Source organism: Cytobacillus firmus (genome assembly GCF_023715565.1).
GTDB classification, from domain to species: domain Bacteria; phylum Bacillota; class Bacilli; order Bacillales; family Cytobacillaceae; genus Cytobacillus; species Cytobacillus firmus_C.
Map to the genome: position 1 here is coordinate 115,344 of NZ_JAMBOJ010000001.1, position 57,671 is coordinate 173,014.

Genomic DNA, 57,671 nt, shown 5'->3' on the forward strand with positions numbered 1-57,671 from the left:
TTAGCATCCATTGATTCATTTAAAGCGTTCTTGAAAGCAGCTTTAAAGCTGGCATCTTTTGCTTTATAGTTTGGAGTATCAGCATTTGCAATATTTTGTGAAATTACTTTTTGTTTAAGCGAAGAATAATTTAATGCTTGTTCTAATGTCGATATAGTGCTGGAAAACAGTTTCAATCATTACACCTCGTATAAAAACAAATTTTTACATGGTAATTATTGTTGAAATTTGGTGATAATGGACATATTATGTCATCATAAACATTATTGTAATGAATATGAAATAATATGTCTATGTACTTAAGCTTGTTTTTAATGATTCTTTTGGCCTATTTTCGACAAATCTTTTAAATATGCTGAAAGTTATATAAGTTATTTAGTAATAATTTCCAGAACTACATCAACCTTAGTCCCTTATGAATTTTATAGACATTCAGCAATATAGTTCATTTGAACTAAATAAATTATTATTTTATTTGAAATATATGTAATTCGTGACTATAGAACTTTTAAAAAATGTTTAAAATACATATATTTACCAATTTCAAACGTAACAAAACTGTAACAAAAAACCCGTCATTTTTATGACGGGTTTTTCAGGATTATTAGTTTGATTTAAGCTTTTCCAATTCAAACAGGAATTTGTCATTTAGGACTTTGATATAGGTACCCTTCATTCCTAAAGAACGGGACTCAATAACTCCTGCACTTTCCAGTTTTCTTAAAGCATTAACGATTACAGAGCGCGTAATGCCTACACGATCAGCAATTTTTGATGCAACAAGAAGTCCCTCATTGCCGTTAAGCTCTTCAAAGATATGCTCAATCGCTTCAAGCTCACTGTAAGAAAGTGAACTGATTGCCATTTGAACAACAGCTTTGCTGCGCGCTTCCTCTTCAATTTCTTCCGCTTTTTCGCGAAGAATTTCCATGCCGACTACAGTAGCACCATATTCAGCTAGAATCAAATCATCATCATGGAACTGTTCCTGCAATCTCGCAAGAATAAGTGTTCCGAGACGCTCACCGCCGCCGATAATTGGAACAATTGTAGTCAATCCGCTTGCAAAGAGGTCCTTGTTTTCAACTGGGAATGCAGTATATTCGCTTTCCATATCAAGGTTTGATGAAGTTTCCTGGATGTTAAATAAGTTTTTCGTATATTCCTCAGGGAACTGACGATCTTCAAGCATTTGCTTCATACGCTCATTTTCGATTTGCTGATTTACTGCAAATCCAAGAAGTTTGCCTCTGCGGCTTACTACGAAGATATTTGCTTCAATTACATCACTAAGTGTTTCTGACATTTCTTTGAAGTTAACCGGCTTTCCGGCTGCTCTTTGAAGCATTGCATTAATCTTTCTTGTTTTAGTTAATAAATCCATTGTATTTCCTCCTATTTGCTGCAACCCATAAACATATATTTTGTTAAAAATAAATAACTTATTGCTATTTTTGACTTTTTTAAGCATTCACTTTCCGATACCCTGTGCCCTAACTCTTTAAACTATAGGTCACAGAATAAACTGGCTTAAATCCTTATTGCGGGAAATAGCGCCGAGTTTCTCCTCAACATACTGAGGAGTAATTGTGATTTTTTCCATAGTGATGTCCGGTGCTTCAAACGATAAATCTTCGAGCAGCTTTTCCATGATTGTATGAAGACGTCTTGCGCCGATATTATCGGTATTCTGGTTAACTTCGAAAGCAAATTGAGCAATCCTACGAATAGCATCGTCAGAAAATTCAATTTGTATACCTTCAGTTACCAATAATGCTTCATATTGTTTAATTAATGCATTATCGGGCTCCACAAGTATTTTGTAGAAATCTTCTACAGTCAGCTTAGTGAGCTCCACACGGATCGGGAAACGTCCCTGTAATTCAGGAATAAGATCAGAAGGCTTTGCCATATGGAAAGCACCTGCAGCAATAAACAATACATGGTCAGTTTTTACAGAACCATATTTGGTTACTACTGTTGAACCCTCCACCACCGGCAAAATATCTCTTTGAACTCCTTCTCTTGAAACATCTGCTGAAGAACCGCCGCTATTTTTGCTGGCAATTTTATCGATCTCATCAATGAAAATTATTCCTGACTGTTCAGCACGGAATACAGCCTCCTGACTGACTTCATCCATATCAATCAGCTTTTGGGCTTCTTCATTGGTCAGGATCTTTCTGGCTTCTTTTACAGTCAGTTTTCTCTTTTTCCTTTTCTTTGGCATAAGGCTGCTGAGGGCATCCTGCATATTCATGCCCATTTGTTCCATCCCAGAGCCCTGCAACATGTCAAACATGGAAGGCTGCTGTTCTTCCACCTCAACGGTAATCACTTCATTTTCCAATTCGCCTAGTGCAAGCTTTTCTTTTACAATCTTGCGCTTTTCCTGGAGGTTTAAGTCTTCAGTCTGATACGTCTCCTGCTGCTGATCATTACCTCCACCAAATAGCATTTCAAGCGGATTTTTATAATTAGCGGCTTTTTTCGCACCAGGTACAAGCAGTTCAAGTATGCGGCGGTTAGCACTTTCTTCTGCTCTTTCCTTTACACTGACCATCTTCTCTTCTTTTACCAGACGGACGGATGTTTCCACAAGATCTCTGACCATGGATTCAACATCCCTGCCCACATATCCTACTTCAGTGAATTTGGTTGCCTCCACTTTTACAAATGGTGCACCTACCAATTTAGCCATTCTGCGCGCAATTTCAGTTTTTCCAACACCAGTTGGGCCGATCATCAATATATTTTTAGGATTTACTTCTTCCCGCAATTTTTCCTCGAGCAAGCTGCGGCGATAACGATTCCGAAGAGCTATAGCAACTGCTTTTTTTGCATCCTTTTGACCGATAATATATTGATCCAAGCGCTCAACAATTTGGCGCGGAGTTAAGCTTGTTCCTTTACCCATTCAACAGCACTCCTTTATTAGAGTTCTTCCACAATGATATTGTGGTTTGTATATACACATATTTCGGCAGCCATTTCAAGGGAAGCCTTGGCAATTTCTTTTGCTGACAAGTGTTCTCCTGCGAACCTTTTTAAAGAACGTCCGGCTGCAAGCGCATAATTGCCTCCTGATCCAATAGCCAGAATTCCATCATCCGGCTCTATAACTTCACCTGTACCGGAGATAAGCAGCAGGCTATCCTTATTCATAACGATGAGCATTGCTTCAAGCTTTCGCAAAACTTTGTCGCTTCTCCATTCTTTTGCAAGCTCTACAGCTGCCCTCTCAAGGTTGCCATTATACTCTTCTAACTTTCCTTCAAACATTTCGAATAACGTAAATGCATCAGCTACTGAACCTGCAAATCCAGCAAGCACCTTACCGTTAAAAATCTTTCTGACTTTTCTTGCAGTGTGTTTCATTACAACTGCATTTCCAAAGGTAACCTGGCCGTCGCCAGACATTGCACATTCTCCATTATGATGCACAGCAAATATTGTTGTTGCATGAAATTCGGACATGAAAGACTCCTCCTTTGGAGCATATTGCCTTTGATTTTTTCTGCAGACTATTCGATAATGGCTGTTTTTTCGCTATGCCCGCGGATGGTGGGCCATATACGTTTTTTTCAAGTATTCATTCGTAACATGTGTATACACCTGGGTCGAAGAAAGAAATGCGTGTCCAAGTAATTCCTGGACTGTTCTCATATCAGCCCCATTAGCCATTAAATGCGTCGCAAATGTGTGGCGAAGCATATGGGGATGAATTTTGCCTGTTAAAGATGATTTCTCTATGATCCTGTCAAGAATTGTCCTGATTCCTCTTGCTGTAAGAGGACCGCCCCGGGCGTTCAAAAACAAATTTTCCTGCACGTTCCCATTTGCAAGCAATTCTTTACGTCCATGGTTTATGTATGTGTCAATTGCATCCTGAGCGAAGCTGCCGAAAGGAACATATCGTTCTTTCCTGCCCTTTCCCCGTACAAGTACCGTTGATAAATGCATATCCAGGTCTTTTAAGCGGAGTTGGCTGCACTCACTTACACGAATGCCGGTGGCATATAATAATTCAAGAAGGGCTTTGTTTCGCTGCCCAAGAGGAGTGCTGATTTCACAAGCTTCAAAAAGCTGTTTCATTTCCTCTTCATAGAAAAATTCCGGCAGCTTTTTCTGTGCTTTCGGAATGGAAACAAGTGCGAATGGATTGTCAGCTACTATCTCTTCTCTTAGCAAAAATTTAAAAAAGCTCCTTAGGCTTGATATCTTTCTGGCAACAGACTTCCGTGACATCTTTCTTTCGAAAAGATTAGTAAGATATATCCTGACATCCTGATACTCGACTTTTGTTAAATCTGAAATGGCTTGTTCAGACATGAACATAAAGAACTCACCTATATCATGCTGGTAATGTTCAATAGTATATTGTGAATAATTTTTCTCGATTTGTAAATATTCAATAAACAACTTTAAAGAAACGTTCACATTTTCAGACATTAATTGTTCACCTCGCATGGGCTACTAAATAGTAACACAACTCAGCAGCCCACGCAACATAATTTACAAATTTTTCATAAAGTTCTGAATTGTTCCCAGTGCTCTTTCTGCATGCTTTTCATTTCTTTCTTTTTTCCCTCTGATTTTTTCAGGAAGATCAGGAAATAATCCAAAATTAGCATTCATAGGCTGGAAACTCTTTGGATTAGCTGTGGTAATATAACGCGCCATACTTCCAATCGCCGTTTCATGAGGAAACTCTATTGGATCCTCTCCCTTAACAAGCCTTGCAGCATTGATGCCTGCCACAAGTCCGCTGGCAGCAGATTCGACATAGCCTTCAACCCCGGTCATTTGCCCTGCAAAGAATAAATCTTCTCTATTCTTAAACTGATATGTGGCACGAAGTACTTTTGGAGAGTTGATGAATGTATTCCGGTGCATAACGCCATACCTTACTATCTCAGCATTTTCAAGACCAGGAATCAAGCGGATTACTTCTTTTTGCGGACCCCATTTTAAATGTGTCTGAAAACCTACAATATTATAAAGTGTTCCTGCAGCATCATCCTGGCGTAGCTGAACAACTGCATAAGGCCTTTTTCCTGTTTTCGGATCTTCTAAACCTACAGGCTTCATCGGACCAAAAAGCATTGTTTTCTTTCCCCTGTTTGCCATTACTTCTATTGGCATACAGCCTTCGAAAAAAATTTCCTTTTCAAATTCCTTTAGTGGAACAGTTTCAGCGGAGGTAAGAGCGGCATAAAATCGTTCAAATTCTTCTTCTGTCATGGGACAATTCAAATATGCCGCTTCACCTTTATCGTAACGTGATTTCAAATAAACTTTGTTCATATCGATTGAATCTTTTTCGAGAATTGGAGCAGCCGCATCATAAAAATATAAATAATCTTCTCCGGACAGCTCTTTTAATTTTGCGGATAAAGCTTCACTGGTGAGCGGTCCAGTGGCGATTACAGTTGGCCCTTCGGGAATTTCTGTCACTTCTTCGTTTATTACCGTTACATTCGAATGTTTTTTGACTTGTTCAGTTACACGAGCTGCAAAATCATGGCGGTCAACTGCCAAAGCTCCGCCAGCAGGAACTGCACTGCTGTCAGCCGAATGGATAATAACAGAATTCAGCTTCCTCATTTCTTCTTTTAATACCCCGACTGCATTTGTTAAAGTATTTGCACGCAGAGAGTTGCTGCAGACAAGTTCTGCAAATTTATCTGTATGATGAGCAGGAGTCTGCCTTACCGGCCTCATTTCATAGAGATTTACCTTTATTCCCCTGCTGGCAAGCTGCCAAGCGGCCTCACTGCCTGCCAGTCCAGCGCCAATTACATTCACTGCTGTATCTTTCATAAATTAAACCTCCATACATACTTATGATGACGATATCATGAATAATTTATATTTTTTTAAAACAGTCTATCCTACTTTACCCTGTTCTTATTCATTTTGCCATTTTACAATACGATTTAAAAATAAAAAAGTTTCAAGTACTAATTCCTTTAAAAATAGCCAGACTGGAAGTATTTTGGGTGCTCGTCCTTCAATAGAAAAGAGTGAGCATTTAAGCCCACCCTTAACTTTGCTTTTCTTCCTTATAGTCGCATTCAACACACTGTACTTGAACACCTTTTTTGAGTTTTTTCTCAACCAGCAGTTTATCGCATTTTGGACAGCTTCTTGGCAGAGGCTTATCCCAAGAAATAAAGTCACATTCAGGGAACCTGTCACAACCGTAGAAGATCCGGCGTTTTTTGCTTTTTCTTTCAATTATATTTCCTTCTTCGCACTTTGGACATTTCACACCGATATCCTTGACAATCGGCTTAGTATTGCGGCAATCAGGGAAATTGCTGCAGGCCATGAACTTTCCATAGCGCCCCATCTTGAACACCATAGGATTACCGCATTGTTCGCAATCCTCACCAGCAGGTTCATCCTTAATTTCTACTTCCTGCATTTCCTTTTCCGCTATTTTAAGATTTTTTTCAAAATCCACATAGAAATCATCTATGATCTTTACCCAGTTGACTTTGCCTTCTTCCACATAGTCCAAGTCTTTTTCCATTTTCGCGGTAAACTCGATATCAAGGATTTCAGGGAAGAATTCCATGATTAATTCCAGGACAATTTCACCCAGTTCAGTCGGTATAAAACGTTTATTATCCAGTGCAACATAGCCCCGTTTTTGGATGGTATCAAGTGTCGGAGCGAAAGTGGATGGGCGCCCGATTCCCTGCTCTTCTAGTGTTTTTACCAACCTTGCCTCAGTATACCTTGGGGGGGGCTGTGTGAAGTGCTGTTTAGGTTCGATGTCTTTTTTAAGGACTTCATCCCCTTCCTTCAGATCAGGAAGCATATTATCTTTTTCCTCAGACTGATCATCAGACCCTTCAACATATACTTTCATGAATCCCGGGAATTTTACTTTTGAGCCTGTTGCCCGGAAAATCACTTCACCATTTTTCAAATCAACACTCATGGTGTCCATAACCGCTGGTGCCATTTGGCTTGCAACAAAGCGTTCCCAAATAAGCCTGTATAATCGAAGCTGATCCCGTGACAAGTATTCTTTTAAACTTGCAGGCGACCTTAATGTGCTAGTCGGCCGGATGGCCTCATGCGCATCTTGGGCATTGCTGTTTTTCTTTTCTTTTTTCTTTTCACCCTGCAGGAACTCTTTCCCGTATGAGTTTTGAATGTAGTCTGCAGCTTCACTTTGAGCAACTTCGGATATGCGTGTTGAGTCAGTTCTCATATAGGTGATTAAACCGACAGTTCCTTCCTTGCCGAGTTCAATTCCTTCATAAAGTTGCTGGGCAAGCATCATGGTTTTTTTTGCACGGAAATTTAATTTTCTGGCAGCTTCCTGTTGAAGAGATGAAGTAGTAAAAGGAGCAGCAGGATTCCGCTTTCTTTCCTTCTTGGTAACCGATTCTACCTTGAATTTATTACCCTTCATTTTACTTAAAATATTTTGAACATCGCTTTCCGACTTCAATTCCATTTTTTCATTCTTAAATCCGTAAAATGATGCATCAAAGGCTGTTTTTCCTTTAAGGAACTCTCCATCAATTGACCAATACTCTTCTGGTATAAAGTCCTTAATTTCCTTTTCACGGTCGATGATCAATCGGACTGCAACAGACTGTACTCTCCCCGCACTTAATCCTTTTTTCACTTTCTTCCATAGTAAGGGGCTGATATTATAGCCGACCAGTCTGTCGAGCATCCTTCTTGTCTGCTGTGCATCAACCAGATTCATGTTGATTGGCCTTGGATGCTTGAAAGATTCCTTAATGGCGTCTTTTGTAATTTCATTAAAAACAACTCGGCAATCTGATGTAACATCCATATCCAGGCTATGTGCCAAATGCCAAGCGATGGCTTCCCCTTCTCTGTCGGGGTCAGCCGCTAGATAAATTTTCTTAGCTTTTTTGGCCGCTGTCTTAAGCTCCTTTAAAACAGGACCCTTTCCGCGAATCGTTATGTATTTGGGTTCAAAATTATTTTCCACATCAATGCCCATTTGGCTTTTGGGAAGATCCCTAACATGTCCCATGGAAGCTTTTACTTTATATTTTTTTCCTAAATAACGCTCAATCGTTTTTGCCTTTGCAGGTGACTCAACGATAACAAGAAACTCTGACATCAATAGTCCTCCTTGAGAGGGAATTTTAATACATTCAGGCAAAATCTTTTTGAAATGCGGTATTTTTCACCTGCTAAACTTGCCTGCTTTCATTATCTATTACCAATAAAACAGCGCATTAACTGCATGTGTATTGAAATATTCATTATTATTCTACATTCTATTCAAGTTTGTCAAACTTAATCGGAAATATTTCCGCAACCGTTTCCAAGAAAAGATCCTAAATTAACTAGATAAGCATTCTCTTACTTTTCCTTCATACCTGTTGCAAAATGTATAACAGTTTTAATAGAATTTCAACCTTTTTGTAAAAAATCCTTTAAATAAACAAATTTACTATGTGTGATTTAAGTGAAGGATCCTTAAATATCATGGCTCCTTTTTCATTGTCATTAATAAGGGAACTCCTCTAGGATTTCTTCAGCCGATTTTACCAGTTTAGCGCCTTGCTGAATTAATTCATTCGTTCCGCCTGAGAATGGGCTAAAAATATTCCCTGGTACTGCAAACACTTCTCTTCCTTCCTGCACTGCATAATTAGCAGTAATAAGAGAGCCGCTCTTGCTCTTCGCCTGGATTATCAGTGTCCCTTTGCTAATGCCGCTTATTATTCGGTTTCTCATTGGAAACTGCCACCTTGAGGGCCTTGTGTACGGCGGATATTCAGATATAACCAGGTGATTTTTCATCATTTCATAAGCAAGCTTCTGATTTGCCTGCGGATAAATATGAAACAGCCCCCCGGCTATGACTCCAATTGTTTTTCCTTTATTTTTTATTGCTTCCTTATGCGCAATGGCATCAATCCCAGCCGCTAGACCGCTTACAATAATTACCCCCTGTTCAATAAGCTTGGGGAAAATGAGCTGAATGGCTTTCTCGCCATAATCTGTTGCCTGCCTGGAGCCGACAACAGCCAGATGAGTCCCGCTATTTAAAAGGCTGGTATCGCCTCGGGCATACAATACCCATGGCGGCTGGTATGTTTCTTTTAATAAAATTGGATATTCCTTTTCGAAAATTGTAATGGCCCTAATGCCATTTTGTGAGTATAGGCGAATTTGTTCCAGGATTCGATCAGAATGCAGATCCTGGAGTACATTGGAATGGGTATCCTGAGCAGTCATTACCTGGGGAATTATTTGGCGGGGTGCATCATTATACAGAAATTTCAATTCGGGGTCTTTCTTAAGAATGTTATAAATCATCTTCCAGCTCATTCCTCTGCAGTGATGGAGATGGGTGAGCCTCATATTAAATTCCTTCATGGAAGCCTCCTGAAATGTTTTTGAGAAAACGGGGTATGTGCGGGGATACGGATATGGCAATGCAGAAATAGTCCCTCAAAATGAGGGACTACTCTTTAATTATTTGAAAAGATTAATGTGTTTTACACTGGTCATAAAGGCCTTTTTCTTTAAGAACCTTTATCAAGGTTTCACCCATTACGGATGGAGTGTCAGCTACCTGAATACCGCATTCATTCATAACACGGATTTTTTCATCAGCTGTTCCTTTGCCTCCTGAAATAATTGCGCCGGCATGGCCCATACGCTTTCCTGGAGGTGCAGTGCGCCCACCGATGAAGCCTACAACAGGCTTAGTCATGTTCTCTTTAACCCATTCTGCAGCTTCTTCTTCAGCAGTTCCGCCGATTTCACCAATCATAATGACAGCATAGGTTTCAGGATCTTCATTGAACGCTTTTAAAACATCAATGAAGTTTGTTCCGTTAACCGGGTCTCCGCCGATTCCAACAGCAGTAGATTGGCCGATACCTTCCTGTGTTAGTTGATGTACAGCTTCATAAGTCAATGTTCCGGAACGTGACACAACTCCAACATGGCCTTTAGTGTGGATGTATCCAGGCATAATGCCGATCTTACACTCTTCAGGAGTGATAACACCCGGACAGTTAGGACCTACAAGGCGTGTCTTCTTGCCTTCCATATAACGCTTAACTTTAACCATATCCAATACAGGAATATGCTCAGTGATACAAATCGCAAGATCTAATTCTGCATCTACAGCCTCAAGAATAGCATCTGCAGCAAATGGAGCCGGAACATAGATTACGGAGGCATTTGCACCTGTAGCCTTAACTGCTTCCTCCACAGTATTGAAGACAGGAACACCCTCTACTTCCGTACCGCCTTTACCCGGAGTTACACCGCCGACAATTTGCGTTCCGTATTCGAGCATTTGCTTTGTATGGAAGAGGGCTGTTGAGCCTGTAATCCCTTGAACTATAACTTTAGTATCTTTATTAATAAATACGCTCACATTAATTCTCCTTCCTGGTCTAAAGAGTGCCATCATATGACCAAAGGCTTTAATCAGAAACTGAAGATCGGTTTCCGCTATATTCCTTTGATGCTGAACGGCCGCTCATTTTTAGTTCTTAGCCTACTAAAGAAACGATTTTTTGTGCTCCATCAGCCATGGATTCAGCTGCGATAATATCGATATCGGATTCAGCAAGAATTTTCTTGCCCATTTCAACGTTCGTGCCTTCCAAACGTACAACTAATGGCACATTCAAGCCCACTTGCTTCGCCGCTTCCACCACACCATTGGCGATGATGTCGCACTTCATGATTCCTCCAAAGATATTTACAAAAATACCTTTTACGTTTTTATCAGAAAGGATGATTTTGAAAGCTTCTGTTACCTTCTCAGCTGTTGCTCCGCCCCCAACATCAAGGAAATTGGCCGGGTCTCCGCCATAATGCTTAACGATATCCATAGTAGCCATTGCTAAACCTGCACCGTTAACCATGCAGCCGATGTTTCCATCAAGGGAAATATAGCTTAGGTCATATTTAGATGCTTCGATTTCCTTTGCATCCTCTTCTTCAAGGTCACGAAGATCCATGATGTCTTTTTGACGGTAAAGGGCATTTCCATCGAAGTTCAGCTTAGCATCCAAGGCCATAACCTTGCCGTCGCCAGTTACAACTAATGGATTGATTTCAGCAATAGAACAATCCTTTTCAATATAAGCTCTGTATAAGCCCATCATGAATTTAACAGCTTGTCCGACAAGCTTTGATGGAATATTGATATTAAAAGCGATTCTGCGAGCCTGGAATGCTGTTAAGCCAAGAACAGGATCGATTTCTTCCTTGAAGATTTTTTCTGGCGTTTGTTCAGCCACTTCTTCAATTTCTGTACCGCCCTCTTCTGAAGCCATTAATACTACGCGTGATGTTGCTCGGTCCAGTACCAGGCCCACATAATATTCCTTCTGAATGTCACAGCCCTCTTCAATAAGTAAACGTTTTACTTCCTTGCCTTCCGGGCCTGTTTGATGTGTAACAAGTGTTTTTCCTAAGATTTCACCTGCATATGTACGAACTTCGTCAAGGTTTTTGGCAACTTTTACACCGCCAGCTTTTCCGCGTCCTCCGGCATGGATTTGCGCTTTAACCACACACACCTCAGTGCCAAGTTCTTTCGCAGCTTCAACAGCTTCTTCAACTGTAAATGCAACTTTTCCGTTCGGAACTGCTACCCCGTATTGTCTGAGGACTTCTTTACCTTGATACTCATGTATATTCATTTCCCATCCTCCTATCTAACTCTTCAAAAAAATAGACTGCGCTTTCATTTTATTAAATGACACACCCCTTGTCCACCATTTACTCTAAAATATTATATTTCTTTAAAAATTATAAATATTAGGCAGTTCAAAAACCCTATTACGATAGTAGATTTGACCATGATACCATTGGTAAATATTTTATTAAAATAAAGAAAAAAACTGTCTTTCGACAGCTTTCGATTCTAATTGATTTAAGTATTATCCCGTTTTTTTCTACTCGTAAAGTTCCCTTTAAAAGAAACATATTGGTTTGCCAGAATAGATTATTTACTATTTTCCCTCTTTCCAGCCTCCTGATCAGCTCTGTAGATGAAAGCAAATACCTCAGCAACAGCCTGATAAAGTTCTTCTGGAATCCCTTCATTTATATTTAGCTTGCCGAGAAGCTCAACAAGGGCAGGATCCTCTTGAACCGGAATGCCATGTTCCTTAGCTTTATCAAGGATATTTTCCGCTGTCAGGCCCTTCCCCTTTGCAGATACCCTGGGTGCTCCATGACTATCAGAATCATATGTTAATGCTACCGCTTCTTTTCTTTGTGCAACACGCTTTTTTTTCATATTCTAATATCTACTCCGCTGAATTGATTTGCCTGTACAAATGATGTCATGGTTTCTCCTGCTATAAGTGAATTACCTGCATGCTCCGGCTTCTGAAAGGAAACCGAGGACAGCATATAATTTAATTTTAATAGATTTGCTTTTAATTCAGCTGCAAATGGAGCTGTTAAATCTTTTATTTCGCTGTTCCCATTAATAACTGAAATGTTGATGATTCTGTTTTGGACCTGAAGGTCGATAATCGTTTCACTAAGGTGCTCCAAATCTAAATAAAAGATAACACGGCAATGGTTTGGATCAATATTTCCGCCTTCTGTTCTCCTTCCGCTCCACTGCATTGTCATATCAGTGATCTTTCCCCATAAAGAAACCGGCAGCTGAAAGATAAAGTGCTGCAGTGGCCCTGATTCCTGCGAGAGAGCCTGAAAGCCGGTTATTTTATGCAGCAGCCGTTCCGCAGCATCTTTAGCTGCATTTGCTGGTTCCTCGGTTAAGAAGTCCATCAGAAGCGGTTTGAGAGCATCCAGCTTTTTGACGGCTCCGTCATCATGCTGTTTTAATAACTCTAAGACGTCATATTCATGAGAAAAACCTAAAGCTGTGATTATTCTCTTTAGTTCACTATGTATATTACGCTGATCAAATGGGAAATGAGATTCGGGACGCAGACTATATTTCATTTCTTCCAGCATTGTGATTTCCTGAGGGCCGAGTGCAGCTGAAGCGAAGAGTTTTTCACCGCCCAATAATTTCCCCGCCTGAACAGCAGCCATCCTGAACTTGTCTCCATCTGATAAATGTTCTATATTATCTTTAATTGTAAGTGATAGAGCCAATTTAAAAATGGTGTTAAGTATATTTTTTTCTGGAGGAAAAGATAAACTGCCCTTCCGGAAATCATTGAGTAAGTTTTGGAGGACCGGAGCTCTTCCGCTGCTTTTAGAACTTTGTACGATAACTCCATTGAGTTTGGCCAAATTCAATATAAATTGCTGCCTGTTCCCTGATTCACTTGTTTTCAGAAGCTCTTTCAGTGTTTGAATAATCGGTCTATTTTCCATGCCGTCCTTAACAAGCTGTTTTACAGCAGCAACCTCGGAAGCGTCACCCGGAAACATCCCCACTGCTTTCAGGAGCCGAAAAGCTGAAAGGGACCCTGCCTGATTTTTTCCATTCACCCACTCTGAAAACAGTCTTACAACTGCCTGCTGGCCAAGTTTATCCTTTGAAGTCTTTGTCATATACCCCAACAAGGAGTAAATTTGCTGCCCATTGGATGATAAATCTGCTCTCTTTAACTCTTCCAGCAATTCTCCCATAATCGAAGACATAGAGTCACCGTTTAAAACTGAAGATAGCGCTGAATAAATATCCTTCGAAAAGGGAAGCTGCCTTAATATCATCTCTTTTACCGTCCTCATGCCTTCCGCAGCAGATCTGCTTTCAGAGATCCATTCCGATGCCATTCTTAAAGTTTCACCTGTAATCGGCAGCTGCTCCTTAAGAAAATATTGAATGAGCATTTTATTTTCCCGGGACAGTTTCATTCCCAGCTGGCTTAAAAGACTTTCAGCAGGAGCTCCTTTACTTTGGCCGTTTACAGTTTCCATAACTCTTAAGCGCAGCAGCCCTTCACCAGGTTCTACTCTGAACCAATATCTATTGTCCGCTGACAAAGGGATTTCAAGCTGTGCAATCATTTTATGTGACCCGATCTGCACCTCTGCCGTCTGATTCGGAAATAGCTTTGCTACTTTTCCGCTGACAATTTGCCCTGACCTGAACGCAGTCGTCCTTCCTGCATTGCTCTGGTCATGTCTTATGATTTTTTGAATTATTTCAGACGGCTTCATACATTCACCTTCTATTCTATTTCAATAAGAATCTTTTATTGGCGCAAAGCTTTTCCGGTGATAAGGCGTAATTCCATGAAGCGTTATCGCTTCAAGATGCTCCTTAGTCCCATAACCCATATTTTTCCCGAATCCATACTGCGGAAACTCTTTGCCTATTTCAGCCATCATTTTATCTCTTGTAACCTTTGCTATGATCGAGGCTGCAGCAATTGTTACGCTTTTGCCATCCCCCTTAATGATTGCTTCCATTGGATAAGGTGTTAATAGTTTTACGGCATCAACAAGCAGGAAGTCCGGTTTTGGATTCAGGCCTTCAATTGCTGACAGCATTGCCTTCTTTGTCGCTTCAAAAATATTGATGCGGTCAATTTCCTCTGGCTCAATGATCCCTACACTGACAGCCTCAGCCTCAGCGTTAATGATTTCAAAAAATTCTTCTCTTTTTCGTTCAGACACTTTTTTTGAATCATCCAATCCCGGCAGATAGAAGTTTTCAGGCAAAATAACTGCTGCAGCTACCACCGGTCCCGCAAGCGGCCCTCTGCCGACTTCATCTATTCCGGCAATTAATTGAAAACCCCGGCTTCTGCACTGGCGTTCATACCGGGTCATTTCTTTATGCTTCTCATATATCTTCTTTTGAAGCAGCTGGCGGGAATGCCATTTTGCTAAAAGTTCTTGCACACCTTTTCTGTCGTCCTGTTTAATTGAGTGAAGGAACGGATCATCCTCTAACTCAATTGTTTTCATCTTTTCTTCTATCTGTCGAATGGTTAACGTTTCCATGTTTTTTCTCCTTCTCATTCTAACCTATGTATCGGCATTTCTGCCCAAAAATAAAGGCCTCCTGCGAACAGAAGGTCTTCATTAAAATTATTCAACTTCATTCCGCACTGCAATCTCCTCCGGCAGCTCCAATGTAATTGGTCCCATTTTTTCAGAACGGAATTCCCTAATTACCAGCTCTGTTACTTTATCATAATCAATTTCGCCGCCACCCATCAGACAGCCGCGCAGCCTGCCGATTTTATCAAAGACTTCAACGATATCTTCCGGGATTTCTTCGATCTGGTAGCGGTCATCCAGACGATCCGGATATTTGTTCCCGAGAAAACGGAGGGCATATATTGCAACATCCTGCAGATTTAAGATAGTATCCTTGATCGCTCCAGTCAAAGCAAGCTTAAGGCCCACTTCCTGATCTTCGAATTTTGGCCATAAAATCCCCGGGGTATCAAGAAGCTCCAGCTCTTTCCCTACCTTTATCCACTGCTGAGCTTTCGTAACGCCGGGAGTGTTACCTGTCTTTGCAATATTCTTTTTGGCCAGGCGATTGATTAGTGTGGATTTTCCGGCGTTCGGAATACCAACTATCATTGCACGAATTGCCCTTGGCTTGACACCTTTTGCTCTCATTCGATCGAATTTCTCCTGAAGGATTTCCTGAGATGCGGAGACGATTTCTTTCATGCCTTGTCCAGCCTGTGAGTTTATCGCAAGAGCTCTTATGCCTTTATTTTCAAAATATCTAATCCACTTTTTCGTGGCTTCCTTATCAGCCATGTCAGCTTTATTCAACAAAACAAGCCGGGGTTTGTGCTGAATGATTTCATCGATCATCGGATTTCGTGATGAATAAGGAATCCTTGCATCAACGAGCTCAAAGATGATATCGACCAGTTTTAATTTTTCTGTAACCTGCCTGCGGGCTTTCGCCATATGGCCGGGAAACCACTGTATCGTCACAGCTGGCCACCTCCATCCAATATGTATTTACAATAGGAAGAATCAATCAACGATCCGAATGTCCTCTATAGGCCAATATATTACTCCGGCATCACCAAGGACTTCTTCCATAGCAACAGGGCCAATGTGACGGCTGTCCTTGCTGAACCGGCGGTTGTCGCCCATTACAAACAAGTGACCCTCTGGCACTGTTTCCTGCCCTATCTTTTCTTTTAAAGTAAACGGCTCCGTCAGCGGACCGTCAATTACCTGCTTCTTATATTCATCCAGGTATGGCTCCTCATAAGCTTTTCCGTTAACATAAAGAGTATCGTCTTTATATTCAATCTTGTCTCCCGGAAGGCCAATTACTCGTTTGATGTAATCTTTGTTTTCAGGTGCATGGAACACAATAATGTCAAAGCGCTCAGGTTCACCGATTTTATAGCTGAATTTATTCACAATCATCCGATCCTGGTCATGCAATGTTGGCATCATGGACAAGCCATCAACCACAATTGGAGCAAATAAGAAATATCTGATGACCGCCGCTAACAGAACCGCGATTACAAGTGCTTTTGTCCATTCCCACAATTCACTTTTCTTTTTTGCCATAGCCTTCCCCACCATTCTTCCGTCAAAAATTATGCTTATATCCCTGCATGTATCGCTATAAATGATTTCTATTGTTTATTGTACAAAAATTCTTCTTAATAAACACGATGGGAATCTTATTTTTATATTATTTAACATTTATGTAATATTATTTGCACCTTACTAATTCATGATAGAAAAAGGAGCTTGATTAACAAGCTCCTTCTTTTCTTTCATTGTCCAGCTGCAACGCCTAGCCCCTCGAGGTCATAAACCAAATCACTCCAGAGGCTAACGCTTCCTGCATGATTCGACTTATGCTTATCGGGGCTGATCAAGACGCTTTCGCTTTTCATTTTATTATCGAATTTCTTTGATACGAGCTTTTTTACCGCGAAGGTTACGCAGGTAGTAAAGTTTCGCACGGCGGACTTTACCGCGGCGGATAACTTCAAGCTTCGCAATCTTAGGTGTGTGCACAGGGAATGTACGCTCAACGCCTACACCGTAAGAAATCTTACGAACTGTGAAAGTTTCGCTGATTCCACCACCACGACGCTTAATCACAACACCTTCGTATACCTGAACACGTTCACGAGTTCCCTCAACAATACTTACGTGTACACGTACAGTATCACCAGGACGGAAAGACGGAAGGTCAGTACGAAGCTGTTCTTTTGTGATTTCTTCAATTAACTTTTGCATCGTTTTCAACTCCTCTCAACAGACGCTCTTGCACAACCTATGTTTGCAGCGGAACATCTTTATCAGACGTAAACTGAACAAGTTCAGTCTTAGTCACAAAAAGTATCATATCATATATGGACAGCAACTTCAATGTTATTTATGTTCTTTTTTTAATTCATTAAGCCATTTTTGCTGTTCACTTGTTAATTCTGCATCTTCAAGAAGATCTGGCCTTCTTAAAAAAGTTCTTCTCAAGGATTCTTTGGCTCTCCATTCTTCGACAAGGCGGTGATTGCCTGACATGAGAACATCAGGCACTTTAATGCCTCTGAAGTCGGCAGGACGCGTATAATGTGGATGTTCAAGAAACCCCGTGCTAAAAGAATCTTTCATATGGGACTCCTGGTTGCCTAATACACCAGGCAGCAATCGGACGACACTGTCGATTACAACCATGGCTCCGAGCTCTCCGCCAGTCAGCACAAAATCCCCAATTGAAATTTCATCTGTTACAACATGTTCACGTATTCTTTCATCATACCCCTCGTAATGGCCGCATACAAAAATCAGGTGATCTGACTCTGCCAGTTCTTCGGCTTTTTTTTGAGTGTAGCGTTCCCCTTGAGGACACAGAAGAATCACCCTCGGAGACGCCCCGCTTTTACTGCGAAGATCCTCCACTGCATCAAAAATCGGCTGCGGTTTTAGAACCATCCCCGCTCCTCCGCCATATGGGTAATCATCAACAGTTTTGTGCTTATTGTCGGCATACTCCCTAAAGTTGACCACATTGTACGTTACCGCTTCATTTTCTGAGGCTTTTTTTAATATGGAATGCCCAAACACCCCATCAAACATTTCAGGAAACAGCGTGAGCACATCAATATTCATCATGAAAGCAATCCTTCAATGGCATTAATTTTCACAAGTTTATCTTCTACATTAACTTCCTTAACAACATCTTCTATATATGGGATTAGAATTTCCTTACCGCCTTTTGCTTTAATTACCCACACATCATTCGCTCCGGGAGAAAGAATTTCTTTAATTTTGCCTAATTCTTCTCCATCAAGAGTTTCAACCGTACAGCCTATGATTTCATGGTAGTAAAATTCATCCTCTTCAAGATCGCCAAGCTGATCTTCTGAAATTTTCAGAATGCCGCCCTTCATTTTTTCAATCTGATTGATGTTCTCGTATCCTTCAAAGGTAAGCAGATTAAATGATTTATGAGTGCGGTGTGATTTCACTGTCAGCTCAACGGGATCACCTTTTGTGTCAGGCATGAACAAATAAAGTTTATTTCCCGGCTTATACCTCTCTTCAGCAAAGTCTGTTTTTGAAATGACTCTCGCTTCCCCTTTAATGCCATGGGTGTTCACAATTTTTCCAACGTTAAACCATTTCTGCATGCTTTATCACCTCTAGCGTATTTCATCAACAATACCATCTCTTATGATGATTGTTTTCCCTTTTTCTATGTCTTCCCAGGGGGTGCCCTTTTGAACCTCGATAATCGCCTGAACTTCTTTTTCTTTTAATTCACTTCCTAACGGTAGCATATGTAATTGTTCTATTTGAAAATCCAGCAGTTGGACTTTTTCCTGCCTCATTTGAATTTCCTTTTCAAAGTGCTGCTTCAGACTGGCCGGATGGAGCTTTTTGGTTTTTTCCTGCTTTTTCAGTTCGAACTTCAGCTGATCGCTTTCTTTCTGCAGCTGCTTTTTTTTGGCCGCATATCCTTCCAGCAGTTCCTGCTTGCTGTTCTCTGTCAGCACCTGCTTAACTGTAACCGTTTGGATAATATTCATGTACAGCGCCTCCCAAATCATAATTCGAATGAAAAAACGTCGTAACTGACACTGCTGTCATGTTCTTAGTTGGCGATGTTTGTTTGAATTTTTAACTCTTCTACTGAAACAATTTGTTATTTAGAAATTCTGCCCTTTGATTTCCGCTGCGGTCACTTACTTTCCGCAGGGAGAGATGAGAGCCTTCTCGGCTTCGCCTGTGAGGTCTCTCACTTCCCTCACTTCCCCAGGATATTGAATAAGCTTCCACGAACTTACACCGCACGAAGGAAATGCGCCAGCATTTTCGAAGATCTAGTGCCCACAGCGAAAATCAACTCAGCATTTTAAATCATAGTACTAAAAAGTCATAATCAGAAGGATTTTTTAGATTGTAAAAAAAGGAGGGGTTTCCCCTCCTTTTTCGGCTGCATCCTGCTCATAGCAGGATAATTATTCGATGATCTCTAAAAAGATCTTCTTTTGCTCTGATGAACCTGCTGCATATACAACGGTCCGTATTGCTTTCGCAACGCGCCCTTGCTTCCCAATTACTTTCCCCATGTCATTCTTGTTGACAGAAAGCTGATAGGTTACGCGCTGATCCTCTTCTTGGACATTCACTAGAACATCTTCCGGAAAATCAACAAGGGGCTTAACAATCGTTTCGATAAGCTCTTTCATCTTATAATGAATTACTTACCGTTTTTAGCGTTATGGAATTTTTCCATAATGCCTTGCTTAGAGAAAAGGTTACGTACTGTATCAGATGGCTTAGCACCTGTCTGAAGCCATTTAAGAGCCAACTCTTCATTGATTTCAACGATCGCTGGTTGAGCAACCGGATTATAAGTTCCTACTGTTTCAATGAAACGTCCGTCACGAGGAGAACGAGAATCAGCTACAACGATACGATAGAAAGGGTTTTTATGAGCACCCATACGCTTTAAACGAATTTTTACTGCCATTTTAAATAAGCACCTCCGAATAGTTTCACACAAGATAGTATAATATCAGATAGTTAATTAGTTTGTAAAGGTTTTTTTCTTTACATGTTATGAAAAGCTTGAATAGCGGCTTAAAAAGGGTTAAAGGGAAGCTTAAATCCGCCTTTTTTCTTGCCTTTTTGCTGCATGCCTGCCATTTGCTTCATCATCTTTTTCATGTCTTCAAATTGCTTTAACAGACGGTTAACTTCAGGGACGGTTCTTCCGCTTCCCTTGGCAATCCGTTTGCGGCGGCTTGAATTGATGATTTCCGGATGAGTTTTCTCTTCCTTAGTCATCGACTTAATAATGGCTTCAACGTGAGTGATTTGCTTCTCATCAATTTGCATATTATTCAAGCCTTTGATTTTGTTAGCACCAGGCATCATTTTCAGAAGCTCATCAAGTGGTCCCATTTGGCGGACCTGACCAAGCTGATCCAAAAAGTCATCAAATGTGAAAGAAGCAGTACGCATCTTCTGCTCAAGCTCTTTTGCCTTTTCTTCATCCACATTGGCCTGTGCTTTTTCAATTAGGGATAAGACATCCCCCATACCTAAAATACGGGATGCCATCCGTTCTGGATGGAACGCTTCAAGGGCATCAAGTTTTTCACCCAGACCGACGAATTTAATCGGCGTGTTTGTTACGGATCTAATGGATAGAGCCGCACCGCCTCGGGTATCGCCATCCAGCTTTGTCAGGACTACTCCTGTAAGACCCAGCAAATCATTGAAGCTTTGTGCTACATTAACCGCATCTTGGCCAGTCATGGCATCTACAACAAGGAAAATTTCATCCGGATTGGAAAGCTCTTTGATTTGCTTTAGCTCATCCATTAAAGCTTCATCCACATGCAGTCTTCCTGCTGTATCGATTAGAACATAATCATTATGATCCTCTTTTGCCTTTGCAATCGCCTGTCTTGCAATTTCAACAGGACTGACTTGATCGCCAAGGGAGAAGACAGGCATATTCAGTTGTTTGCCAAGCGTTTCGAGCTGCTTAATCGCCGCAGGCCGGTAAATGTCTGCAGCAACCAGCATCGGATTGCGGTTATACTTTTTGCGGAGCAGGTTCGCAAGCTTTCCGGTTGTAGTCGTTTTGCCGGCACCCTGAAGACCGACCATCATAATGACTGTCGGCGGGCGATTGGAAACAGCAATTTTGCTCTGCTCTCCACCCATCAGTTCCGTTAATTCTTCTTTAACAACCTTTATTACCTGCTGTCCCGGCGTCAGGCTCTTTAATACTTCCTGCCCGACAGCGCGTTCGCTGACTTTTTTGACGAACTCCTTGACAACTTTGAAGTTAACATCCGCTTCCAAAAGGGCGAGACGGACTTCACGCATCATTTCTTTTACATCCGCTTCATTAATTTTGCCTTTTCCGCGGATCTTCTGAATTGTATTTTGCAGTCGGTCGGCCAATCCTTCAAATGCCATAATGCCGCCTCCTAATCTAATTTCTCAAGCTCTGCCACTGCTTCTTCCAATGCCTCGCGGGAAGGGGAGCCTTCCACCAGCATCTTTTTTATTCCTGCAATTAGCTTGTTGCGCTCTTGAAATTTATGAAATAATAGTAGCTTTTCTTCATACTCTTCAAGCATTGCTTCTGTTCTCTTAATGTTATCATAAACCGCTTGCCGGCTAACATCATATTCCTCGGCAATCTCTCCAAGCGAAAAATCATCCAGGTAGTAAAGGGACATATAGCTTCTCTGCTTAGGAGTTAACAACGATTGATAGAAATCATAAAGGTAATTCATCCTCGTTGTCTTTTCGAGCATCCCTATTCCCCCTTGTTAAGTGAAAAGCCTTTACAAAGTAAAGTTTACATAGAATTTCATATCATGTCAAGAAAATATCTTTACAGTGTTGGCAGTAACTAATTTCCGGAGAGTGCTGAAGGTATCATTCAACTCTAATTTCACTTATTTTTTCCTGTTTTTTGCATCCAGCAGCCTTTTCATCCGCTCTTCTCTTTCTTTCGGCGAGGGTTCCGCTGATGGTTGAGGCCGGTTCGGCTTCTTTGCTTTTGCTTTCTCCCGTGTTTCCTTTACAGGAATTTCTTCTTGAAGTTTAACAGGCGCCTGTTCGGCAGGATACGTTTTTATTCTGGAAGCTTTAAGTTTTGGTACCTTCTTAGGCGCATCTGGCTTTTCTTTTACTTTTCTGTTTTTCTTCACAATTCCTGCTGCAAGACCAAAGCGCCTTACTGCGATTTCTGCAAAAAAGAGCAGAAATGCAGCTAGAAGCATCCATTCGCTGACTGGCTGTTTGGTGATTGCCGGTTTTTTCAGCGGCCGGAATGCCTCTTCTCCGCTCGTGAGCATCTTTCCTCCAGTCATTTTTGAGAGTGACTGCAAATGATCTTTATTTGTTCCCTTTAGCAAATACTCCTCAGAATAAGGAATGGTAAAACCCGTCTGATGAACCTGAATATTCCCATTCTCATCAGTCTGTTTAATATTTAAAAAGTACATCCCCGCATTTTCAGGCATCAGCGCCTCATATTTACCTGGTGCAGTAAGTCTCATATTAGCTTTTATCTGTTCACCTGTTTCAGACACGATGGAGGTCTCAATAGGCAAAGAAATGCTTTCCGCAGACTCCAGGCTGAGCACTGTATTGCCATCCTTGTTCTCAACATCAATCCTGTATGGTTCACTTTCATATTTCGGCAGTGTTTTAGTAACAAGCTGATTAATAAAGGACGGCCACTTTTCCCAGCTTGCCCATTCTCCCGACCACTTGCCTGAGATATCGGATGCAAAGGCAGCTGTCCACCCCATTCCATATTGCCATTCAGCAAGTACCGGATCTTTTTTTTCACTTAACAGTGGCACCTGCGCCCGCGGCTTAGCAGTGGAAGCTATATAAGCATTCATTTTGGGCACACCTTTTTCAAAAAGAGAGGACCAGTCAGGGGAAGGCTGGATACTTGGGTAAAAAGGTTTGTCCTCAATATAAGTTCGCGTAGCCATTACGGTTTCACGTGATAAAATGCTTGGTATAACGGTAGAGTCTGTAACATCATAAAAACGCCCAGATCCCATTCCGGCAAGTTCCCCCAGCAGCCCTCTATCAGCATCCTGGCCAAGAGCAACAGTTGAGAGAGTGATATTCTTCTCTTTCCCGCTTTCAATTAAAAGCTCATAGTCTCCATTTGTGGCAGATTGGCCATCTGTCAGTAAAATGATATGCTTTCTCTGCAACTGTAAATCTTCAAGCTCACTGTATGCCTGTTCCAGAGAAGTAAAGATTTCTGTCCCCCCGCCCGGTGTAATGGATTTGATTTTTTCAATTGCCTTTTGCTTATTCTTGAGAGGCTTAGTTTCAAGGATTTCCCATGGACGGTCATCAAATGCAATGAATCCGAGTGTATCTTCTTCACGCAGAAGTTCAACTGAACGGGCAGCTGCCTCTTTCGCCAATTCAATTTTATTTCCTGCCATGCTTCCAGAACGGTCCATAACTAATACAAGACCTAGAGAAGGCATTTCTTTCTTGCCTTTGATATCCATTTCCACTGGAAGCAATTTCTCGATCGGAGTTTTGAAATAGCCCCCCAGCCCAAAGCTTTCTTCACCGCCAAACATAATAAAACCAGTCCCGAATTCTTTCACTGCCTTCTCCATCAAGATCATTTGCTGCTCTGAGATAACAGTTGCAGGGACATTATTAAAAATAATCGATTGATATTGCAAATAACCTGAGAGTACGGTCGGAAGTTTCTCTGGAATAACGATGTCTATCTCCAGGCCTGAACCTTTTAAAAGATTTGCAAGATCGCCAGCTTCCTCTCCTTGTACGATCAAAACCTTAGGGGTACCCTTAACATTCACAACTGAGTGAAGTGCATTGTTTTCAGAGTAGGCATCCCGTTCTGCAGCTATCTCTGCTTTATATACCGTTAACCCTGCGGTATCCGCTTTGTGGGTAAACGTATAAACATTTTTCCCTTCGTTCACATGAACGGTTTCCTTTAATACTTCTTTATGATTTACCGATAGTCTGATATCAGCTTCTTTGGCAACATTGCTGGTAACTTCTATTGTAATCGGAGCCTCTTCTCCTAAATATAATGAAGGAGGAACACTTAATTCTGAGATTGAGACATCGTCCCCTGTTGCTGTTTTTAATGGCACATGATCAATCTCGATATTTCGATTTTTCAAAACTGCAGCAGCTTCCAGGCTATCGCCTTCCGTTTCATTCCCGTCCGTCATCAGGACAATTCTGCCGGAAGACTCCCTCGGAATAAGCGAAGCGGCAAATTGCAGCCCTGCTTCGAGATTGGATTGGGAATCTTCTGCCACTCCGTTAAATCCGCTTATAGCTTCACGGTTTCTGCCCAGATTCTGTTCAAGTACTGCATTTTTTCCAAAAGCAGCCACTGCGAATTGATCGTCATTTTTCCTGTGGCTGGTGCTATTTTCTATCCAGGCAAGTGCTTCCTCATTCGTGCCAATGCTTGCAGAACGGTCTGCCAAGAATACGACGGTCTGTCCCTTTACCGGAAGAACCACCTGAGGAACGGTCAGAGCAATAATTAATAAAGTGAAAATGATCAACCTCAAACCGGCAATCCAAAATTTTTCATTTCCTTTTCTGCTGTAATTTTGTTGAATAAATAAAAAAACGATTATGACAGCAGGAATCAGGAGGAGAAACAGGAAGGGATATTTAACCTCTATGCCCACGGCGATATACCTCCCATTCGATAACAATCAAGATTAAAGCTATGAACGTCAGCCAGAACCACAGACTTTCATTAGGTCTTTGGGTCATGCTGCTTTTTTCAGATGGTTTAGCATTCAGTGTAAAGGATTCTTCTGTTCCTGCACTTTTCTCCCTTTCATCCAGAAGGACAGAAAAATAATAAATTTGATTATCAGATACAGCCTGGTAAGTTCCTGGGATTAAAGGAGCTTTAAAGGTTTCTTTATTTAGATCAAGAGAGTAAAGATTTTCGTCTTGATTATTGAAAATTTCCCAGCTTCCAGTTCCATTGCCGATATTTATCCATCTTTCTTCACCAGAGCTGAAATATCCGAGGAAATTTGATTGCTGAGATAGCCACTGGTAAGAGTTATACAGAAAGATTGGAAAACCGGGCAGGAGGGGCCAATCTGTGTCTGATAGATTAAAATTGACGATAATAATTGGCTGTCCATTATGCATCCCCCTTTGGAATAAAGGAATATCCCCGCTTTTCAATACAGTCTCCCATTCTCCTTTCAGAACGGAGGATGCAGAACTGATATACACCTTTTCAAAGTTTGCATATTCAAAAAGAGGATCCTTGTCCCCCGAAATTCCTTCTTCAAGTTTTGTTTTATCTCTGCTTGTATTAAAAAAGATTATCGGCATCTCCGGAAGTCCCGATAGAGTGCTTCCTTCCGCCACAACGACACCTTTCATATCCAAACCTTTTAGAGCAGACGGATCTGTCTGCAGCAATTCAGCACCAATAGTTTGAAAACCCTTCACCGTAAAGGGATTTACATCTCCCAAAGTGTAAACCTTAGGTTTTGGGTCAATGTAAATAGAGGCTGCATGATTATCTGCACTATAGCCATCGCTAATGGAGATGGCTGCCTCGTAGTAAGGTTTTTCCGGCAGATTTTTTATTTGAATGGTTTTCTCCTCATTTGTTTTTAATGATAGATTCTGTTCAAACAGGACTTCTCCATCAGATTTCACTGTAAAAGTTGTCTCTATATTCCCAGAAGACTGGTTTTCTATTACTGCAGCTGCTGAAATACCATCACTGGCGGCAGAGGTTCCAAACGATTTCAGCGACACATTCCCTGCGTTCTCTCCAATATTATGTACCACAGTAAATAGACCGGCCAATTCATTCATTAAATCTTTCTTTCCAGCTGAGTCTGAAAAAATATGAAGAGCCGTGTCTTTTCCTGAAGATAAGGAGCTTGCCAATAAGATGGCTTTTTTCATATTCTCATGCTCATAAGTAAGCTCCAGCCCCTCAATGGTTCTTCGAATAGCATTTAGATCATCTTCTCGGCTTAAGAGGATCTCATTTTTCTCCCCTGCTTTAATTAAGCTAACCTGCTGTCCATTAAGCTTGCCTGCCAGATGAAGCATTTCCTCTTTTGCGATCTCAAAACGGCTTTTTCCTCCGCTTTCAGCCGACATAGAGGCAGAGGGATCAATGATGATGATTATGTGCTCTCCTTTTAAAGAATCTTCAAGCCAAAATGGACGCATAAGGGCCAGCATCAAAAATAGAAGTGCCAATAATTGCAGCCAAAAGAACAGATTTTGCTGAAGCTTTTTCAGCCAGGGGGAAGCCTGCCATTCATTCAGCACCTGTTCCCAGAGCAAATTGGATGAATTCGTCTTTACCTCATACTGCTTCCGAAAGAAATAAAATAGGACGACCGCTCCGATAAAAATGGATAAAATAAAATAAACAGGATTTATGAATTGCATATCACTCTCACCTGACCAGCCCCTTCGCATACAGATCCCTGAAAAGAACAGTCTGAAGATCTCTTGTTTCAGGGGCAAAGATATATTGGCCGCCATACCGCTTGCATAAAACCTCAAGCTGTTCATTATGTTCTCTTAAACGCTTATCATATTCGGCCAATACAGCAGGACTCATGCTCACATTTACAGCGGTCCCAGTTTCACTATCAATTAACTTTATATCTCCAGAATATGACGGTGTCATTTCTTCATCAGCCTGCACCTGAAATAGCCAGAACTCCTGTTTCAGCCCTCTTAGCTTCCTAAAAAGGCTTTCCCATTCCTGAAGCGGTTCAAAACCATCTGCTATTATAATAGCAAGCTGCTGGTGCTTTGAAAGAGTGTCTTTTAAGCTGCCCAAAAAGTTATTGGACAGAGCAGAGGGTTCAATTTTCTGGATTTCCGTGAATGTCCGCCTGCTGTAAACAGAGCCTTTTCTTTTGATAGGCTGTATGCCAGCAGAAGAAACAGGTGAAAACAGGAGCCGGTCTTCACCGGAAAGAATCATATAGCTCAAAGCCGCTGCAAGCGCTTTGGAGTACTCCCATTTTTCCTCCATATTGGACATTGATGAAGTAGCATCCAAATAAACAGCAATAGAGAGTTCCTGCTCATCAAGAAAACGTTTAATATAATGTTTTTGTGTTCTGCCATAGACATTCCAATCTATTTGCCTGATATCGTCTCCGGGCTGGTATGCCCTGAAGTCAGAAAACTCCAAGGAAGATCCGAATTTATGGGATTGCCTGGAACCTGAATGAAATCCTCTTTTCCTGGTCTTTACCGCAACTTTACGCTTCTGCAGCTTTCCAAGAAGGATTTGATGGCTGTTCATCAGCTCTTAGCTCCCCGGGAAATTTCTTTTATTAAACCTTCAATAATCGAATCTGCCGTAATCCCCGCGGCTTCTCCTTCAAAGTTTAAAATGAGGCGGTGTCGCAGAACAGGATAGGCAACATTTTTAAGGTCACCTATTGAAACATGGTACCTTCCTGAGTACAATGCTCTTGCTCTTGCCATATTTATCAGACTCTGAAGCCCGCGGGGACCACTTCCATATAGGACGTATTCTTTTACTGTTTCCGTTGCACCCTCTGAATACGGATGTGTGGCAGTGATCAGCCATACAGCATAATCGAGAACATCCTCTGATACGAGGATTTCTCTTGTGAGTTCCTGAAGAGCAACTACGTCATTCAGCCCGGCCGCTTTATTTAAATGAGTATTTTGCACACCTGTAGTTCTCCGGGCAATTTCTTTTAATTCTTCCTGCGTCGGATAGGCTACGTTCACCTTACAGATAAACCGGTCGGTTTGCGCCTCCGGCAGAGGATATGTTCCTTCCATGTCAATCGGGTTTTGAGTTGCAAGAACAAAAAATGGCTTTTCCATTCTTTTGGTTTCACCCATAATGGTAACCGTTTTTTCTCCCATTGCCTCAAGCAGGGCACTCTGTGTTTTAGGTGTTGCTCTATTAATTTCATCTGCCAGGATGATGTTGGCGAATATAGGCCCTTTATGAAAGCTGAACGTTTGCCTGCCTGCTTCATCAGGCTGAAGCAGCATCGTTCCGGTTATATCGGATGGCATAATATCAGGGGTAAATTGAATACGGGAAAATTTCAGGTCAAGTACCTCTGCAATAGTCTTAATCAGCATCGTTTTACCAAGCCCAGGCAGACCTTCGAGCAAAACATGGCCGCCTGAAAAAATGCTCCATAATACTTGTTCGACTACTTCCTCCTGGCCTACTATAAATGATTGGATTTCATCTTTCACTCTTGCAATAATATCTGCTGCTTGTGCGAATTGCTGCTCTTTTTCCTGTGTTACGGACATCGAAGTCACTCCTTGTCAGGATCTATACTTGTAAAGTAATTTTTAACGATTTCCTCTAAATCAGCCGGCAGCTTATACCGGTCGGTGCTCTGCCTGTATGAAGACTCATAATTTCCAAATACCTCACTGTAACGTCTGATACTTCCTTTTATAACAGGACCGTTCCCTTCAAACTGCTGTCCCTGAGTACCCTTCCCCAGACTGCCATTGTCATTTTCAATATTCGTCTCCCCTTCCATGCCAGAAGGAATGGTGAGCAGATCCCTGGATCCCTGTCCAAGTCCGGCACCTCCACCAAGACCGCTGCCTGAACCACTCCCTGTGCCTGAGCCTGAGCCTGAGCCAGACCCTGCTCCGGAGCCTGAACCACTTATGGAGCCGCTGCCTGAACCGGTTCCTGAGCCACTGCCACTTCCGTTGTTTGGGCTATTGCCAGGCTGATTTTGATTATTATTTTGCGGATTTTGATTATTCTGCTGTGCAGGCGGCGATGAATTAGGATTATTTTCCTGCCCCCCCGGCTGCCCGGGAGGCGCAAATGCAAGCTGTCCAGGCGGCATTCCATTGGCTGCCATTTTCTGCTGTAATGACAGACCTGAACTTTGAAGAGCTTTTTGGGCTGCTGCCAGCTGGTTTAAGAGCTCATCTGATTGCAAAGCCTTCTCGAGCTGTTCAATAAGTTTTGACATTTCCTCTTCAGATAGCTCCCCTTCGTTGCCGGTAAGCTGTTTTAATGCTTTGCTTTGTTCATCATTAAGTTCCTTCCTTTTCTTTTGCTTCTCAAGTTTTTCTAATTCTTCCTGGAATGAAGCCAGATCCTTCTCCTCCAGCATTCGGCTAAATTCCTTTAAACCGCTATTATCAAGGGTGTTTTTCATGCTTTCCAGGTTACGAGATTTTCCTTTTTCTTTGATTGCCTTTAATTCGAGGCTTTTTGTTTGTTTCGCAAGTTCCTTCAAGGCTTCCTCAGCAGACTTTTTTTCTGCAATCTTCTCTTTCGTTTTCTCTAATGCTTTTTTTACTTCAGGACTCTTTTCTTTTTCTGCTTTTTTCTCAAGTTCTTTTTTTGTTTCTTCAACTAACTTGATTTGCTTCTCCCATTTTTGTGCCAATTCCATTTTTTCTCCCGGAATCATGTAAAAAAGGAATGCCAGGCCTAGAAAAGCCATACACATTAAAACAAGTTTAGGGTGAAAAAAAACCTTCTTCCTGCCTAATAGCTGATGGTGTACCTTTTTCATATGCTTTACTGTATCTGCAAGCTGCAATCTTGCCACAACAGCATCATCCAAAAGGAAAGAATGGGCTGTAATAACTCGATCTTCCGCTACAAACCTGTTATACAATGAAGCCGCCTGGGTTATGTCTGGCCTCTTCTTCCAAATCCGAATAGCAGCGACCAAAAGTGCGAGCAAAATAATCAGCAGGAAATAGTTTTGCAGGTATGGGATAACGAAAATTCTTGCTAAAACCATAAGACACAAAGCGAAGACAGCGGCTGCTAAAAGGAATACCTGAAATTCCTTAACGATCAGCTGGATGAGGAGCTGCCTTTTTACCGGTTTTAAGAGTTTAAGATATTGATTGCGGTCTTCCACCGTATCATTCCCTTATTTTAAATTTCGGGCAATTCCTCTCGGGGGTTTGCCCGAAGATACCTAGCCCTTTTGCATATTAGGACGGAGTTTTTTTATGCTAAGAAGCACAGATCCAATGAAAATCAAAGTATATGAAATTAAGTATGAAATCCATAAAGGAAATTCAATGCCTGTTGATCTTGTAATTTCATTAGTTATTTCCGGCTCAAATGTACTCATCAGAATAATGACCGGATTAAGCATAGCCAGGAAATATGCCAGCGGATTTGTAGGCTGAGTTCCAGTATACCCATAGGTATTTGTTAATTGCATAAAAATTAAAGCAAGGAAAGCCGTTCCGCCTGCTAAGAATAAAGTAACCCCATAGGTAGTAACCATCGAGACAATGGTTTTTCTAATGAGCGTTGAAAATAAGACTCCGATACTTCCGTAAACCACGATTGTAAACAAATAAAATCCCATTGTCGTAAGCAGCTGGCCAGGAGAAATGCCTCCAAATAAAAATACAAAGCTATAAAGAGGCAAACTTGCCGCAATAAGCAATATTAAATATGAAATGGAAGAGATCAGCTTGCTTAATATTATGCTTGATGAGCTTTGAGTCGTCGTGAGCATGATATTTAAAGTCTGCCTCTCCCTTTCGCTGCTGATAACCCCTGCTGTTAATCCAGGGGTAATAAACAGAATCAAGCCAAGCTGCAATATAGATAAAACCATAAACATTGTCCGGCTCTGTTCCGGTTTAAAAAAGCCCTGCATATTGTTTGACAGTGATTCAATAAAAATGAATCCAACAATGATTAGCCCTAATGCCAAGAGGTAAAAAAGGACACCGAGGTAACTTTTAAAGCTTCGGAAGCGGAGCTTAAATTCTTTATTCAGTACAGGATTTACGACTAAATTCTTCATGTCAGCTCAACCCCCTTTGTAATTTCCATAAAGACATCTTCCAGGTCTGTTTCGGCTTCTGCAAAGCTGGTAATGGCCAGGTTACTTAACATGGCTCTTTTAAGAAGTTCTGTTTGCTCTTCAGTCGTTCCTTTATAAATAAACTGAAAAGATAACCCACCCTCCAGCAAAGATAATTTAAAAATATTTGGATCATCTTCGAAAAAGGAGATGGCATTTTCAGCATTCCCATTAACTTTTACAAGAATCAGTCTTTCTCCTCTGAGCTGCGACTGGATATCACCAACAGACCCCTGAGCCACCAGTTTGCCCTGATCAATAATGCCAATGGTATCGCACATTTCTGCCAGCTCAGGCAGAATATGTGAAGATATTAAAATCGTCTTGCCCATACTCTTCAATTCTTTTAATATTTCCCTCATTTCTACCCTTGCTCGCGGGTCAAGTCCTGATGCAGGTTCATCCAGAATCAGGACTTCAGGATCATGAATTAGACATCTTGCCAGGCATAAACGCTGTTTCATCCCTCTTGATAGGAGGTCCACATATGACTCTCTTTTATGTGACAAGTTGACAAGGTCGAGCAGCTGCGGAATCAGTTTCTCTCGTTCTGCGAATGGAATACCGTAACTTGCACCGTAGAAGTGAAGATATTCATCAGCCTTAAGCTGATCATAAACACCGAAGAAGTCAGGCATATAGCCAATTTGCTTTCTTACGAGCTTTGGCTCCTTTTGAACATCATACCCGTTTACGTAAGCCGATCCCGAAGTTGGGGCAAGCAGAGTTGCCAAAATGGAAAAGGTTGTGGATTTTCCCGCACCATTTTGTCCGACAAAACCAAAGACACTGCCTTTTTCAATAGTAAGATTTAATGAATCCAGTGCTGTGAATTTTCCATATCGTTTCGTTAAATCTAATATTTCGATCATTTCGGCACCTCCCCTTTTATTGTTACAGCCGGCAATGGAACGAATGGATCTCCCTGCGAAGATTTAATAACCCTCAAAATTAATCGACCCTCTTTTGAAACATACTGAGACAAGTCATCTTTACTTGTCAGCTTTAAGCTCCTTTGATCCGGTTCAATCGTGAGCCATTCACCTGTTTTATGGTTTTTTAATGAATACTGTACGTTTTGGCTATTAATCCTAAACGAAATTTTGTCCAGTTTATAAGGTTTCTCTTTAAGCTGTTTCGGCAGGTTCAGAGAATATTCATATTCACCGTCTTCAAGCATCATTTCCCCACTAGTGTTGTCCATACCTTTTTCATAGATCTGTCCCTTAATCACATTCCAATCAGCTGCCATCATGCCATCCTTCAATGTAAATTCTCCGGAAAACTCATTTTTGGCCTCAAATGGCTGAACAATCAGATTGGTGTTATTCTGTTTTGCTTTCTTCCCTCTCATGGTTACATCAATGACAGATTCCCTTGTAATTCCTGCAAGGACTGGCTGTGTAAGATCTCCGAGCAGAAATGTACTGGAAGCATATTGAAGCTTTTCTCTTCTTAATTTATTTATATCATTTTGGCTATTGGCAGGATTTCCTCCATTAAACGCTCCTCCGTACGGCCTGCTCAGAAGGGACTGTTTTGTGGCTTTATCTACTTTAATAGTCTCGCCTTTTTTGATTGAACTCAGTTTAATTGCTTCATTTCCTGACCAAATATATAACTCTTCAAAATCGAAGTCACTTTGGTTTTGAATTGTTCCTGTTAACCTTTTTTCCTTAAGGGTGATATCTGCTGTCAGTTTCCCATTCATTTCTGTTTGAGCTTTTCCGTAAATGGTTTTAGATGACCAATATTCTACCTCCGGGAAAATTATCTCATTGTTTTTTACTCTCTCAGCCATAATTCCGCCCCTAAGCGGGTCAGATGACGTGGAATTGTTTGAATAAACCACTGCATTATATTCACCTTTTGGCATCGAGAGGATGTATTCACCGCTTTTATTTGACAGCAGTGTTGAAGCCTGATAACCCGTAAGCAGATTGTTATTCACTTTATATATCCCCATCTGGTTCAGCTGCGGCTGAGAAATTCTGTCTTTTGCCCCCATTCCAAAGACAGCTGCACCCATTAAGATGGCAATAGAAGGAATGATCCACCAGGAATGCTCCCGTTTATCAAGCCTTCTTAACACAAAATAAAGCACAGGCACGATTAGAATAATATAACCGGCAAAAAGTCCAATAAGCTGTCCGATTGAAAAATTGGATGCAGGAAAGAATTCATTTATTTCTGCAAATTCCCAATAAAGCTGATCAAGATAATCCTGTGAATAGGGGGTTGATCCATTGCCTGAACCTGACGCCTGTTTCATATAGGCTTCAAACCATGTGTCATACCCCTGCCATGAAGATAAAGGCTCATCCCCCAGTGAAAAAGCTGTCTGCAAAATCGTCCCGCTTCCATACTCCTTTTTCAAAGTTGCAGGGAGATCTCCGCTTTTTGCCATAACTTCTGCACTCTTCTCAACCGGACCAGTGAAGAAGTTGAGCTCATCAAATTTTGGCTCCTCTCCCTTCACTGGCTGCAGGAATTTGACTGGGGCGGATGCCTCATTTTCTGATTTCATCGGCAACAGTGAATATAATTCTCCATAAGAGCCGCTTGCATCTGGGCCTCCTCCGGCAATTAGTGTTCCACCACTGAATATCCAGTCCTTTATAGCTTTTTGCTGTTTTTCACTTAGCTGGGAAACCTTATATTCATCAATAAGCAAGTAATCGAGTGTCTCCAGCCCAGTTGCATCATCCGGCAAATCTTCCCCTTTGAGTTCAAGCATTAATTTAGAAGGAAGTGTCCGAAGCTCTTTTACACGGTCATAGTTTTCACTTAGAACTCCAATTACTTCAGTAGCCATATCAACAAATTGAGGTTTTAGTGTATTTTCACCTATAAAACTAACTTTTTTTCCGTCTTTCCAATCTCCTTCATAAAGAGTCAGCATGGGTATGTTCTGATACATGGAGGGGTGGTCCTCCGTCATTCCAGGTATGGAAACCAGATATTCCTTAGCTGTTCCGGCAGGCAGCTCTACTTTTACAGAAACTGCACCACTGGTATTGTAGGATGGATGGTAACTTATTAGCAATTCTCCGCTAAAAGATTCACCTGAATTTTCCATCTTTATACGCAGAGGAAATCCCTCTCCTCTTTTAACTTTTCCGCCAAAGCCTTCATCCAGAGTAACTTTAATGCCTGAACCGGCTGCTAATGCTGATTGGAATGGATGAAACATTAATACAAAGCAGAATAAAACCATAATGATTACTTTTAATTTACCGTGCAACCCAATCTCCCCTTTAAAACCGTAAATATTAGCTTTTTAAATTTATATAGGCAGCTTTTATAACTACAAATTATTGCCAGCCTGATAACTTCTTCCATTGTATTGACGCAGCTCAATGACAAAAAGTTCCTGAGGGTATTAAAATAATTTGTTTTACAAGTTACTATTGATGCTCAGTAATCCTTTAGTGTAATTTTACACTAAAAATCACACTTTTTAAACTACATTTTATTTTCTTACTATTAACTGTACTATAAAAAACAGCCTGAGAACCGATTCTCAGGCTGTTTTTCAGTCATATTATTATACTTCCTCTTCTTCTGCTTCTTTTTCAACAATGTCGGCAAAGAGTCCATAAACATATTGTTCCGCATTGAATACCTGCAAATCATCCATTTTTTCACCTAAACCTACAAATTTCACGGGTATCTCCAGCTCATTTCTGATTGCCAGAACGATGCCGCCTTTTGCAGTACCATCCAGCTTTGTCAGAACGATACCGGAAACATCTGTTGCTTCCTTGAAGGTCTTAGCCTGAATCATGGCATTTTGTCCGGTTGTAGCGTCAAGAACGAGCAATACTTCGTGCGGGGCACCAGGTACTTCTCTTTCAAGTACGCGCTTTACCTTTTCCAGCTCTTTCATTAAATTGACTTTATTTTGAAGGCGTCCCGCAGTATCACAGATTAAAATATCTGCCTTGCGCGATTTCGCAGACTGAACTGCATCGTACATGACAGCTGCAGGGTCAGATCCGGCTCCCTGTTTAATGACACCAACACCGACACGTTCGCCCCATACCTCAAGCTGTTCAATCGCTCCTGCACGGAAAGTATCACCTGCTGCAAGAAGGACATTTTTCCCTTCACTTTTGAACTTATGGGCAAGCTTCCCGATTGTTGTAGTTTTTCCTACACCGTTAACACCAACAAACAGGATAACCGTAAGTCCATCTGTCTGTAAATTTAATTCTGTAGAAGTTTCTCCTGCGCTATCATAAATATCTACAAGCTTCTCAGATATTACTGCCTGAACCTCGCGGGGATCTTGAATATTCTTGCGCTTTACTTCCCTCCTCAGTTCATCCACCAGTTCCATGACAGTGTCAAAACCGACGTCCGCCCCAATTAAAATTTCTTCCAGCTCCTCGAAAAATTCTTCATCCACTTTCCGGTATCTTGAAACAAGGTCGTTTACCTTATTTGAAAAATTATCGCGCGTTTTGGTTAATCCGTCTTTAAATTTTTCAGTAACACTATCTGTCTGCATTGTAATTTTTTCTTTTAGTTTTTTAAAAAAACTCATGTTTTCACTTCCTTTAAAAGCTTTTTATTGCATAATTTAGATAACAAAATTTCCAAACAACCTTTATGTATACGGCGGAACTGTCTTACAGACTGTTCCGCATTGAATATCTATTGTGTAATCAATTCCCTGGTTTCTTCCAGACGTACAGATACCAGTTTGGAGACACCGGATTCCTGCATGGTTACACCGTAAAGGACATCTGCTTCTTCCATTGTTCCTTTTCTGTGGGTGATAACGATGAACTGGGTTTCTTCACTGAATCTTTTCAGGTATTGACTGAACCTATGGACATTTGCTTCATCCAAAGCAGCCTCAACTTCATCAAGAATACAGAATGGAACAGGCCTTACTTTCAAAATGGAAAACAGTAAAGCAATGGCTGTAAGTGCCCTCTCTCCACCAGATAATAATCCTAAGTTCTGCAATTTCTTTCCTGGCGGCTGTGCGACAATTTCCACTCCTGTATTCAATAAATCTTCAGGCTGGGTCAAACGTAAATCCGCTCTGCCGCCTCCGAATAAAGATTGGAAAACCGACTCAAAATGAAAACGAATCCCTTCAAAGGTTTCTTCAAATCGCCTTTTCATTTCAACATCCATTTCACCAATTACCTGGAATAATGTATCTTTTGCTTCCTGTAGATCTGTTTTTTGCTCAAGCAGGAATTCATAGCGTTCCGATACTCTGTCATATTCCTCTATTGCTCCGAGATTTACTGCGCCAAGTTCCTCGATAGCCAGCTTTATGAGTTTTACTCTTTTTCGCGCTTCCTCAATTTCAATTTGCAGCGGGTATTCTTCTTTAGCCGCTTCAAAAGACAGCAGGTATTCTTCCCTTAAATGATTAAGTCTATTCTCAAGCTCAACATCCAGCCGGTTCTGTTTAACTTCCTCATCTTTCAGCACTTCTACAAGGCCTTTATGCTGGCGTTTTAATTCTTTCGTCTCTAGCTCAAGGTCCTCTAAAGCTGCTTGGAGCTTTAATCGCTCATTCCTTCTTGAAGCAATTAGTTCAAGCGTTTCATTCTTTTCCTTCAGTTTTTGCTGTGCTGCTTCTTCTAGATGCTGTTCACCAGAAGAACTGTTTGTCATTTCAGATGAAAGCAATTCTAAATCTTCTTTAACGGTTTTCAGCTTCTCCTGGGTAACCGCAAGCTCAGAATTTATGGCGGCCAGCTTGTCCTCCGAATGGTTCAGCTGCTCACTTTTGGAAGCAAAGCTAATTTTCAGCTCATTAATTTCAGATACTATAGTTTCCTTTGAAGTCTGCTGGGTGTTTTTTCTTTCTGTTAATGCCTTTATCTCCTGATCAAGATCAGCAATTTGCTTTTTCTGCTGATCCAATAAGACTGAAAGCTCGCTCTTTCTTGCCAGCAGTTTCTCTATATCTTGCGAAAATTGTTCTTTGTCCATATCATAAAGGGATAGGCGCTCATTAATGCTTTTCTCTTCAAACTCTGCTTCTAAAAGTTCTCCTTTTACCTTCTGTTCCATCAAACGAAGCTCTTCGCCTGTTTTTCTAAGCTGCTCAATGCGTAAATTCTGTTTTTGAATTTCACTTTTTTGCAGTTTTACTTGTTTTTCGAGATTTGCTGTTTTGGATTCCATATCCGAAATTCTGGACTTCAGTTCTTCAAGTTCACCTTTACGGGAAAGAATGGAAGTGCTTTTTTGTTTCACAGCTCCTCCAGTCATGGATCCCCCGGGATTAACCACATCTCCGTCAATGGTTACAAGCCTCACACGGTACTGAAGCAGCCTTGCAAGTTCATTAGCACCTTTAAGATCCCGGGCAATAACCACATTGCCAAGCAAGTTCTCGATAGCAGACTGGTGCCTCTCTTCAAATTGTATAAGTGTAGCAGCTTCACCAATAAAGGCAGGGTGGCCATAAACCGACTGTATTTGCGTGGTATTCAGCTTCTTTCCCTTAATTACACTTAAAGGCAAGAATGTGGCTCTGCCGTATGAATTCTTTTTCAGGAATTGAATGGCACTTCTCCCATCCTGTTCATCCTGTACAATGATATGCTGCATGGCACCGCCAAGAGCTGTTTCAATCGCAGTTTCGTACTCTTTTGGTACCTGAATTAACTCCGCTACGGCTCCTTCAATTCCCTTCAGCTTGCTGCCTCTTGCTTTCAATACTTCTTTTACACCTTGGAAAAAACCCGAAAAATCCTCTTCCATTTCTTCAAGCATTTCCTGACGGGATTTCGCCTGCTGTAAATATTGATAAGCCTGATACAAGGTTTTTTCCTGCTTTTGATAATTATTCTTTAATGATTCAAGCTTGCGGTCTTCATTTCGGAATAAATGGACTTGATTCTCTAATTCCATTTGCAGGTTTTCAAGATTGGATTGTATCTTTTGTTTTTTCACTTCATTCTGCTTGCGGTCAGCAATATATTTTTCATTATCCATTTCAAGCCTTGAACTGCGCTGGCCCTGCTGACTCAGCTGCTGATCAATATTCTGCAATTCATTTCTTGAAGCTGCCTGACTGTTCAGCACTTCAATATAATCACTTTTCAGTGATTCTATTTTTTCTTCTGCATTTTCACTGAATAGTTTGAGCTGCTCCTGCTTTTCTTTTAATGCTTTTTGAAGCTTTACAGCATCTCCCTTCACTTTTTCCCTTAGTGCAGAGTGCTTTTCTTTCTGCTCTTTTAACTCAGCCATCTTCAAAGTAAGTTCTTTCATATTTCTTTGAAGCTGGTCTTTATTCTGGCTGGCATTTTTCTTTCGCTCTTTGAGTACTTCTTTTCTGCCTTCCAATTTTTCGAGCTCTTCACTAGCATGAAGGAGGACATCCTGCAGATCATTGACTGATTCATCAATTGCTGCAATATGATCCTTTAACTCTTCCAATTTAGCCTCTTTGTTGTGAATAACGGCCGAAAGCTTCATTTCATCTTCCGAATGAACCTCGAGCTGATGTGAAAGCTGCTCCCATTTTGAATGAAGATCCTCGATCTCATAAACGGTAAGGGCAACCTCAATTTTCTCCAGCTCTTCTTTCTGCTGCAAATAATCTTTTGCGATTGAGGCCTGTATTTTTAAAGGCTCTACCTGGGTTTCCAGTTCATGAAGAATATCATTGACCCTGTTTAGGTTATCCTGGGTTTCAGAAAGCTTGCCTTCCGCCTTTTTCTTTCTTGTCTTGTATTTAAGTACGCCTGCCGCTTCTTCAAATATAGTCCGGCGTTCTTCAGCTTTGCTGTTTAGAATCTCTTCAACTCTGCCCTGGCTTATGATTGAAAAAGCTTCCCTGCCAAGGCCTGAATCCATAAATAAATCTACAATATCTTTAAGTCTGCATGTTTGCTTATTGATCAGGTATTCACTGTCTCCGGACCGGTAGACTCTTCTTGTAACACTGACTTCGCTGTAATCGATCGGCAGACCTTGTTCTGCATTATCAAGTGTTAGTGTGACCTCTGCAAAATTCTGTGCTCTCCGGGAATCACTGCCCGCAAAAATGACATCCTCCATTTTCGCCCCCCGAAGGGACTTAGCTGATTGTTCACCCAATACCCAGCGGATGGCATCAGTAATGTTGCTTTTCCCGCTTCCATTTGGACCGACAACTGCTGTGACGCCTGGAACAAAATCAACCGTTATCCGCTCAGCAAACGACTTAAATCCAATAACATCAAGCCTTTTTAAAAACAACCTTGGTCCCCCTCTGTCTCCTCATGTTTCTGCTCTTTGATGTCAGAGTTAGAGAATGTTCACTTTATATGATTTTTTAATACTTCAAGAGCCATTTGGGCCGCATGCTGTTCGGCTTCTTTCTTTGACCGGCCGGTGCCTGTCCCAAGTTCCCTGCCATTTAGAGAAACAGTGGACACAAATTCACGATTGTGGGCAGGCCCCTTTTCCTGAAGGATTTTATATTCAATTGCACCTGCACCATCCCGCTGCACAAGCTCCTGCAGCTGGCTTTTAAAATCCATCACGTGCGAAAAAGCACCTGAATCAATTTTTGGAAAAACAACTTTTTCTAAAAAACCGACAACTGTATCTATTCCTTTATCCAAGTACAATGCACCTATAAAGGCTTCAAATACATCTGCAAGCAGGGCCGGACGGGTTCTTCCTCCTGTCATTTCCTCTCCTTTACCAAGGAGCACCAGGCTGCCAAATGACAACTCATGGGCAAATGAGACCAGGGATGGTTCGCAGACAACGGCAGCCCTCAGCTTTGTTAATTCGCCTTCGCTCATCATCGGATATTTAAGGTAAAGGAATTTTGAAACAGTTAATTCGAGGACGGCATCCCCCAGAAATTCCAGTCTCTCATTGTCTTCATAAGGCTTTCTTCGGTGCTCATTCACATAGGATGAATGGGTAAACGCTTGTTTTAGTAATTTTTCATTTTCAAAGTGAATTCCGATTTCCGATTGAAATTCTTTAAATTGTTTTTCGATTGCGCGAAATGATTTTCTTTCTTTATCTTTATTGCTGCGCATATTGCATCCACCTTGCTAAAAATTTATTATTCTTCTTGAGTTAAACACGCTTAATTGGTCTTCCTTAAGTTTACGTAATATAGAGGAAAAACGCAAAAAACTTCGATATAAAGCAATTTTATGTTTCATAGGGTTACAGCGTTTTTCACAGAAGAAAGCCCCGTCATCAAACGGAGCTTTTGAGAATCATATTTACTGTCCACAGTCACCTGATGAAGGCTGATAGCTTAATTTCAAGCTGCCCTTTCAATGTTGCAGGTAACACCGGACAGTAAACATCTGAAAAAATTGCTGCAGTGAGGGGAATTCCCTCACTGCAGAGTGGTTCTACTAACGATTATTGGCTAGCTTTTATGTAATTTACAGCGTCACCGACTGTTGCGATTTTCTCAGCATCATCGTCAGAAATTTCCATGTCGAACTCATCTTCTAATTCCATTACTAGTTCTACAACATCAAGGGAATCAGCACCTAGATCATCTTTGAAAGAAGCCTCCAATTTCACTTCAGACTCTTCAACGCCAAGACGGTCCACAATGATCTTTGTTACACGTTCTAATACTTCTGCCATGCTTGTTCACCTCCCCTCAAGTATTATAGATTATTTTTAGCCTTTAATGAAAGCTTTTATAAAAAATTTTGCATTACAACCCTGTTACAAATCACATGACCATTCCGCCATCAACATGCAGGGTTTGCCCTGTCATATAACGGCTGTCCTCTGATGCCAGAAACACTGCCACATTTGCAATATCTGCTGGATCGCCGAAGCGCGCCAATGGGATTTGTTTCAGCATCTGATCCCTTACATCCTCGTTCAGCTTATCCGTCATATCAGTTGTGATGAAGCCTGGTGCAATGGCATTGACTGTTATCCCTCTTGATGCAAGTTCCTTTGCTGAGGTTTTTGTCAGGCCGATAACCCCTGATTTTGCAGCGACATAGTTAGCCTGTCCAGGGTTTCCGCTGACACCCACAATGGATGAAATATTGATAATGCGGCCGCTGCGCTGTTTCATCATCTGCCTTGTAACAGCTTTGGTACAAAGGAAAACACCTTTCAGGTTAATGTTAATAACATCATCCCACTCGTCTTCCTTCATTCTCATAAGCAGGTTATCCTTCGTAATCCCCGCATTATTAACCAGAATATCAAGCTTGCCAAACTTTTCTACTGCTTCTTTTACCATGCTTGTTACGGAATCACTATTTGACACATCGCATTGGACAGCAAAAGCATTTCTGCCTAATGCCTTTATTTCATCAACTACTTCGTTCGCTCTTGCCTCACTTCCGGAGTAGTTAACCGCAATATCCGCACCTTGCCTGGCAAGACCCAAAGCGATTTCCCTTCCGATTCCGCGAGAAGCTCCTGTTACTAAAGCGGCTTTTCCCTCTAGCTTCATCTCAATTCCTCCTTCAAGGATTCTGTAACTGTCTGGCATGATTCTGCATCTGAAACGGCATACGTTTTAAGGGAACGATCTACCTTTTTCACTAAGCCTGACAGTACTTTTCCTGGTCCTATTTCTATAAATGTATCCACTCCAAGTTCTATCATCCTGCGGATTGAATCCTCCCACAGCACAGGAGAATACAGCTGTTCAATCAATCTGCCATTTATTTCTGAAGCAGATGTCATTTCTGAAGCTGTTACATTGGCAATGACAGGAACCTTTGCATTTTTAATCTTAATTTCGTCGAGGATTCCCCTGAACTTCTCTGCAGCAGGCTTCATTAATTGGGAATGGAAAGGCCCGCTTACCTCCAGTGGAAGCACACGCTTGGCACCTTCTTCTTTAGCCTTTAGAGAAGCCAGTTCCACTCCTCTTTTTGAACCTGAAATGACAATTTGTCCAGGACAGTTCAGATTTGCAAGCTGCACCGGATTTCCTCCTGCTGTAACCTCTTCTGTAATTGCAGTAAGCCTGTCCCTGTCAAGACCTAATACTGCAGCCATTGTACCCTCGCCATTAGGAACAGCTTCTTCCATAAATTCACCCCGCTTACGGACAGCGTATACCCCATCCTCAAAGGATATAGCTTCCGCAGCGACTAGTGCAGTATACTCACCAAGGCTATGTCCCGCAACAAAATCAGGTGTAATACCAGATCTTTTAAAATAATCCAGAATAGCAATGCCAGTGGTCAATAGTGCAGGCTGTGCGTTTGTTGTTAACGTCAATTTGTCCTGAGGCCCTTCAAAAATAAGTTCCGATATTGAAAACCCAAGTTTTTGATCGGCTCTATCAAAAAATCCCTTTACGTTTTCATCCTGTTCAGCTAAGGCTTTTCCCATACCTGCAGCCTGGGACCCCTGCCCAGGGAATACAAAAGCGATTTTACCCATCGTACTTCCTCCCAAGTTAAAATTGTTTAATTAAGAGCTGTCTTTTTGGCTTCTTTTTCAACTGCTTCCTTAATCGTATCAGCAACATTGTTTTCGACCATGTTCCTGGTCTGCCTCACTGCACTGAATAAAGCTGTTGCATCAGAAGACCCATGCGCCTTGATAACAGGTGCATTCAATCCAAATAATCCTGCACCACCGTATTCCGAATAATCCATTTTAGATTTTAGCTGATATAAATCAGGCTTTAAGACTGCTGCTGCCAATTTTGTTTTAAAGCTGCCGGTCAGAGCTGTTTTTAGCATTTTAAATACAGACAAAGCAGTACCTTCAATTGTCTTGAGCACCATATTGCCGGTAAAGCCATCCGTCACTACAACATCCGCAGCTCCCTCGAGCAAATCGCGCGCTTCCACATTGCCGATAAAATTGATGTCCGCACTCTTCAGCAGATCAAATGTATTTTTTGCCAGCTCATTCCCTTTTTTCTCTTCTGTCCCGATATTTAGGAGCCCTACTCTGGGATTGGCTACACCCCGGACTTTTTCGGTATATATAGATCCCATAATCGCATATTGAAGAAGATGTTCCGGCTTCGCGTCCACATTCGCGCCTACATCCAGCAAAAGGAACCCTTCTCCGTCTATTGTCGGGAGGGTAGGCGATAATGCCGGGCGTTCAATGCCTTCAATCCTTCCGACCACAAAAAGGCCTGCTGCCATAAGAGCGCCCGTGTTTCCTGCAGAAATGCACGCATCCGCTTTACCATCTGTAACAAGCTGTGCGGCAAGCACCATGGATGCTTTTTTCTTTCTGCGCACAGCTCTCACCGGCTCATCATCCGGCAAGATAACTTCATCTGTATGTAATATATCAATACGCTCATTTGAAGTAAGGTATCGGTTTATTTTTGACTCATCACCTACAAGCGTAATATGTACATCTTTAAATTCTTCGGCAGCTTTCATTGCTCCTAGGACAATTTCCTTTGGGGCATTGTCGCCACCCATTGCATCTATGGCAATTTTCATGATGGTTCATCCTTTAGTGATTATTTTTTTCTGAACATGTCAAATTCGCCCTTGAAAACCTGTTCGTTATTGACAAAGCTATTGACTTCAACCATTGTCCTTCCGCTGTCAATATCTATTGTAAGGACTTTTGCTTTTGCTATGACACGTTCATTTAATCTCACTGGCCTTGTAAATTGAATATTGGCTTTTGCCGTTAATGCCAGCTCATCATTTATTACAGCGACCGCCAGTGAGTTGGCCTGTGCAAACAGATGATGGCCCCGGGCAATTCCATTACGTTTGAAGACATGTTCATTTTTTACATCTAAAATGGATATCGCCGTTTTATCCAATTCTATATCTATTATTTCACCGATTACTTCTTCTAATGGTAAAGACCGCACTTCATCCTCAAAGCTTTTCTCAGCAACATGCTTGATTCGCTCACGCAATTCCGGAATTGATAATTCCAGCCGATCGAGCCTGATTGTCTGGACGCTGACAGAGAATTTGTCCGCAAGTTCCTCGTCCGTGACAAAAGGATTTTCTTTTATAGTGTCCGTTAATAATGCTTGACGTTCTTTTTTGTTTCGTTTCATTAAAATCCCACCGTCCGAGATATTAAGACTAGGTACTAATAGTAGTATATAATCAAAAAAAGCAGATTGCAAGAAAGAACTTTTCTGCAATCCACTCTGAATATCTTATATCTAGTCCAGTTTTTCCCCTTCCAGCACTCCTGCTTCCTTTAAATATTCCCGCAAAGGCAAGTACTCATCCGAGTGCCAAAATTCATCCGATTCCACCAGCATTGATGCATCATTTCTGGCGGTTTCGAGTGCACGGTAATCATGGACCATATCAGCAACTTTAAATTCCGGGAGCCCGCTTTGCTTTCTTCCGAAAAAGTCTCCAGGACCCCGAAGCTCAAGGTCCTTTTCACTTAGTGCAAAGCCATCATTGGTTTCTGTCATGATTTTCATGCGTTCTTTTCCAACTTCCGATTTAGGGTCAGACAAAAGCACGCAAAAAGATTGTTTATCTCCTCTTCCTACCCTGCCCCTCAGCTGATGCAGCTGTGCAAGTCCAAACCGCTCGGCATCATAGATCACCATCATAGTCGCATTTGGAACATTAACACCCACCTCAACAACCGTTGTCGAAACAAGAACCTGAATTTCATTACGACTGAAAGCTTTCATAACACTTTCCTTTTCCTCCGGATGGAGCCTGCCATGCATAAGTCCGACATCATAACGGCCATGAAAATGATGCATCAATGTCGCATGTACATCTATAGCATTTTGAACATCCAATTTATCTGATTCCTCAATAAGAGGGCAGATCACATAAACTTGCTGACCTGCTGAAAGCTCTTTATCCATAAAACCAAGGACCCTGTCCAGCATTTCAGGTTTTGCCCAATAGGTTTCAATTGCTTTTCGTCCTGCCGGCATTTCATCTATGATGGATACATCCATTTCGCCAAAAACAGTAATGGCCAAAGTTCTTGGGATTGGCGTTGCAGTCATGAAAAGAACATCAGGATTTTCACCTTTTTCCCTGAGTATCCGCCGCTGCCCTACCCCGAACCTATGCTGTTCATCAGTAATAACAAGTCCCAATTTATTAAATTCTACTTCCTCCTGGATAAGTGCATGTGTGCCGATGAGAATATCAATCTCTCCATCCCTTAAATGCTGGAGAATGTCTTTTCTTCGCTTTCCTTTAACAGAGCTTGTCAGGAGTTCACACCGCAGACCAAACGGTTCAAGCATCGACTTTAAAGATTCTGCATGCTGCTCTGCCAGGATTTCGGTCGGTACCATTAATGCTCCCTGAAAACCTGCTGTCCTGCTGGCAAAGAGAGCAATCGCCGCCACTGCCGTTTTGCCGGAACCAACATCCCCCTGTAATAGTCTGTTCATCCGGTATGGGGATTTCAGATCAGACATAATCTCATTAACTACTCTTTTTTGCGCTCCCGTTAAATCAAATGGCAGTGAGTCAATAAACTCCATTAGTTTTGAAAGATCATAAGCCTGTGCAACCCCTTTTGACTGCTCTCTTTCAATCTTTCTTAGCGCCTGCATTTTTAATTGAAAATAGAAAAACTCCTCATAAACAAAACGCCGCCTTCCCTGCTTGAGTTCCTGTTCATCGGCAGGAAAATGAAGCGATCTTACAGCATCCCGCCTATTTAATAGTCTATATTGCAATAAATACTTTTCAGGCAGCGTTTCTGATATTTCATTCCCATGCTGCGAAAAAGCCAATTTAATAAATCGTCTGATGCCCTTGACCGAGACATTTCCTTTTACAGCATAAACCGGCTCAAAGTCCTTATTGCCAGAGGCATTTCCTATTTTAAGTTCACTGGCTGTAATTACCTGCCGGTGCTGGTCCCATTTCCCAGTCACTGTAACCGTTTCGTTTAATACAATTTTGTTCTTTAAATAAGGCTGATTGAACAGAATCACTTGGATAAGATACCGTCCTACAAGCACCCGAACAGTAAGCCTGGAGCGTTTCCTGCCGTAATAAGCAAGTGAAGGTTCACTGTGAACCTTTCCTTCAACTGTCACTCTTTCATCATGCTTTATTTCTGCCAGGTCCTTGAGCCTGTAATCTTCATATCTATAAGGAAAATATTCAAGCAAGTCTTTTACAGTGTAAATATTCATTTCAGCCAGTAATTCAGCTGATTCCTCACCAATACCTTTAACAGCTGTAACAGACTGGATCAAATTTGGATTCACATTTATTGAACGGCTGCCAATTGTTTTTTCTTTCAGGCAGTCCGCCATCCCTCCCTGCTCCGTTACTTTTATATACAGGCTAATGAAATGCCTTGCTCTATAACTAGCATATTGTATTTTAATAATGCAAGAAAGTAACCTTAAAGCAAATAACAACTCATGCTTTAAAGCATTATTAAAGGTCGAAAATGGACAAAAGCGAAGGCAGGGCCCTCGCTTTGTTTACTTGATACTGGTTATTCAATTGCGAAAATGAAAGAGTATAGAGGCTGTTTTCCATCATGAAGCTCAACCTCAATATCCTCATATTTATCTTCAATATAGCTGATAAGAGAGTCAACTTCCTCTTCTGCTGCATCTTCACCTTTTAAGATGGTCAGGATCTCAGAGTCTTCGTCGATCATTCCTTCCAGAAGATCTTTGGCAGCCTGTACTCTATCCTTGTGTTTCACAACAATTTTGCCGTCTGCAATCCCCATGAAATCATCTTTCTCGATTTCAAGGCCGTCGATGCTGGTATCACGGACAGCAAACGTGATTTGGCCAGTTTTTACATGCTGAAGAGCATCTGTCATGCCTTCTTCGTTTTCAGAAATCTCTGCACTTGGATTAAAGGCAAGAAGTGCAGCCATACCTTGAGGAACGGTTTTTGAAGGCACAACCACTGCTTCTTCTTCAGTCACTTCTGCAGCCTGCTGTGCAGCCATAATAATATTTTTATTGTTTGGCAAAATGATGACTTTTTTTGCATTTACTTCTTTGATGGCTTTTACAATATCTTCCGTACTCGGATTCATTGTCTGTCCACCTTCAATGACCACATGTGCACCGATGCTTCGGAATAGATCCGCAATGCCGCTGCCCATTGATACTGTCACAATTCCGTACTCCTGCTTTTCTTTAGGCTTAGCCTGAGCTGCCAAAGGTGTAGGAACGTCTTCGACTAAGTTAGTATGCTGCTGGCGCATGTTTTCAATCTTCATATTGATTAAACTGCCATAGCGCTGTCCGTATGTCAGGCAATCTCCCGGCTGTTCAGAGTGGATATGTACTTTTACTAGCTGCTCATCAGCAATCACTAGAAGTGAGTCGCCATATTGGCTTAAGTCCTGGCGGAATGTGTCTTCTGAGAAAGGATTAGCAGAAAGCTTTTCATCTTCGAATTTGACCATAAATTCAGTGCAATAACCAAACTCAATATCCTCAGTGTTCATAAAGCTGTGAATATTTTTATGGTGTTCTGCGCTAACCAGGTCATTCATCTTTGGAAGGGCCGCAGGTGTATCAGGGAGCTTTTCTCCCTTTAGCTCAGCAAGGAATCCTTCATATACAAAAACAAGACCCTGGCCGCCGCTGTCTACAACTCCTACTTCTTTTAAGACTGGAAGAAGATCTGGAGTTCGGTTTAGGGAAGCCCTTGCTTCTTTTAAAACTTCCTCCATAATCACGATGATATCATCTTCATGATTAGCAGCCTGAACCGCTTTCTTAGCGGAATCTTTTGCTACAGTAAGGATCGTTCCTTCAACCGGCTTCATCACAGCTTTATATGCCGTTTCCACACCAGAATTCAGGGCATCAGCAAATTCTTTTCCATTGATAGTAGCTTTGTGTTCAATCGCTTTTGAGAAGCCTCTGAACAGCTGGGAAAGGATTACCCCCGAGTTCCCTCGTGCTCCCATAAGCAAACCTTTAGAAAGAGCAGAGCCTACCTTTCCAATATGTTCCTGGATATTAGCTTTAACTTCCTTTGCTCCGGAAGTCATTGACAAATTCATGTTGGTTCCTGTGTCTCCATCAGGAACAGGGAAAACATTTAATGCATCCACTAATTTTGCATTAGCAGATAAATGGTTCGCTCCTTGTATGACCATTTCGGCAAAAAGCTTCCCATTTAAATCTTTTTTTGACACAAGTCTTTCCTCCTCACTACGGGTTCGTTACTCGAACTCCCTGAACGTAAATATTAACCGAGTCAGTGCTAAGCCCAACTGTTTTATCAAGGGTGTACTTTACTTTAGATTGCACATTGTGGGCAACCTCGGAAATTTTCGTTCCGTAACTTACAATGATATACATGTCGATATGTACTTCATCTTCTTCCTGGCGAACAATTACGCCACGGGTAAAATTCTCTTTTCGCAGTATATCTGTAAGGCCATCCTTAATTTGATTTTTTGAGGCCATTCCTACGATGCCGTAACAGTCAACTGCTGCTCCGCCTGCGATTGTTGCAATTACATCATTAGAGATATCAATTTGCCCGAAATTTGTTTTTAATTCGATGGACATTGTTCGTTCCCCCTTTGGAAATTGCTTTTCATAAAAGCTTATACAGACACTACCGCTTAACGATAGTGCTGGCTTTCCCTGAATTGCACCCTGGAGGCTAAGCCTTCCGGTATGAGTCAATTCACCTTTTTTTAGCTGGGCAGCGGTTTTTCTACCTTTAAAGCTTAAAGCATACCTTATAATATTTTACTATATGGGCTGTGATATTGAAAGTCATACTTCTCCTTCCCTATTATAGCTCATGTTCCCTCCCCCTATGTCAAGGGAATTTTCTTGAAAGCAAACTATTGCAATCAGAAGGGTTGTATGATAAATTATTAAAGTATCTTTTAATGTCGAAATCCGCACAGGGATTCCGCATTAATTCAGATGGATGAATCTGACTATTGCAGATGAAAGCATTGAAAAATAGTTTCAGCTTATGCTTTTAGTAAGGAGGGAAACATACATGCCACGCAAATGTGTAGTAACTGGTAAAAAAACAACTTCAGGTAACGCACGTTCTCACGCAATGAACGCTAACAAGCGCACTTGGGGTGCTAACCTTCAGAAGGTACGTATTCTTGTAGACGGTAAACCTAAACGTGTTTGGGTTTCTGCAAGAGCACTTAAATCAGGTAAAGTTGAGCGCGTGTAACATGCTCAGGGACATCCCTTTTGGATGTCCTTTTTATTTTCTTTTTTGACCCACTATCATTCTTCCTCATTTGCGCAAAAAATAAAGCACCCCGGTGAGGTGCCAAGTTTTGATGCTATTTTCTTTTTAATTTATGGGTGTCTACCCCTTTTTGAAGGTCCCTAACATGGCACGCACAATGCCCCCTAAAAATTTAGGAAGTTTGATTGTATAAAATCTCATTACTCGTGTCCCTCCTCACGATCTAACGCATCCATTCTGTCCTTAAACCGTCTTTACCATCTTATTCAAATAATGAAAGATGAGTACTCATGATTACAAAAAATGATCAGAAAGCAATTCACGCTAAGACTCTTATCCAGCTTTCCCGCATCTTGCAGGGAAACACCGGCCCGGCAATCAATCCTTGCTTCTTACAACCATTAATATGCCTTCAGTAAAAGAAAAAGTACCACAATCGTCAATAAGTTCATTACTGATACAAAGAGTAGAACCTGCAGGAACGGTCCGATCTGTCAGCGGATACTTGAAATTTCTCAGAGTGAGGCCTTTAATTTCCATAGTGACCGGAACAAACGAAATGTATTTTAAATTTGAATGCTGTTTAATGCTGTATTTACCTGGAGGCTTAATATAAATCTTATTAGATCTGTCAATAAGTTCGACAGGAACAAAGTCCTCCGCCAGTGCAGGTTTTATTAACAACTGAACATTTGCGAATAGGTGGTCAAGCCTGCCGCCTGTGGCACCAAACAAACGGACTTTTTCAGGTTTTTGGCAGAGTGCCCAATTCAGGGCAAGCTCCATGTCCGTTTCATCCTTCTCCGGCATGAACCTATTCAACTCTTTTACATGTTCCTCAATAAGCAAAAGCTCTTCATCCGACACCGAATCAAAATCACCAAATGCCATTTGCGGCTGAATGCCGCTTCGAATTAGAGTAAGCACCCCTCTGTCTACTCCAACCCAAATATCAGCTGTATTACTGAACGAATGCAGATCAGGCAGCAAGTCATCCGGGCCGCCGGCTAAAATATTGATAATCATTACACATTGCTCCATTCATTTATGTATCTTAAATGACAAAAAGCCAGCTGTTTTCCAGCTGGCTTCTTTTATTGTGAACCCTTTAAAGCAGCAATCGCCGCTGCTCTGTCATTCTGATTGTAAATTGCCGACCCGGCAACCAGCACATTGGCTCCAGCTTCAATGCACAATTGGGCTGTTTCTTCATTTACTCCGCCGTCCACTTCAATTTCAATGTTTAGGCCTTTTGCGTCAGCCATTTTTTTAACGGCCGCAATCTTCGGAAGAACGGATGGAATGAATTTCTGCCCCCCGAAACCGGGATTAACAGACATAAGCAATACCATATCGATATCCTCGATTACATGCTCTATCATGTTAACTGGTGTTGCCGGGTTAAGAACCACTCCTGCCTTGACGCCAAAAGATTTAATAAAATGAACCGTTCTGTGAAGATGCCTGCATGCTTCTGCATGAACAGTGATGTAATCGGCCCCCGCATTAGCAAATGCCTCAATGTAACTATCCGGATCTTCTATCATCAAATGAACGTCAAGGGGCAGCTTTGTTACAGGACGGATGGCATCCACAATTAATGGACCAATTGTAATATTCGGCACAAAATGGCCGTCCATTACATCAACGTGAATATAATCAGCGCCGCCGCGTTCAACATCTTTAATCTCTTCTCCCAATTTAGAAAAGTCTGCCGATAAAATAGAAGGTGCGATTTTTACCATGAATTAATACCTCGGCTTTCTATCTTTGATTTCCTGCAGAAAGGTTTTGTAGTGTTCATACCTGTAGGATGGAATTTCACCGTTTTCACAGGCGGCTTTTACAGCACATTTAGGCTCAGCCATGTGCAGGCATCCTCTAAATTTGCAAAGTTCACTTTTCTCCTGAATTTCAGGGAAGCAATAATTGAGATCCTCTTGTTCTATATCAGTGAATTCGAGGGAGCTGAATCCCGGGGTATCAGCTACAAGCCCTTTTCCAACCCCAATCAGCTCAACATGCCTGGTCGTATGCTTTCCCCTGCCCAAATGTGAAGAAATATCATCTGTTTTCAGTTCCAGGTCCGGTCTTAGAACGTTTAACAAAGAAGATTTCCCCACACCAGACTGTCCGGCAAAGACAGAGATCTCACCTTCCAGATAAGGCATCAGATCTTTAACGCCTTCTTCTGTTTCAGAGGAAGTCAGCAAAACATCATAGCCGGCATTGCGGTAATCAGATGCATATTGCTGAATTTCTCTATACTCATTTTCATTTGCCAGGTCAATTTTAGTAATGCAGATGAGCGGTTTAATATGATTGAATTCAACCAGCACCAGGAAACGATCTAAAAGAGAGGTGCTAAAGCCCGGTTCAACAGCTGAAAAGACAAGAATGGCCTGATCAACATTGGCAATGGGCGGACGAATCAGCTCATTTTTCCGTTCCTTTACTTCTAAGATGTATCCTTCTGTATTACTTTCTGCCTGAAACACTACTTCATCACCGACAAGCGGTGTAACCTTATTTTTCCTGAATACTCCGCGTCCGCGGCACTGAATGGTTTCATTTCCGCTTAATACATAATAAAACCCTGCTAGGGCTTTAATAATTTTGCCCTCAGGCATAGCAACACTCCTTGCTTATGATTCTTTATCCGGATAAGGTATTTCCTTTTCCTCAAAAACCTGGCCATCCCGCAGAACCTTATAAGAGGCACTCTGTCCTGGAGCGATTGTCAGATCAATTGGTATTACGACATCTTCATAGATCAGCTCTGTATGCATTGGTTCAGAACCTGTATTATTCAAATCCTTAATGATAATCTGAACTTCATTCGGCTCACCTTCTGCAGCAGGTTCATATGGAACGCTGATCTCAATATTTTCAGTCTTAGGAAGGAGTTCTTTTTTTCCTTTTGACAGAACCACCGTCACCTTCTGTCCCCTTGCCAGATTGGTGCCTGGTGCCGGGTCCTGTTTGATAACCAGCCCTTCAGGGACTTCCTCATGGTACTCTTCTTCCCCATATTCTACCTTTAATCCGGAGGATTCTTCGTACTCCTGAAGACCCTTTTCGTTATAGCCGCGTAAATCTTTTAATGCTATTGGTGCCGGTCCTTTGCTCACAGTAAAGATCAATTCGGTATCCTCTGGAACCACAAGGTCGCCTTCTGATATGTTTTGATCCAGAATGGTCCCAGCAGGCTCACTATCATTAGTTTCTTCGTTTTTTTCAATGCTTTTAAAATTTTTGCTATCAAGCAGGCGGACAACATCATCATATTGCCTGCCCTTATAATCTGCTAATTCAAATTTTTCCTTGCCTGAGCTTTCATATATATCAATTGAAGTTCCCTCTTTGACAGTCCGCCCTGCTTTTGGAACTGTTTTAACAACCAGGCCTTCTTCCACATCAGGATCATTGATCGGTTTTGTATCCCTAACCGTAAACCCCGCAGCAATCAGCTCTGCTACTGCATCTTCCACCTCTTTGCCGGATACATCGGGAATCTGGACATCCTTTGGCCCCATCAGATCGGGAAAAACGGTTAAGGCCAGGATCCCTGTCACAATCATAAATATAAAGACTGATACCAGGATTAGTGCCCATTTCTTTTTCTTCTTTTTTTCTTTCTTCTTTTCAGGGAGAGGCTTTGCCACAGGCTGGGTATCTCCCTTGGGATCCTTTGCATGCACAAGGGTTTCGTCCATATTTTGATATGAGCGGTCATCTGTAATTACAGGTATAGCTTTTGTAGCATCATCGTCAATCGGCACTATGAACTTTTTTTCATGCAGTCTTTCGGGATCAAGAGCTGTTCTGATATCTTCTTCCATTTCTTCAACGGTATCATACCTGTGAAAAGGATCTTTAGCAGTTGCTTTTAAAACGATATTTTCAACACTTTGAGGTATGGATGGATTCCACCTCTTCAGGGATGGCGTCTCCGATTGCAGATGTTTGAGTGCTATTGATACCGCAGATTCACCCGAGAAAGGAAGCCTGCCTGTCAAAAGCTCAAACATAACTATGCCAAGGGAATAGATATCAGACTTTCTGTTGGCCATTCCCCCTCTGGCCTGTTCAGGAGAAAGATAATGAACAGAGCCCAGCACTGAATTTGTCTGGGTTATGCTGGTAGCACTTAGTGCCATGGCAATTCCAAAATCAGTTATCTTTACATTACCATGCCTGTCTATCAAAATATTATGCGGTTTAATATCCCGGTGTATGATATGGTTTTGATGTGCATTAGATATGGCTGAGGTCAACTGCTTTAAAATTTCCAGGGCATCATCTATGCGAACAGGGCTGTTTTGCTGTATGTATTGCTTTAACGTTTGTCCATTTACATATTCCATCACAATATAATAGATTGAGTCTTCCTCGCCAACATCATAGATATTGACGATATTCGGGTGGGCTAAGCTTGTTGCAGACTGGGCTTCACGATGAAAACGGCGGATAAATTCTTCATCTTCGGCAAAGTCCATCCGAAGCACTTTCACGGCTACATCACGATCAAGAATCATATCATGGGCCAGGTAGACATTCGCCATGCCTCCTCCGCCGATCATATCAATAATTCTATAACGGCCGCTTAATCTTCTTCCCTTAATCATCCTTTATCATCCCGCTCTCATTGCTTTCATAATACTCAGCAATCACGAGCGTAATATTATCTTCGCCGCCATTATCATTGGCCTTATCAATCAGCACTGAAGCTTTGTCCTCCAGTGTACCTCCACTATTGAGGATTGCGCTCATTTCTGCCAAAGATACCTTGTTGGATAATCCATCAGAGCATAATAGTAATAAGTCGCCTTCTTCGAATGTAATTGTTTTAATATCTATCTCAACAGCTGCTTCCGTTCCCAATGCTCTCAGCAGCACATTTTTTCTTGGATGATGCTCGGCATCTTCTTTTGAAATCTGCCCTGACCTTACAAGTTCATTCACTAAGGAATGGTCTTCTGTCAGCTGCTGAAAACCTGATTCATTTAAAATATAACATCTGCTGTCGCCTATATTCGCAATAGTCGCAAAACGATCGGTGCATATGGCAGCAACAACAGTAGTGCCCATACCTTCACATTGTTCATTCACTTTGGAATGTTCATAAAGAATGGTGTTAACCTCTGCAATATGCTTCTGCAGCCACCCTTCAGCCTCATCGGCAGTCTGAAAGGCATCTGCCTGATCCCAGAATCCTTTTAAACTTGTTAAAGTCATTTCGCTAGCCACATCTCCAGCACGGTGGCCGCCCATGCCATCTGCTACGATGGCAAGGCGCTGACCGCTGCTGTTTATATAGATGCCGCCATTATCTTCATTATGCTGCCTGACTTTGCCTCTATCTGTCATGAAAACAGCTTTCATTCTGTCACCTCGTCTCCTCTTTTCGCTCCTTTGCACGAAGTTGTCCGCATGCTGCATCTATATCGTGACCGTGCTCCCTGCGAATGGTTACATTAATGCCATGATTCTTCAGTGTCTTTTCAAAAGCAAAAATCTGATCCTTAGGTGTTCTAACATAATCCCGTTCCGGTACATAGTTTACTGGTATTAGGTTAACATGACACTTAACATTCTTTATTAACTTTGCCAGCTCTTCAGCATGTTCCACCTGATCATTTACCCCTCCGAATAAGCCATATTCGAAGCTTACACGTCTGCCTGTCTTATTTATATAATACCTGATTGAATCCATAAGGTCCGGCAGCTTATATGCTTTATTTATAGGCATCAGGCGGCTCCTGATTTCGGTGTTTGGAGCATGTAGGGAAAGTGCGAAATTAATCTGCATATTTTCAGCTGCAAATTTATAAATTTTCGGGATGATTCCGCTTGTCGAAACAGTTATATGGCGTGCGCCGATATTCAGCCCTTTATCATGGTTGATAATTTTAAGGAATGAGAGCATGCTGTCATAATTATCAAAAGGTTCACCAATACCCATAATGACAACTGAGCTGACCCTTTCATTTGTTTCATCAAGTGCCTGTTGTACTTTTACGACCTGGGCAACGATTTCTCCTGCTTCAAGATTACGTTTTAATCCGCCTAATGTGGAGGCACAGAATGTACAGCCGATCCGGCAGCCCACCTGAGTGGTTACACATACTGAATTCCCATAGTCATGTCTCATCAGTACAGTTTCAATTGAATAGCCATCATGAAGTTCAAATAAAAATTTAATTGTTCCATCAGCAGACTCCTGCTGGATGATCGTTTTAAGGGTTGTCAGTGAATAATTTGCTGATAGCATATCCCGCAGCCCTTTTGACAGATTAGTCATATCCTCAAATGATGTGACCCTCTTTGTGTAAAGCCAATCAAATATTTGCTCAGCCCTGAAGGCTTTCTCATTATTTTCTTTTAGCCATTCCTTCAGCTCATGAAGCTGTAAAGTATAAATGGATGGTTTTTGTTCTGCTGTAATTTTCTCTGCTGCTTTTTGTTCCATTTATTGCACCTTCTTTCTCAGACAGGAAATATAAAACCCGTCCGAACCAATATCCTGCGGTAAAACCTGCAGTTCAAAGCCATCTATTAATGGAGCAATTGCATCAGGCATCCGCTCCTGAACAGATAGATCTCCCTCAAATTCCGCATTGTCCTTTAAAAACGCGTGAACAACATGCTGATTTTCTTCTTTGTCCACTGTACATGTACTATAAACAAGAATACCACCTTTTTTCAGTAAAGGTGAAACTGCATCCAATAAATTCCTTTGAATCTTATGGAGGTGATGTAAATCTTCCTCTTTTTTGGTGTATTTCATATCAGGCTTTCTTCTCATAACCCCAAGGCCCGAACATGGGGCATCCACTAAAATACGGTCAAAAGATTCTTTTTCATAATGCTCCTGGACTTTTCTGCTGTCAAGGGCATCTGCCTTAATATTTTTTAACCCCAGTCTATCGGCGTTATCATTTATCAGCCTAACTTTATGCTCATGAAGGTCCAGTGAAATGACCTGGCCGGTATTTTGCATTTTTTCTGCTATATGTGTCGTTTTTCCTCCCGGAGCTGCACAGGCATCCAGGATCTTCTCATCGGGATTTCCTCCAAGAGCATAAGCAGCAAGCATGGAGCTTTCATCCTGAATAGTAATAAGCCCTTCTTTAAACACACGGGAATTGGCCAGATTGCCCCTCATACATTTAATGGCAACTGGAATAAACGGACTTGGTTCCACTTCATATCCCTCTTCCTGAAGAAGTGACAGGCACTCCTTCCTTGATGCCTTTACCTCATTTACCCTTGCCGTCTGCAGTGGGGCAGTTAAGTTTATTTCACACATTCTCTTTGTTTCTTCATATCCCAGCTGATCGGTCCATCTTTTTACAAGCCATTCGGGATGGCTGGTCTCAATGGAGAGGCGCTTCACCCTGTCCTCAATTTGTTCGGGATCCGGCAGCCCCTTCCTCTGAATGTTTCTAAGCACACCGTTGACCATGCCGGAAATCCCTTTATGCCCTCTTCGTTTGGCTATTTCTACTGCCTCGTAAATTGCTGCCCGGTCAGGGATTTTATCAAGATAAACCATCTGATACAGCGTCAGCCTTAAGAGCTGATTTACCCAGCTTTCGATTTTTTTATTGCCTGCCAAAAAGGGCTTCAGGTAAAAATCGAGTGTCATCCGGCGCTGAAGGGTACCATATGTCAGTTCAGTAAGCAGCCCTATGTCCTTCTGGTCAATTTCATTCTTTTTTATGGCGTTATTCAGTAAAAGATTGCTGTAGGACTGATTTTTTTCTATAGCCTCAAGAAGCTCCATTGCCGTTTCTCTAACATTTTTCGTCTGTAGTTTTTTCATTCGATGTCTCCCAGACGGCTGCCGGCAGTCAGATTGGAACCTGCACCTCTTAAGAATTGTTCTGCAGGCATCTTTTTCTTTCCTGAAGGCTGCAGTTCAGTTATTTTAACCGCTGTATCGTTCCCTGAGGCCACAATTATTCCGTCTTCCTCAAGCCTGATGATGGTTCCCGGTTCTTGGCTTTTAACATAGTTGACTTTCTCTGAATACCATATTTTAACCACTTTGCCGTCAAAAGTTGTATAAGCAACCGGCCATGGATTTAACCCTCTAATGTGGTTATAGATTTCCTCTCCGGTTTTGCTCCAGTCGATTTTTTCCTGTTCTCTTTTAATGTTATAGGCAAACGTGGCTTCTTCTTCATTTTGCTTAATGGGATTCAGTTCGCCATTCAGCAGTTTCGGCAGTGTTTCAGACAGCAGCTTGGATCCTGCCTCGCTAAGTTTATCGTGAAGAGTGCCCACTGTATCTGTTTCAGTAATCGGCACCTCAACTTGTGTTAATATATCGCCTGCATCCAGCTTTTCAGCCATATACATAATGGTGATCCCTGTTTTTTCTTTCCCCTGCAAAATGGAGTAGTGAATGGGTGCACCGCCGCGCAATTCCGGAAGCAATGATGCATGAACATTTATACAGCCATACTTAGGCGCATCCAGAAGCTCCTTAGGCAAAATTTGCCCAAACGCTGCCGTGACAACAAGGTCTGGCTTAAGAGCAAGAACTTTCTCCAATTCATCAGGCTGGCGGATTTTTTCAGGCTGAAACACAGGGATGCCTTGTTTTTCAGCTTCGACTTTTACAGGAGGGGGAGTAAGAACTTTTTTCCTTCCAACCGGCCTGTCAGGCTGGGTAACCACTCCGATCACTTCATATCCGTCGTCCATTATTTGCTTTAGTACGGGCACTGAAAAA

General features: G+C 41.6%; 52 protein-coding genes (2 of these 52 cut by a window edge). 1 reads left to right on the forward strand and 51 read right to left on the reverse strand.

The window, feature by feature from the left end; all coding sequences use genetic code 11:
* The 42 genes from flgB to M3205_RS00780 all read right to left on the reverse strand — a co-directional run.
* Nucleotides 1-176, reverse strand: the 5' end (the start) of a protein-coding gene (gene flgB, locus M3205_RS00575; protein ID WP_251168154.1) for a flagellar basal body rod protein FlgB. The gene continues 220 nt to the left of window position 1, outside the view; 176 of the gene's 396 nt are visible here — the first part of the coding sequence; the start codon lies at nt 174-176; its stop codon lies off the left edge, out of view.
* Nucleotides 177-604: 428 nt separating this feature from the next.
* Nucleotides 605-1,384, reverse strand: coding sequence for a GTP-sensing pleiotropic transcriptional regulator CodY (gene codY / locus M3205_RS00580; RefSeq protein ID WP_251168155.1), 780 nt, complete (start codon nt 1,382-1,384; stop codon nt 605-607).
* Between the two features lie 129 nt (nt 1,385-1,513).
* Complete coding sequence (gene hslU, locus M3205_RS00585; RefSeq protein ID WP_251168156.1) at nt 1,514-2,917, reverse strand: HslU--HslV peptidase ATPase subunit; 1,404 nt, start codon at nt 2,915-2,917, stop codon at nt 1,514-1,516.
* Between the two features lie 17 nt (nt 2,918-2,934).
* Nucleotides 2,935-3,477: an ATP-dependent protease subunit HslV gene (gene hslV / locus M3205_RS00590; protein ID WP_251168157.1), complete on the reverse strand. Its 543-nt coding sequence runs from the start codon at nt 3,475-3,477 to the stop codon at nt 2,935-2,937.
* 72 nt (nt 3,478-3,549) lie between these two features.
* Nucleotides 3,550-4,452, reverse strand: coding sequence for a tyrosine recombinase XerC (xerC, locus tag M3205_RS00595; RefSeq protein WP_251168158.1), 903 nt, complete (start codon nt 4,450-4,452; stop codon nt 3,550-3,552).
* Between the two features lie 63 nt (nt 4,453-4,515).
* Entirely contained in the window at nt 4,516-5,823 is a 1,308-nt protein-coding gene (gene trmFO, locus M3205_RS00600; protein ID WP_251168159.1) for an FADH(2)-oxidizing methylenetetrahydrofolate--tRNA-(uracil(54)-C(5))-methyltransferase TrmFO, read from the reverse strand.
* A 223-nt stretch (nt 5,824-6,046) separates the two neighbouring features.
* On the reverse strand, nt 6,047-8,122 hold the full coding sequence (topA, locus tag M3205_RS00605; RefSeq protein WP_251168160.1) for a type I DNA topoisomerase: 2,076 nt from the start codon (nt 8,120-8,122) through the stop codon (nt 6,047-6,049).
* A gap of 392 nt (nt 8,123-8,514) precedes the next feature.
* The gene (dprA, locus tag M3205_RS00610; RefSeq protein WP_251168161.1) at nt 8,515-9,390 is read right to left on the reverse strand and encodes a DNA-processing protein DprA; all 876 of its coding nucleotides are present in this window, start codon (nt 9,388-9,390) and stop codon (nt 8,515-8,517) included.
* 112 nt (nt 9,391-9,502) lie between these two features.
* Nucleotides 9,503-10,405, reverse strand: coding sequence for a succinate--CoA ligase subunit alpha (gene sucD / locus M3205_RS00615; RefSeq protein ID WP_035328940.1), 903 nt, complete (start codon nt 10,403-10,405; stop codon nt 9,503-9,505).
* A 118-nt stretch (nt 10,406-10,523) separates the two neighbouring features.
* Nucleotides 10,524-11,684: an ADP-forming succinate--CoA ligase subunit beta gene (gene sucC / locus M3205_RS00620; protein WP_251168162.1), complete on the reverse strand. Its 1,161-nt coding sequence runs from the start codon at nt 11,682-11,684 to the stop codon at nt 10,524-10,526.
* Between the two features lie 305 nt (nt 11,685-11,989).
* The gene (locus tag M3205_RS00625; RefSeq protein WP_251168163.1) at nt 11,990-12,286 is read right to left on the reverse strand and encodes an EscU/YscU/HrcU family type III secretion system export apparatus switch protein; all 297 of its coding nucleotides are present in this window, start codon (nt 12,284-12,286) and stop codon (nt 11,990-11,992) included.
* Nucleotides 12,283-14,139 carry a hypothetical protein gene (locus M3205_RS00630; RefSeq protein WP_251168164.1) on the reverse strand — a complete coding sequence of 619 codons (1,857 nt, stop codon included), beginning with the start codon at nt 14,137-14,139 and terminating at the stop codon, nt 12,283-12,285. The genes M3205_RS00625 and M3205_RS00630 overlap by 4 nt, the downstream gene beginning before the upstream one ends.
* Nucleotides 14,140-14,160: 21 nt before the next feature.
* Complete coding sequence (locus tag M3205_RS00635; protein WP_251168165.1) at nt 14,161-14,928, reverse strand: ribonuclease HII; 768 nt, start codon at nt 14,926-14,928, stop codon at nt 14,161-14,163.
* A gap of 87 nt (nt 14,929-15,015) precedes the next feature.
* Nucleotides 15,016-15,888, reverse strand: coding sequence for a ribosome biogenesis GTPase YlqF (gene ylqF / locus M3205_RS00640; RefSeq protein ID WP_251168166.1), 873 nt, complete (start codon nt 15,886-15,888; stop codon nt 15,016-15,018).
* A 42-nt stretch (nt 15,889-15,930) separates the two neighbouring features.
* Entirely contained in the window at nt 15,931-16,482 is a 552-nt protein-coding gene (lepB, locus tag M3205_RS00645) for a signal peptidase I (protein ID WP_251168167.1), read from the reverse strand.
* A 339-nt stretch (nt 16,483-16,821) separates the two neighbouring features.
* Complete coding sequence (gene rplS, locus M3205_RS00650; RefSeq protein WP_009330779.1) at nt 16,822-17,166, reverse strand: 50S ribosomal protein L19; 345 nt, start codon at nt 17,164-17,166, stop codon at nt 16,822-16,824.
* Between the two features lie 135 nt (nt 17,167-17,301).
* Nucleotides 17,302-18,039: a tRNA (guanosine(37)-N1)-methyltransferase TrmD gene (trmD, locus tag M3205_RS00655; RefSeq protein WP_251168202.1), complete on the reverse strand. Its 738-nt coding sequence runs from the start codon at nt 18,037-18,039 to the stop codon at nt 17,302-17,304.
* Nucleotides 18,039-18,560, reverse strand: coding sequence for a ribosome maturation factor RimM (gene rimM / locus M3205_RS00660; RefSeq protein WP_251168168.1), 522 nt, complete (start codon nt 18,558-18,560; stop codon nt 18,039-18,041). Before rimM ends, trmD begins: the two co-directional genes overlap by 1 nt.
* 12 nt (nt 18,561-18,572) lie before the next feature.
* Nucleotides 18,573-18,959 carry a YlqD family protein gene (locus M3205_RS00665; RefSeq protein ID WP_251168169.1) on the reverse strand — a complete coding sequence of 129 codons (387 nt, stop codon included), beginning with the start codon at nt 18,957-18,959 and terminating at the stop codon, nt 18,573-18,575.
* Nucleotides 18,960-19,391: 432 nt separating this feature from the next.
* A complete protein-coding gene (locus M3205_RS00670) occupies nt 19,392-19,622 on the reverse strand; it encodes a KH domain-containing protein (RefSeq protein WP_048009045.1) in 231 nt (76 codons plus the stop codon).
* A gap of 11 nt (nt 19,623-19,633) precedes the next feature.
* Nucleotides 19,634-19,906 carry a 30S ribosomal protein S16 gene (rpsP, locus tag M3205_RS00675; protein ID WP_009330784.1) on the reverse strand — a complete coding sequence of 91 codons (273 nt, stop codon included), beginning with the start codon at nt 19,904-19,906 and terminating at the stop codon, nt 19,634-19,636.
* A gap of 110 nt (nt 19,907-20,016) precedes the next feature.
* Nucleotides 20,017-21,369, reverse strand: a complete 1,353-nt coding sequence (ffh, locus tag M3205_RS00680) for a signal recognition particle protein (protein ID WP_251168170.1) — start codon at nt 21,367-21,369, stop codon at nt 20,017-20,019.
* A gap of 11 nt (nt 21,370-21,380) precedes the next feature.
* Nucleotides 21,381-21,713 (reverse strand): putative DNA-binding protein, encoded by a 333-nt coding sequence (locus M3205_RS00685; protein ID WP_251168171.1) that lies wholly within the window; start codon nt 21,711-21,713, stop codon nt 21,381-21,383.
* Nucleotides 21,714-21,857: 144 nt separating this feature from the next.
* Nucleotides 21,858-24,629, reverse strand: coding sequence for a VWA domain-containing protein (locus M3205_RS00690; RefSeq protein WP_251168172.1), 2,772 nt, complete (start codon nt 24,627-24,629; stop codon nt 21,858-21,860).
* Nucleotides 24,613-26,385, reverse strand: coding sequence for a vWA domain-containing protein (locus tag M3205_RS00695; protein ID WP_251168173.1), 1,773 nt, complete (start codon nt 26,383-26,385; stop codon nt 24,613-24,615). The genes M3205_RS00690 and M3205_RS00695 overlap by 17 nt, the downstream gene beginning before the upstream one ends.
* A 7-nt stretch (nt 26,386-26,392) precedes the next feature.
* A complete protein-coding gene (locus M3205_RS00700; protein WP_251168174.1) occupies nt 26,393-27,259 on the reverse strand; it encodes a DUF58 domain-containing protein in 867 nt (288 codons plus the stop codon).
* Complete coding sequence (locus M3205_RS00705; protein ID WP_251168175.1) at nt 27,259-28,263, reverse strand: AAA family ATPase; 1,005 nt, start codon at nt 28,261-28,263, stop codon at nt 27,259-27,261. The genes M3205_RS00700 and M3205_RS00705 overlap by 1 nt, the downstream gene beginning before the upstream one ends.
* A gap of 5 nt (nt 28,264-28,268) precedes the next feature.
* Complete coding sequence (locus M3205_RS00710; protein ID WP_251168176.1) at nt 28,269-29,861, reverse strand: hypothetical protein; 1,593 nt, start codon at nt 29,859-29,861, stop codon at nt 28,269-28,271.
* A 60-nt stretch (nt 29,862-29,921) separates the two neighbouring features.
* Nucleotides 29,922-30,770 (reverse strand): ABC transporter permease, encoded by an 849-nt coding sequence (locus tag M3205_RS00715; protein WP_251168177.1) that lies wholly within the window; start codon nt 30,768-30,770, stop codon nt 29,922-29,924.
* On the reverse strand, nt 30,767-31,702 hold the full coding sequence (locus tag M3205_RS00720) for an ABC transporter ATP-binding protein (protein WP_251168178.1): 936 nt from the start codon (nt 31,700-31,702) through the stop codon (nt 30,767-30,769). Before M3205_RS00720 ends, M3205_RS00715 begins: the two co-directional genes overlap by 4 nt.
* Complete coding sequence (locus tag M3205_RS00725) at nt 31,699-34,074, reverse strand: hypothetical protein (RefSeq protein ID WP_251168179.1); 2,376 nt, start codon at nt 34,072-34,074, stop codon at nt 31,699-31,701. The genes M3205_RS00720 and M3205_RS00725 overlap by 4 nt, the downstream gene beginning before the upstream one ends.
* Nucleotides 34,075-34,377: 303 nt before the next feature.
* Nucleotides 34,378-35,379 (reverse strand): signal recognition particle-docking protein FtsY, encoded by a 1,002-nt coding sequence (gene ftsY, locus M3205_RS00730; RefSeq protein ID WP_251168180.1) that lies wholly within the window; start codon nt 35,377-35,379, stop codon nt 34,378-34,380.
* A 110-nt stretch (nt 35,380-35,489) separates the two neighbouring features.
* Nucleotides 35,490-39,056: a chromosome segregation protein SMC gene (smc, locus tag M3205_RS00735; protein ID WP_251168181.1), complete on the reverse strand. Its 3,567-nt coding sequence runs from the start codon at nt 39,054-39,056 to the stop codon at nt 35,490-35,492.
* Nucleotides 39,057-39,115: 59 nt separating this feature from the next.
* Entirely contained in the window at nt 39,116-39,856 is a 741-nt protein-coding gene (gene rnc, locus M3205_RS00740) for a ribonuclease III (protein ID WP_251168182.1), read from the reverse strand.
* Between the two features lie 337 nt (nt 39,857-40,193).
* Complete coding sequence (locus M3205_RS00745) at nt 40,194-40,427, reverse strand: acyl carrier protein (protein WP_009330799.1); 234 nt, start codon at nt 40,425-40,427, stop codon at nt 40,194-40,196.
* A gap of 91 nt (nt 40,428-40,518) precedes the next feature.
* Complete coding sequence (gene fabG / locus M3205_RS00750; protein WP_095242320.1) at nt 40,519-41,262, reverse strand: 3-oxoacyl-[acyl-carrier-protein] reductase; 744 nt, start codon at nt 41,260-41,262, stop codon at nt 40,519-40,521.
* Nucleotides 41,259-42,206 (reverse strand): ACP S-malonyltransferase, encoded by a 948-nt coding sequence (gene fabD / locus M3205_RS00755; protein ID WP_251168183.1) that lies wholly within the window; start codon nt 42,204-42,206, stop codon nt 41,259-41,261. Before fabD ends, fabG begins: the two co-directional genes overlap by 4 nt.
* 26 nt (nt 42,207-42,232) lie before the next feature.
* Nucleotides 42,233-43,237 carry a phosphate acyltransferase PlsX gene (gene plsX, locus M3205_RS00760; protein WP_251168184.1) on the reverse strand — a complete coding sequence of 335 codons (1,005 nt, stop codon included), beginning with the start codon at nt 43,235-43,237 and terminating at the stop codon, nt 42,233-42,235.
* A 20-nt stretch (nt 43,238-43,257) separates the two neighbouring features.
* Entirely contained in the window at nt 43,258-43,818 is a 561-nt protein-coding gene (gene fapR, locus M3205_RS00765; protein WP_251168185.1) for a transcription factor FapR, read from the reverse strand.
* A gap of 111 nt (nt 43,819-43,929) precedes the next feature.
* Nucleotides 43,930-45,978, reverse strand: coding sequence for an ATP-dependent DNA helicase RecG (gene recG / locus M3205_RS00770; protein ID WP_251168203.1), 2,049 nt, complete (start codon nt 45,976-45,978; stop codon nt 43,930-43,932).
* Nucleotides 45,979-46,214: 236 nt separating this feature from the next.
* Nucleotides 46,215-47,891: a DAK2 domain-containing protein gene (locus M3205_RS00775; protein WP_251168186.1), complete on the reverse strand. Its 1,677-nt coding sequence runs from the start codon at nt 47,889-47,891 to the stop codon at nt 46,215-46,217.
* 16 nt (nt 47,892-47,907) lie between these two features.
* Entirely contained in the window at nt 47,908-48,270 is a 363-nt protein-coding gene (locus M3205_RS00780; protein WP_009330806.1) for an Asp23/Gls24 family envelope stress response protein, read from the reverse strand.
* Nucleotides 48,271-48,718: 448 nt separating this feature from the next.
* On the opposite strand from M3205_RS00780, the gene rpmB reads away from it, so the two are divergent.
* Nucleotides 48,719-48,907, forward strand: a complete 189-nt coding sequence (rpmB, locus tag M3205_RS00785) for a 50S ribosomal protein L28 (protein WP_019381740.1) — start codon at nt 48,719-48,721, stop codon at nt 48,905-48,907.
* 141 nt (nt 48,908-49,048) lie between these two features.
* Here rpmB and spoVM read toward each other — a convergent pair whose 3' ends face one another.
* From spoVM to fmt, 9 genes are all read right to left on the reverse strand, one after another.
* Nucleotides 49,049-49,129: a stage V sporulation protein SpoVM gene (gene spoVM / locus M3205_RS00790; protein ID WP_019381739.1), complete on the reverse strand. Its 81-nt coding sequence runs from the start codon at nt 49,127-49,129 to the stop codon at nt 49,049-49,051.
* A 177-nt stretch (nt 49,130-49,306) separates the two neighbouring features.
* On the reverse strand, nt 49,307-49,954 hold the full coding sequence (locus M3205_RS00795; protein WP_251168204.1) for a thiamine diphosphokinase: 648 nt from the start codon (nt 49,952-49,954) through the stop codon (nt 49,307-49,309).
* A gap of 68 nt (nt 49,955-50,022) precedes the next feature.
* Entirely contained in the window at nt 50,023-50,673 is a 651-nt protein-coding gene (rpe, locus tag M3205_RS00800) for a ribulose-phosphate 3-epimerase (protein WP_251168187.1), read from the reverse strand.
* A 3-nt stretch (nt 50,674-50,676) separates the two neighbouring features.
* Nucleotides 50,677-51,558, reverse strand: a complete 882-nt coding sequence (gene rsgA, locus M3205_RS00805; RefSeq protein ID WP_251168188.1) for a ribosome small subunit-dependent GTPase A — start codon at nt 51,556-51,558, stop codon at nt 50,677-50,679.
* A gap of 15 nt (nt 51,559-51,573) precedes the next feature.
* On the reverse strand, nt 51,574-53,556 hold the full coding sequence (gene pknB / locus M3205_RS00810) for a Stk1 family PASTA domain-containing Ser/Thr kinase (protein WP_251168189.1): 1,983 nt from the start codon (nt 53,554-53,556) through the stop codon (nt 51,574-51,576).
* Nucleotides 53,549-54,313, reverse strand: a complete 765-nt coding sequence (locus M3205_RS00815; RefSeq protein WP_251168190.1) for a Stp1/IreP family PP2C-type Ser/Thr phosphatase — start codon at nt 54,311-54,313, stop codon at nt 53,549-53,551. Before M3205_RS00815 ends, pknB begins: the two co-directional genes overlap by 8 nt.
* Nucleotides 54,314-54,317: 4 nt before the next feature.
* The gene (gene rlmN, locus M3205_RS00820) at nt 54,318-55,400 is read right to left on the reverse strand and encodes a dual-specificity RNA methyltransferase RlmN (protein ID WP_251168191.1); all 1,083 of its coding nucleotides are present in this window, start codon (nt 55,398-55,400) and stop codon (nt 54,318-54,320) included.
* Complete coding sequence (gene rsmB, locus M3205_RS00825) at nt 55,401-56,756, reverse strand: 16S rRNA (cytosine(967)-C(5))-methyltransferase RsmB (protein WP_251168192.1); 1,356 nt, start codon at nt 56,754-56,756, stop codon at nt 55,401-55,403. It abuts the gene before it with no gap.
* Nucleotides 56,753-57,671 carry the 3' portion of a methionyl-tRNA formyltransferase gene (gene fmt / locus M3205_RS00830; RefSeq protein ID WP_251168193.1) on the reverse strand. It continues 32 nt past the right edge of the window, so 919 of the gene's 951 nt are visible here — the last part of the coding sequence; the start codon falls outside the window, past its right edge; its stop codon occupies nt 56,753-56,755. The genes rsmB and fmt overlap by 4 nt, the downstream gene beginning before the upstream one ends.

Coding starts and splice junctions, on each gene's coding strand:
- codY (WP_251168155.1), bottom strand. CDS start 1,384: ATGGATTTATTAACTAAAACAAGAAAGATTAATGCAATGCTTCAAAGA.
- hslU (WP_251168156.1), bottom strand. CDS start 2,917: ATGGGTAAAGGAACAAGCTTAACTCCGCGCCAAATTGTTGAGCGCTTG.
- hslV (WP_251168157.1), bottom strand. CDS start 3,477: ATGTCCGAATTTCATGCAACAACAATATTTGCTGTGCATCATAATGGA.
- xerC (WP_251168158.1), bottom strand. CDS start 4,452: ATGTCTGAAAATGTGAACGTTTCTTTAAAGTTGTTTATTGAATATTTA.
- trmFO (WP_251168159.1), bottom strand. CDS start 5,823: ATGAAAGATACAGCAGTGAATGTAATTGGCGCTGGACTGGCAGGCAGT.
- topA (WP_251168160.1), bottom strand. CDS start 8,122: ATGTCAGAGTTTCTTGTTATCGTTGAGTCACCTGCAAAGGCAAAAACG.
- dprA (WP_251168161.1), bottom strand. CDS start 9,390: ATGAAGGAATTTAATATGAGGCTCACCCATCTCCATCACTGCAGAGGA.
- sucC (WP_251168162.1), bottom strand. CDS start 11,684: ATGAATATACATGAGTATCAAGGTAAAGAAGTCCTCAGACAATACGGG.
- M3205_RS00625 (WP_251168163.1), bottom strand. CDS start 12,286: ATGAAAAAAAAGCGTGTTGCACAAAGAAAAGAAGCGGTAGCATTAACA.
- M3205_RS00630 (WP_251168164.1), bottom strand. CDS start 14,139: ATGAAGCCGTCTGAAATAATTCAAAAAATCATAAGACATGACCAGAGC.
- M3205_RS00635 (WP_251168165.1), bottom strand. CDS start 14,928: ATGGAAACGTTAACCATTCGACAGATAGAAGAAAAGATGAAAACAATT.
- lepB (WP_251168167.1), bottom strand. CDS start 16,482: ATGGCAAAAAAGAAAAGTGAATTGTGGGAATGGACAAAAGCACTTGTA.
- rplS (WP_009330779.1), bottom strand. CDS start 17,166: ATGCAAAAGTTAATTGAAGAAATCACAAAAGAACAGCTTCGTACTGAC.
- trmD (WP_251168202.1), bottom strand. CDS start 18,039: ATGAATATTGATGTGCTCACGCTGTTTCCTGAAATGTTTGATGGGGTG.
- rimM (WP_251168168.1), bottom strand. CDS start 18,560: ATGCAGAAATGGTTTAACGTTGGAAAAATTGTGAACACCCATGGCATT.
- M3205_RS00665 (WP_251168169.1), bottom strand. CDS start 18,959: ATGAATATTATCCAAACGGTTACAGTTAAGCAGGTGCTGACAGAGAAC.
- M3205_RS00670 (WP_048009045.1), bottom strand. CDS start 19,622: ATGAAAGAGCTTATCGAAACGATTGTTAAGCCCCTTGTTGATTTTCCG.
- rpsP (WP_009330784.1), bottom strand. CDS start 19,906: ATGGCAGTAAAAATTCGTTTAAAGCGTATGGGTGCTCATAAAAACCCT.
- ffh (WP_251168170.1), bottom strand. CDS start 21,369: ATGGCATTTGAAGGATTGGCCGACCGACTGCAAAATACAATTCAGAAG.
- M3205_RS00685 (WP_251168171.1), bottom strand. CDS start 21,713: ATGCTCGAAAAGACAACGAGGATGAATTACCTTTATGATTTCTATCAA.
- M3205_RS00695 (WP_251168173.1), bottom strand. CDS start 26,385: ATGCAATTCATAAATCCTGTTTATTTTATTTTATCCATTTTTATCGGA.
- M3205_RS00700 (WP_251168174.1), bottom strand. CDS start 27,259: ATGAACAGCCATCAAATCCTTCTTGGAAAGCTGCAGAAGCGTAAAGTT.
- M3205_RS00705 (WP_251168175.1), bottom strand. CDS start 28,263: ATGTCCGTAACACAGGAAAAAGAGCAGCAATTCGCACAAGCAGCAGAT.
- M3205_RS00715 (WP_251168177.1), bottom strand. CDS start 30,770: ATGAAGAATTTAGTCGTAAATCCTGTACTGAATAAAGAATTTAAGCTC.
- M3205_RS00720 (WP_251168178.1), bottom strand. CDS start 31,702: ATGATCGAAATATTAGATTTAACGAAACGATATGGAAAATTCACAGCA.
- ftsY (WP_251168180.1), bottom strand. CDS start 35,379: ATGAGTTTTTTTAAAAAACTAAAAGAAAAAATTACAATGCAGACAGAT.
- rnc (WP_251168182.1), bottom strand. CDS start 39,856: ATGCGCAGCAATAAAGATAAAGAAAGAAAATCATTTCGCGCAATCGAA.
- M3205_RS00745 (WP_009330799.1), bottom strand. CDS start 40,427: ATGGCAGAAGTATTAGAACGTGTAACAAAGATCATTGTGGACCGTCTT.
- fabG (WP_095242320.1), bottom strand. CDS start 41,262: ATGAAGCTAGAGGGAAAAGCCGCTTTAGTAACAGGAGCTTCTCGCGGA.
- fabD (WP_251168183.1), bottom strand. CDS start 42,206: ATGGGTAAAATCGCTTTTGTATTCCCTGGGCAGGGGTCCCAGGCTGCA.
- plsX (WP_251168184.1), bottom strand. CDS start 43,237: ATGAAAATTGCCATAGATGCAATGGGTGGCGACAATGCCCCAAAGGAA.
- fapR (WP_251168185.1), bottom strand. CDS start 43,818: ATGAAACGAAACAAAAAAGAACGTCAAGCATTATTAACGGACACTATA.
- M3205_RS00780 (WP_009330806.1), bottom strand. CDS start 48,270: ATGTCCATCGAATTAAAAACAAATTTCGGGCAAATTGATATCTCTAAT.
- rpmB (WP_019381740.1), top strand. CDS start 48,719: ATGCCACGCAAATGTGTAGTAACTGGTAAAAAAACAACTTCAGGTAAC.
- spoVM (WP_019381739.1), bottom strand. CDS start 49,129: ATGAGATTTTATACAATCAAACTTCCTAAATTTTTAGGGGGCATTGTG.
- M3205_RS00795 (WP_251168204.1), bottom strand. CDS start 49,954: ATGATTATCAATATTTTAGCCGGCGGCCCGGATGACTTGCTGCCTGAT.
- rpe (WP_251168187.1), bottom strand. CDS start 50,673: ATGGTAAAAATCGCACCTTCTATTTTATCGGCAGACTTTTCTAAATTG.
- rsgA (WP_251168188.1), bottom strand. CDS start 51,558: ATGCCTGAGGGCAAAATTATTAAAGCCCTAGCAGGGTTTTATTATGTA.
- pknB (WP_251168189.1), bottom strand. CDS start 53,556: ATGATTAAGGGAAGAAGATTAAGCGGCCGTTATAGAATTATTGATATG.
- M3205_RS00815 (WP_251168190.1), bottom strand. CDS start 54,313: ATGAAAGCTGTTTTCATGACAGATAGAGGCAAAGTCAGGCAGCATAAT.
- rlmN (WP_251168191.1), bottom strand. CDS start 55,400: ATGGAACAAAAAGCAGCAGAGAAAATTACAGCAGAACAAAAACCATCC.
- rsmB (WP_251168192.1), bottom strand. CDS start 56,756: ATGAAAAAACTACAGACGAAAAATGTTAGAGAAACGGCAATGGAGCTT.